Below are 57671 nucleotides of genomic sequence, written 5' to 3'. Positions count from 1 at the left end.
AAGTTCAAATCGAACCTTTTGTTAGAACTACAATAGAAGTTCCAAGGGTTTTACCCTATTTTATAACCAATTTATCAAATGCATTTGAATCTAATGAAAATAAAAAAATTGAAGGTATTCAACATTGGAATACTTCAAAAGTTACTAATATGAATTATATGTTTGCTAATGCCAAAAAATTTAATCAAAATCTTTCAAAATGAAATGTTAAAAAGGTTATTCACTTCACTGATTTTGCTGATAGTTTATCTGAACAACAAAGGCCTAAGTTTAGACAAAAATAATAACTTTGTATATACCTTATATAACCATAATTATTATGTTTGCAACTTGGCAAGATAGGATTACTAAATATGTATTATCTTAGATTATGTTTTTAATCTTATCTTCTAAAATTGCTTAACTTTTTGTAAAAAAACAAGGAGATTTTTATGGACAAATATACAACTGTAGTTTCATTAGAAAACATAACAGAATTTGTTTTAGTCAATAACCCTCCATCTTTTAGAGAATTAGTGGAGTGATATATAAATAATGGTGTTCCAGAACAACTTGAAATACTTTCAAAGAATGTAGCATATTTTACTGAAATTATAAAAAACCCACCAACTAATTGAATAGATAATCCATTAATAAATTCTATTCAAGATAATCCTGAAGATTGAACTGCAAAATAGAAAGAAATATGAAATATGAGTAAAAATTATAAAAAAATATTATTTCATAACAATAAAGGTGGAGTAGGTAAAACACTTTTGACAGCGAACTTTGCTGCATTTTTAGCAGATAAAGGTAAAAAAGTTTTACTAATTGACTTTGATAGAAATAGAACTTTAACAAAACATTTTAGTAATACTTCACAAGAAGAATCTTTTAAAATTTTTGTAAAAAATGAGACACCAAAAATAATTGAAACCGATTTTAAAAATATTTGAATTGTGCCTGGTGATTCCAAAATAGAACCATACTTGTCTTTTCCAAGTATGGAAGCTTCATTTAGAAGATTTGAAAAAGAACATTTTAATAATTTTGATTACATATTTTTTGATTTACACCCAACATCAACTAATGCTACAAACTTGTCATATATGTTAGCTGATTCAATAATATTAGTTTCTGACACCTCTTTAAGTTCAGTTGAAATTGCAGTAGAAAGTGTTAACGATTGAGAATACACATTCAAAGAAAGTAATTTACCAACAAATGTATTAAAAGGAATCATTCTTAATAAATACAATGGTTCTAAACAGTCAATTTTAGCACTTGAATATTTAAAAACTGAAAAAGAAAAATATCTTTTTAAAACAATTATTCCAGTTCAGGACAATATTGCTAAATCAATTTCAAAAAATGAAAAATGAATGTTTAATGTTTATTCTTTTAGAGATGAATTCTTAAAACTTACTGATGAATTGAAAGAAAGAGAAGTATTGTAATGCCAAAAAATATTTTATCTAATCAATATTCATATCATCAAGATTCAAGTAAACAAACAAAAACTAAAAAAGTTTGTATTTCTCTTTCTAAATCAACAGTTGAACTAGAAGAAAAACTTTTTAAAAACGTCAAAGAATCTAAAACAGGTATTACTTTTAATCGTTCTAAAATATACCACAATGCCCTATTAGAGCTTTTAAAGGATTTTGATAAACAAAATTAGAACTATAGAAATAAGGGTTTTGTTGTTATAGAGGATAAGAATAAATTAAATAGTTGTCATATTAACGTTTGTTTTTCTTACTCTCTCATCCCATTAGGTTATCTTGTTCTCTATAACAACAAAACTCATAATAAGCAGAAAGGAAAATAAATGAATATAATGAATATTTTTAAAAATATAACAATTCTTGGATCATTGTCTAACCATTTAGAAAAAGTAACCAAATTTTTCAAAGGTGAAATTACTGATGCAGGAACATATGTGATATTTGCTATAAGTGCAGCTCTTGCATTAGGTTTAATAGCTTGTGGTCTTGCTTATATGTATAATAGTCGAAAGAAGAATCTTGATGCTACTGAAATTCTAAAAAAAACACTTATTGGATTATTTTTAGGTTTTGTATGTTCTATATTAGGTTGAGGTCTTTGATTAAAAATCATATAGGATAAAAAAATGGGTTTTTTAATATTACCAATTTATAGTCTTTTGTTTTGATTAACAGTTCAACTTCCATTAATGATGCTAAATTCAACTTTTAATGTTGTAAACTTTTTTAATTCACAAATGATAATTGCACTGATTTTTCCAGGAGGAGATTTTTCATTTAAAAATATAACTCCTTTTTTTGAAATTGTTTTATACATAGTAGGTTTCATAGGAATATTTGCATTAATCGGAAAATGAGTACTTTTAACAATAAGATCTAATGCAACAACTTATGAAAAGATAGTGAAATCACTAAGAAGTCTATTTTTTGCTTGTGCCTTAATTTTTGTAGTTCCTGTAATGTTTTGAATTTATGCACATTTTAATCTAACTGTTAATAAAGGAATTAAACAATCAAATTTAGTAGGAACCTTCAATTTAGCTAATATTGTTTATCACATAAGTATATTTCAACCTAGTTCATCTTTTACTGAAGTTGTTGACTATTCAGCAAATAATTTTGCTATAACAGCTTCAGCATTAATAAATTTTAATTTTATCGTTGCTTGAGCAGGTATTTTCTTCTCGTTTAAATTAATTATTAGACTTGTTGAAATAATCTTGTTCTCAATTATTTGATTATTTGTTCTATTTGTAATTGCACCTTATGTTGCTTTATGTATGGTTTTAGATAAACCAACAAAAGTTATTGAATGAAAAAATAGTGTTATACAAAAGTTTATTGAGAATTTTGCTGCAAATTTTATGATAATCCTTTTTTCATTTTTATTAGGTTCTATGATGAATATCCTATCAAAACAAAATAAATTAGTAGGGTTTTCGATTCAAATAATTATTCCATTTGTATTAATAGGCTTAGCAAAAACAGTTTCTCCAATAGTTGATTGAATATCAAAACAAATTGTAAGTTATGGTGGAATGTCAATTCTTGATGGTTCGCTTAGAGAAAGAATGTGAGGTGGTTTTTCAGCACTTGGTGGTTTTGCAAAAAATACCTTATTAGGAAAAGAAAAGCAAGTATTTCAAAGAGATAAAAATGGAACAATGTCACTTATTACAAAAAGAAGTGGTGGTTTAGTTGGAAAAGTTGCAAAAACTGGACTTAATTTAGCAAAGGGTGCAGCTTTAGGTGGTGGGCTTATTGGACTTGCTGGATCTACTGGAAAAGTTATAGCAAAAAATACTGCGAGCAATATGTTTCAAGGCTCTAAACTTGGCACAACTATGGGGTTTATTAATAAAAATAAAAAGATTGCTTTACAAGAAAGACAACACAAAGCAAGAGTTGCTGCTGGGAAATTGGCAAAATCAATTGATAAAAAAGATATTGATAAGCGCAATAAATACTGAAACACAATCAAAAAATCAAATAATAAATTGAAAAAGATACAACTAAAAATAGATAAAAGAAATGCTTATAAGGAAAAATAAAAAAATGCAGTTATCAACCCAACAAATAATGCTAATTATTTCAAATTTGGCAGGCTTAATTTCAATTATTTTATTTGTTTTTTACAAAATAAAATCAAAAAATCAACTAAAAAATTTGAAAAAACCTACAAAAAAATACCTAATAATAAGTGCTATCCTATTTGCTTCTTCAATTGCTATAAGTATTGTTGGTCAAATTGTCAGTTAGAAAGGAAACTATGAGTAAAGATATAAATATAATTCCAAAGCGCTTTAGATCAAATAAAATTAAACTTTTTCTAGGTCTTTCAATTGTTGAAGCATTTATATGAGTGATTTCATCAGTCTTAATTGTTTTACTATTTAATTATTTATTTAGTCGTATTGCTCAGAAGATTTTCTTTTCAGTAGTAGTAATTTTACTTATAGGTAGTTTATTTATTGAAGTTAAGAATCAGAAAATATAAAAGCTAATAATCTATTTTTTAACGTACAAATTTTCTAAAAAAACATACTATGAAGAATATATAGCTGTCAACGAAAAACTTGAAGCAGAGGAAAACTATAGTTCACAAGTTATACCTTTAGATAAAACTTTGGCTTTAACAACTAATTTATATAAAAAACTAGAAGATGATTTTTTAGTAACTGAAACAGGATGATATGTTACTGGTTTTGAATTAATAGGACTTAACTTTGAATTATTCTCAGATGAAAAACAATATCAAACAATTGAAAATTTATCTAATTTGCTTAGACAAATAAAATTAAAATACTCTATTATTTCATTGCCATCTATATTAGATTTTCAAAATAACATTAAATATTTTAAAAGAAAAAAATTAAAAATTACAAATACTTTAAAAATCGAACAAATTGATGACTATATAAATCAATTGTCTAGTTTTGGGTCAACTGAAATTAAAAAGTTTTATATAACTTTTTATTCACAAAGTACAAAAGAATTAAAGCAATCAATAGAATATATAAAACAAAAATTTAATAGCATCGATTTATTTCCTATATTTTTAAATAGATATAAATTAGTTAATTTAATTAAAAATATTTTAGATCCTTTTAAAGTAGAAGATTATACTGATGAAGAAATTGATGAATTTGAAAATAACATAGGTTTATTATTAACTTTTCCAAAAATAAAATTTGAACAAAATTGCGTGGTTGTTTCAAATGGTGAAGAAAAGTCATATTTAGGATTTCAAGTAATGTCAAAATATAGAGATGTTCCTCAACATTGCTGATTAGCTCCATATATAGGAACTAATGACACAATGATTATTAATGTCTCTCCTTTAGATCTTAAAAGAGCAGAAAGTGATATATCACATGCTCTATTTAAAAACATAGCTAATCAATCTGTTTTAAATAAAAATAAAGTTATTACTGATAGAAAAATTGATGGTAATTTAGAAATTTATAATGAATTAATTAATCAAGTAGCTTTAGGTGAAGAAAAACTTAGAAGCATTGATGTCAATTTTATTAGTTATGGTCGTAGCAAGACTGAATTATTATCAAATTTAAAATTAAGCAGAACAAAAGCAGAAGAAAATGGTTTTGAAGTTAATTCACTAGAATTCCAACAACAAGAAGGATATAAAAATGCAATTTTGACCGAAGAAAGACCGTTATATGCAGACTTTTCTCAAGAAATTCCTTGTAGTACTCTTGCTCAGTCTTTTCCCTTTATTTCATCTAATTTAAATGATACAAAAGGAATACCTTTAGGACTAACCTCAAATTCACAACCTTTAGTTTTAGACCAATTTAAACATTTTACTCAAGATAAATTACGTAAATCCTTTTCTGGTTTAATTTTGGGAACAACAGGTAGTGGAAAGTCAACGTTATTAAATAAAATTTTGTTATTTTCTATTTCTTTAGACAAAAAATTAATCATTTTTGATGTTGAAAGTGAATACAAAAATTTAACAAAAAGATTTGATGGTAAATGAATAAATTTATCTAATGGTAAAGTTAATAGAATTAATCCTTTACAACCTTTTGGTGCTTGAGTAAAACCTATTGAAGATGAAACAGAACACAATGCTAAAACTAAAAAAGATAAAAAAGCAGAAGAATCAAATAATAGAAGTATAAAAGAAAATCAAGTAATCAATGTTGATGATGAAGAAGAAATATTATTTGAAACTAAAGACTCAATTTTACAAAATCATAAAGGTTTCTTTATAAAATGACTTGAAATAATATATCCAGAATTAACAAAAGAAGATAGATTAATCATCGGTAATGAGCTATTTAAATTATATCTAGAATCTGATTTTTACAACAAACCTATTCAAGAATGAAAAAATGAGGATTTTCCAATTTTTGATGATTTATATAAAAAACTTGAGTTGTTATCTGAAAGAGAAATAACAAAAGAAAGAAAATGAAAAATCTTATTATTTATGAAAGAGTTTATTGGATATGGTACTTATGCTTCATTATGAAATGGGCATACAACTATTGATTTTTCAAATAATCTAATCACATTAGATTGTAATAAACTTTATGACATAATTGATAGAACACTAATTAATGCTCAAACCATTCTAGCAACTTGTTATATTAAAAATTACATTGATATTAACTGACAAACTTTAGAAGAACAAATACTTAGATTAAACAAAGAAATTGATGATTTAGAAAAGCAAAACAAAAAAGATCCTAAAATAAAAAGTCTTAAAAAACAAATAGTTGAACTTTCAGATAAAAAACAAACCGTTATTGTATTTGATGAGGGTCATAAATTTATTGATTCTAAAAATCCAGTAGCTTTAGACTTCATTTTTGATTTGATAAAACGTGGTCGTAAACGTAGAATTTCAACTTTAATTTCAACTCAAAATCCAACAGATTTTTGAGACACAATTGAAGTTAGAAAAAAAACTGAAGGAATTTTAGGAAATATGCAATATCTTTTTGTTGGTAAATTAGATTCAAACGACATTGGAACAATTGATGAAATGTTTAAAGAATATGGTGGACTAACAGATAGTGAAAAAAAGTTCTTAAAATCTGCTGATACTTTTGAATATCTATTTGCAATTGCAAAATTAGAAAAATTTTCTTTCAGATTAAATCTTACTAAAAAAGAAAAAGAAAATATTAATTTTAAGGTTAGTGAGTTTCAAGATGAAAATGAACTATTTAATGATGAATAAGTTATATAACATCAACATCTTATATAACTTTCATACTTTATATATAGACCATAGAAAGAATAATTTTATGACAAATAATAAGAAAGAAGAATTAAAACAATATTTCTTTTGAATTGATCCTGGCTAACTAACTTCAGATGAAAAACTAATAGTGTTGAATCTAACAAAAATCATTTGTCAATAATTAAAAAATTTAAAGAGTAGTTTTTAAAAAAGAAAAGATTAATATCAAAACTTTTTAATGAAAATGTTTTAAATGAGATTAAAGATATTCTAAAAATGTAAATACAGCACTAGAAAATTTATCGAACATATATTTAGAAGATTCTTTTTTAATTGATGGAAGATATGATGATTGATGAACCAAGAATAATTGAAAATTGAATAATAAATTTAAATTTTTATTTCTTGCATTAAACTATACAAAAAAATCATCAGATGTTTTAGAAAAATTAGTAATCACTTTATAACAATAAGTATAGTAAAAATCCATATTAAGGGAGAAAACAATATGAAATTTATAGAAGATAAAGATTTATGATGAATAACTCAATATGCTGAGAATGTTTCTGGTGAAGGAGTTTATGAAGTAATTAATTGAAAAATCAAAAACTCAGATGAAGAAGACAGAGAAGCTATAGTAGAGCAAATCTTGAATCTTGTTGAAAATATGTCAAATTTAGATGATGAAATAAACAAAAAAATTTATAACAAACTAATGTCAGATAATCTTTTCTCACTATCTAAATTAGAAGATATTAATGAGTTCTTTGATAAATTGGATTATGAAGAAGTTGAAGAAGTTGCTAATTACTTTTCATTAGATAATTTTGATGAGTTTTTAGAAAAAGAGGAGATTATATCAGATAGTTCTTTAGAAGAGCTTATTGATATTTCATTAAAGGAAAAAGGTTTAGATAGTTATTATATTAATCTAGTTGAACCTTGACGAAATTCTACTGCTGAATATGTGGTTGTTAATGGCTATGTAAATGGTTTTTCTGATACATATAGTAAAGACGAAGTTCAAAAAGCACATAAAAATCACATTATAAAGCAATTTATTGATGAACTAAAATTAGGTTAAATCATAATTTAAATAAATTATAAATAAATGAAAAAGATAAAACCAATTATTAGTTATTATGGTTCTAAATATAGGATGCTAGATAAAATATTTAATCTTCTAGAATTAAAGTCATCAGATATATTTTTAGATTTATTTGGTGGTAGTGGGATTGTTGGAGTTAATGCTAAACATTTATTTAACTGTCAAACTATTATTAATGATTATGATAATGTTTTACCTTTAAATTTAACCTATGCTTTAAAAAATATTTTGAGCTTTGAGGGTAATTTAAAAAATTATACTAAAGCAAGATTAGATTATTTTATTAAAAGACTTGATAATGGTTGAGTTGATAAGCTAAATCAGTATAACAAAATTTTACAAACTATTAATATTACTCATTTTGATTACAAACAATTATTAGAAAACATTATTAATAATAAAAATAAGGTTACTAAATTATATGCTGATCCACCTTATTTTAATAAGACAGGAATGTATAAAAATAGTTTTACTATTCAAGATCACATTGACTTATATAATCTATTATCTGAGTTAAAATCACAAACTAAAATAGTTATTAGTTATAATGATGAACCCTTTATAAAAGAACTTTATAAAAACTGAACTATTGTTGAAATTAATAAAACTAATACATCAGGAATTTTAAAAAAGAAAAAAATTACTGAATTATTAATAACGAACTAGAAAGTAGAACAAAAATATGAATACAAATCAAAACAAAATTACAGAAGATACAAAAACTTCCTATTATTCACCTTTTAAAAGAGTATACAAAATAATAGTAAACCATATAGATAAAATTGATAATAAACAAGATTTAGAAAAATTTAGAGATAAATTAGAACTAGCAATATTACAAATAAATAAGACATTAAAATACTATGAATAATCCATTTATTTTTATAGCTAATAAAAATAAATATGATTATAAAAAAGTATTTGTAATACTTTTAAAATTTTAATTAAATCCGAATTAAAGAGTATATATCTTATATACATTATTATATTAAGAAAGAGTAAGTAACTTTAGGTAATTAGGTAAAAAGCTATGAATTTTACTTTAGAGCTTATTAAAAAAGTATTGCCAAATGAATCAGATGAATCTATACATTTAATTAAAACAAAATTAAATAATAGACTAATTTGGACAAATGAAGACGATATACCAAAAATTATTAATTTAGCTATTTTTATATTAGATGAATCAAAAAGATTTGAAGATGAAATTCAAAATCTTTTATTAGATAAAATGTTATTTACTCAAGGTAAATTCATTTTATCTGAGCTAATCGCAATATCAAAATATATTAATCTTTTAAAGGATCTAAATGATAATCAAAAATTAAATCAATTTGCTCATAAAAATAAATTATTTACATATGAAGATTATCTAAAAGAAAATTATGAGCAACTACAAAAACAATGAAAAATTGAATTTTTTGATAGTTATTATGATTTTCTTAATAAATAAAAAATATCAAAGTATATATCTTACATACTAGAACAGAATTTTAAGTCTTTTGCAATTGATTCTAACCCTAACTGAAAACCAAAACACAAACCTAAATTTAATTGAGTAATTAATTAAAAAATATATCAAATTATACACCTTGATACACCTATAGAAAGGATAAAAAACAAATATGTTTAAACAAGCAGTTTATAACGCTGATAAAACTGAGTGCTTAGAAATCGGATACTTTGAAAATTGAAAAGGTGAAATTCAAATTGAACAATTTTTACCAACTACAAAAAAAGTTCCTAGTGTTTTACCAAAAGAAATTACAAGTTTAGCCAAAACATTTAAGGATAATGAAAATGAATCTATTCACGGAATTCAATATTGAGATACTTCAAAAGTAACTAATATGTCATCTATGTTTTTACATGCTAAATCATTCAACCAACCCATTGGTAACTGAAACACATCAAATGTAAGAGATATGAAATATATGTTTTATTGTGCAGAAAACTTCAATCAACCAATAGGTAACTGAGATACTTCTGAAGTAACTGATATGTGCGGAATGTTTTGTGAAGCAAAAAACTTCAATCAATCCATTGATAGTTGAAACACTTCGAGTGTATTTGATATGAGTGGAATGTTTTTTGGTGCAAAAAACTTTAACCAATCAATAGATAACTGAAATACTAAAAATGTATTTGATATGGAATATATGTTTGATAGAGCAGAAAGTTTTAACCAACCCATTGGTAGTTGAAACACATCAAATGTAACAAATATGTCAAGAATGTTTTATCAAGCAAAAAACTTTAACCAGCAAATAGGTAACTGAAACACCTCAAATGTAACTGATATGAGTTATATGTTTTGTGAAGCAACTAGCTTTAACCAACTCATTGGTAGCTGAGATACCTCAAATGTAACTAATATGAGAGGTATGTTTGCTTTTGCTTATAATTTCAACCAATCAATAGATAACTGAAACACCTCAAATGTAACTGATATGAGTTATATGTTTTGTGAAGCAACTAGCTTTAACCAAAATATTTCATCTTGAAACACATCAAATGTAAGAGATATGACTAAATTTTTTTTCGCTAAAAAAATTAATCAAAAAGTTATTTAAGATATATACCTTATATGCTCATAACAATAATTATGAAAGGAATTAATATGAAAGCACTCTCAACTAAAGAGAAACTTAAGTATTTGATAATTAATAATTGAAAAGTTAATTCTGAAACAAATCGTAATTTTGAAGAGTGACTTTTAAAAAATAAAAATATTTACAAAGTTGAAACTAATTCTAGTATGAATTTGCAAGAAAGTTATTTAGAGTATCATAATTTTAATACAAATTTTTTAAGAACAGCTTGTATTTTAGAAGATTTTAATGTTGAGATACCTAAAGAGTTAAAAGGATTAAAATTTAAAGATATTTGAAAATTACTTGATTCAATCTGAACATACATTCAAAAGCAAGAAGAAACTTATCAATTAGATGAACTAAATTCAATTTATGATTATTCTGATAACACCTTAATTTTTTTATTTTATTTACATTATTTATATTCGTGTATAAATAATCCATCTGATTTTATAAGTATCATCATATCAATTTCATATAACTTACAAAGAATTGACTATAAATTTTATAATTACGTTGGTATTCATTATGAAAACAAATTATTTAATATAGTTGGAGATTTATTTATTGAAAAGCAATTAAGTTGAAAAGAACTATCTTCTTTAGATAAAATTTGTAAGACTGTTGCTAGTGAAGAAATTGATAAAATTGCAAGTTCTATTACAGATAAAATTTTATCCAATCAGTGATATCAAACTTTTTCAAACTTAGATTGTATTAAGTTAAAACCAATATTAGATAAATCTTGAGATGCAAAAATATATGGAATAGATGAAAAAGAATACAATCTTGCTATTGAAACAAAGGGAGAGCCTGATTATTTCGATAGTGCAAAATATATTAAAATCATAGGTTCAGATCCACATAATTGAGAAGAAATCGATGATCTTAATATAGTATATAATTTTATAAATAAGTTAGAAAAAGAAGATATTCTAGAGTGAATGCAAAATATTATGGAAAATACTTAAATAAATTAAATGAAAACAATAATTAAGAAAAAATAAATGCTTCAAGAAAAAGAATTCTTAAGTTGAAAATTTCTAAAAACTATTAAGTATATAAACTAAATAATTTCAAGGAGATTTAAACCCTCCTTTTTTTATTGCTTGCTTTCTAAATCTGAGGTCTTTAAACAAAAAATAAAACTAATGATTCCTTACTCAGGAGCATTAGTTTTATTTATAAAAAGATCTTTTGTAGTTATAGCTTTCTTGTTCTTCATCTAACAACTATTCCAAATGTTGTAATTCCAAGAACAAGAAATCCTACAATAGAAGCTACTACTGTTGTTTTGTTTGCTTTTGATTTTTGTGAGTTTTGTTCATTTGATGAATTATTAGAAGTATTGTTTGAATTAGAGTTGTCATCATTATTTGGTTTATTTGGTATGTTTGGAGCTAATTCTTCAGGTTTTTTACCATCTAAAGTGTTGTGCAAGAAAATGTTTCTATAATTTATTAGAACTTTTTCTCTATTAGTTAAATCCAAAATTGACTGAATAGTTATTTTTAGTTTACCTTTTGTTTTAAAAAAATCTGTAATAACTTCTTTATTATATAAATTGTCATTTATACGAATTATGAAGTCTTTATTTAATTCAACAGGTTTTTTAGATTGCTCTATTAGTCTTTTAATTATTGTGTCATTAATAATTGTTTTTTCAAACTCTTCAAAAGTCCATTTAGAAAAGTCACCAATTCAATCTCCAATTTTTAATAGTAATAAATCAAAATATTTTTGCTTTTCTGGATTTGAATCATCTATTAAAGTATTGTTTTCTTCAGTTCAGTTAAATGGTTCTGGAGCTTCAGGTGCCTTATTTGCATTAGAACTATGAGTAATTAAGTAACTATTTGATCCTTTTAGTTTAAAGCTTGTTTCAATAGATTTAATTTCTATTTCTAATTGAGCAAAGCTTTTTGTTTTAAGAGCTTCAAAGAACTTTTTAATTATGTCATCAACTAGATCTTGTTTAGAAAAGCCAAAAGTAAAATTAAATTGAGTTATTTTATGTTTGTTTATATAAATCTCATAATCAGCATTTTGTATAGCTATATCATTATCTTTTTGTCTGTGTAGTCTAATTGTTTTATGAATATGATTAGTAATAAAATTGTTTACAAATTTTTCTTGACGTTTCTTTTCATCTTCATTGTTTTGTTGTTTTGTATAATCACTAAAGTTATATGTTAAATCATTAAAATTCATTTGGAATAAATCATTAGTATTAGTTCCAAAGTTGTTTGAATTTAAAACTAAAATATTTAATGAAGATTCACTTAAAAAGACACTCGTTGAATTTGCAACAAGTCTTATTGACATTTGTTGATTTGTGTTATTAATATCTAAAAAATTATTTCAATTTAATGAATCAACATCAATTATTTCAAAATCAGATAAAGATATTTGGTTATTTTTAGTTTGTCTTTGAATTTGCTTTAGTGCTTCTTGTTTAATTAAATTAATAGCTTCTGATTTATTATTAGCTTTAATTTTAATTGCATTAAATTGTATATCAAAAAGAGATTTGGTTCTTGAAACACCATAAGGCAACACAATTGTACCTTGTTTTACAACTGAAACATAGTAGTTTCATAGAGAAACAATTTCTTCATAAGAGTACTTTTCAATATCAAATGAACTTTTTATAAGTTGATTATGAATTAAAAAGAATTTTAAATGCTGACCTGCAGGAGATCCTCAAAAGCTTTGAATTTTTGGTATGTTATCTTTAGTAGATTTTTTAGCGTTGATATCACCATAAATCTTTAAAAAACTTTGATATTTATCCTTATTGTTGTTAATAATTAAATACTTATGAAGACTTGATCCAACTTCTGGATTAATATTTTTGTTTTGAATTTTAGTTGGATCGAATGTATTTTGAGTTTTTACAAAATCTTTTATAGGAATATTGTAGTGATAAATTCCAGGTATTGAAAAAGAAAATTTTTCTAAAGCATCATTTCTATCGTTGTTAACCTCTTTAAAAGAATGAGTGAAATTGTCACTATATCTATTAATTTCTATTTTACCAATTCATTTGTTTAAATCAGAAACAGCAGATTTAATACCATTAAAACCGGATGGATCATTATCATTAAATAAGTAGTTAGCTCCAGAATTAACAACACTAGCTTCAGCAATATAACCATAATTAGCTAAAGAACCAGTTTGACTCAAAGTATCTTTTTTATCATATGGATCTTGATAAAAGTTTTTAACTGGAATATCTGAATTTACTCAAATAATTTCTTTTCTAGTTCCAGTTTTCGGGTTTATGGTTCTATCAAAATCTGGATTTTGTTTATTATCAATTTGTGGAGTAATAAGCTTATATTGTTGATATTGTTCAGGTTTTGATGGATCATTTTCTGGGTTTCAACCTTTTCACTTGAATGAAAGATTTGGATTAATACTTTTAACACCAATTTTAATATCAATTGGGTTAGATTTATCTTTTTGGTTAACAGAAACATTTCAAATTAAACCTTTTTTAATATCATCTATTGATTCAGCTGAAATTGTTTCGTTTTGAGTCTTTAAAAAGCGCTTATCTACTAAAGTTTTAAAATAAATATTGTTGTAAACTTCAGTAGGTTGGTTTTCTACAAGTAATTGTTCTGTTCCATCAACAGCACGGAACTCAATTTTAACAGTATTATGGTATCAAAAAATTTGTGACTCGACTTGCCCATTTTGTTGAACTACTTCTACCTCTGGTTGGTCTAATATTAGTTTATTTGTCTTAGGATCTAGAATTTGAGAAGGGGTTATTGTAAGTCTGTTTTGAATATTTTTTTGAAAAAACTCAGGATGAAATGTCAAGTTAATTTGAATTAAAAGATTATTATAAAAACGAGATGCATAAGATTCTTTATCTGGATTAATATCTTTAAAAAAGATTTTTATTCTATTTGCAGTGGGTTGGAATTCTATGTCATATTTCATTTTATGTTTATATTTTTTATCTCAAAGGTCAACTTCTTTAATTGTAAAAGCTTTTGTAATAATTTTTCTAACTTCTTCTTCAATGTATTCTTTGTTGGTTTTATTTCTATATTTTGAATCAGTTTTATTATTTTTATTTTTAATTATATTATTTGATATATCAGTATGAGTATCTTGATTAGTCGTATCAATTGAATAATTTTTTAAATTTTCTAAATTATTATTTATTTCTCTAACTTCTTCTTTATCAGCAAATTCAGAAGTTAAACTAATTGGTAACATAAAAACAAGTGAATAAATAAAGAATTCTGCTGATCTTTGAATAACATTTCCTCCTTCTTCTTCAAAAGACAATATTGGTTTGCTTAGATCCTTATCCAATTGTCCTTTTAAAGTTGATTCTAATTGTAACATCCCATTGTTTTCTACTAGATTCATTTTAAACCTAAATGAGAATGAATTTTGATTATCATTAAAGGGAATTAGGATTTCTTTTTCATTTGTTCAATCAAATATAAAATTTGAAGCAGTTAAATCTTTTTCTACAATTGGATATTTATTAATTATCTTTTCTAATAGTTCAGGTTTGTTTCAATTTTTTATTGTCTTATATAAAGTTTTGTCCTCATATGTATAGGTTTGGTGAGTCCTTATATTCATCTTGGCCAAAAAGTCTAAATCTTCATAAAATCTAAAATCAAATTTTATCCTTGCATATTTTTGCTTAAATTCCTGAAAAGATTTTGCATAATCAGCAATTTTTAATAAATTTAGTCTATGCAATTTTATTTCACTATCAGATGAAAAAACAGTATCATAGAATTGTAGTTTGACAAGATCATTTCATCCCTTTGTATTAAGTTTACTAGCTAATATAAAAGGTTTTTGCTCAAAATCTATATTTAATGACTTTATAAAATTTGGTGGAACGTAATTATCATGAGCAGTAGGAGTTAATGTTGTTTTTTGTCTAAATACTCTAAGTGAATTCTTTTCAATATTATTTTTAATAAGAAGTGTATTTGTTACTAAAGGAGTTGATAGAACCGAAAATAAAGATATTCTCCTTAAATATTTCATATATTTTACCTTTCTATGTGTGTTAGTTTATCTCTCACCCAATAGGTAAAATACTTAGTCTTTATATAAACGACAAAAAACTATCAAGTATTTTAACCCGATAGTTGTCATATTTATTTTCGTTTATCCCTCTCACTAAGAATTTTATCATAAAAATTTTAAAAAACAATAGAAGACAAAGAAGTCGTTGGATTATTAAACAAAATGGTACCAGACCAATTATAAGACCACAGATCTGTGGTCTTATAATTGAACAGGAGGTCTAATGTTTGTTATCCAAGAAAATAAAAAGTTTAATGAAAAAAAGAAACTTATAATAGATACTTTTGAAAAAGAGCCTAACAGAAAGTTGTTATCAATCGCTATACAGTTTCAAAAATCACTTTCTACTGTAAAAAAATATAAAAGTGAATATATTAAATGAAAGAACAAGGAAGCAGAGCTAATTCTTTCACATAAAAACACTAATAATAAAAATGCTCAAAAATATAGTGATGAGATAATACATAATTTAGGTGAAAAATACCAAAAACAAGTAAAAATAACTAGTGGAGATGTAAATAATGCTAGTCGTTCTTATTTAACTTTAGAAAACTATCACAGCACTCTTATGTCAACTAACACTAAAAATAAAATTTCTTATTCAACTTTAAATAGGAGACTAATACAACAAGGTTATGCAAGCCCTTATTGCAAACGTAAAACCAAAAAAGAAGTTAAAAAAATAAGAAGACAACAAGAAGAAGGAAAATTAATTAAGTATAGCAATGAGCTAGTTTTTTATGTGCCTAAAAACGTAGAAAAACACAGACTAGCAGTAGCAAACAATTATAAATTTGGACAGGTAATAGAAGTAGATGGATGTACTCATTATTATTTTCAAAATAACACAATAGCAACATGTGTTATGGCTGTTGATGTTGGAACTAATCAAATACTTGATATGTGTTTTGAAGAATACGAAGAATCTTTAAATTCTTATCAAAAAATTTTTGAAACAATATTTAGAACTTATGGCTATCCTCAAAGAATTATTACTGATAATAGAGCTAATTTTAAAAAAGATGAAAGAAATAACGCTAGAACGCGTTTAGAGCTTGAAAATAGGGGTATAGAGGTGATTTCTTCATCTAATGCTAATGCAAAACCACATGTTGAAAGAATGTGAGATACAGTCCAAAAAAATGCACCTTTCTTCTTTAAACAAAATGATATAAAAACAATTGAACAAGCAAATCAAATAAAACACAAATTAATAGATTTTGTTAATAGTAAATGTAAAAAAAGAAAAAGAGATAATGCATTTAGACAACTAGGTGAAAATGAAGTTGAAAAATTCTTTGACCTACCTATACCTAGAAAATTTGCAAATGGTGTAGCAGAGTATAAAACTAAAATTTATGCTCCATACGATGAATTTGGTAAACGTTTTAGATTTTATAAAAAAGAAAATATTCAACTTGTAATTGGTTCAGATGAACAACTTTACTTTAGAACAGATACTAAACGCTATATTGCAAAGCCATTAGAAATTGGTTCAACTGATTGAGTTGAAGTTGATTTTGTTAGAAGAAAACAATTAGATGAAAGTAGAAAAGAAGATTTAAAAATACTAACAATGATAAACCAAACAAGAAGAATTCATAGTGGATTAGACAAAACACTCTTATACATAAAAAAATACCCCAATGGATTACCTAGTGAGTTAGTTGACGAGATCTCAGGAATCGTATTGAGGGTTAAAAGTGATTGTTCAAGGTTTTCCCATGAACTCAAAGATAAATTAGGCTTGTTAGAATAGATCTATTATTCTCTAATTTCTTTGATAATATAATTGAACAGAAGGTCTAATGTTTGTTATCCAAGAAAATAAAAAGTTTAATGAAAAAAAGAAACTTATAATAGATACTTTTGAAAAAGAGCCTAACAGAAAGTTGTTATCAATCGCTATACAGTTTCAAAAATCACTTTCTACTGTAAAAAAATATAAAAGTGAATATATTAAATGAAAGAACAAGGAAGCAGAGCTAATTCTTTCACATAAAAATACTAATAATAAAAATGCTCAAAAATATAGTGATGAGATAATACATAATTTAGGTGAAAAATACCAAAAACAAGTAAAAATAACTAGTGGAGATGTAAATAATGCTAGTCGTTCTTATTTAACTTTAGAAAACTATCACAGCACTCTTATGTCAACTAACACTAAAAATAAAATTTCTTATTCAACTTTAAATAGGAGACTAATACAACAAGGTTATGCAAGCCCTTATTGCAAACGTAAAACCAAAAAAGAAGTTAAAAAAATAAGAAGACAACAAGAAGAAGGAAAATTAATTAAGTATAGCAATGAGCTAGTTTTTTATGTGCCTAAAAACGTAGAAAAACACAGACTAGCAGTAGCAAACAATTATAAATTTGGACAGGTAATAGAAGTAGATGGATGTACTCATTATTATTTTCAAAATAACACAATAGCAACATGTGTTATGGCTGTTGATGTTGGAACTAATCAAATACTTGATATGTATTTTGAAGAATACGAAGAATCTTTAAATTCTTATCAAAAATATCTTTTCCTAGTAGTTGAATTAATTCACTAGTGTTAAAAGAAAAAATATTTAATACATTATCATCTAATTTATTTGTTATAAAGATAGTTTCAATTAGAATAAAAATTAACTGAATGTCTTATAACAGATTTTGATTCGACACGTTTTTGTTTATTAGGGTTTAATAAGATAGTTTCAGTAAGTAAAAAGCATATTTTTATTTAATATTTCTATATCACACACTATAGTTATCAATAAATATTAAAAATGCTACTTTTATTTCACAAATATAAACAAATCAACCTAATAATCTAATACTATTTAAGTTAAATAAGTTTAATTAAATAAAAACTAATATTAGTTTCTTGTTTGTGTCCTGATTTTCTTAATTATCTTTTATAAATTTCTTTTAGTTGATTAACTAACGAAAAGTCTTATTAAGTTCTTGGTTTTAATTAGAGCTCAATTTTGAAAAAACTTACTGATTGTTAATAGACTTTAGCAACAAATTAAGTAGGAGAGAGTAAGAGAAAATTATTAAATTTATTTCTTATAGTAAATTTTGTACAATGAGCACTTTTTAAAATGTATTGTTACTGAGTGTCCTTATTTCTATTTAATTTATATATTAATGCTAACTGTTCCTTAGTTTTTTCATACGATATGTTATCAATTTCTAAAAGATGATCCTTTAAAAATTTATTTGATACTTGTAGTCTTCCAGAATTAAAGTCAACTGCTTCTGATCAAGATCTTTTATCCTGATGTCATTCACTAAAATTAATTTCTTCTAAAAAATAAGATTCTGTGCTATTAATAATTATTTTAATATTTTCATTATCACTCGATAACCCTATATTGTAGTTGATTTTAAAAATTAAAAAATGTAATGGAAATACACCATTATATTCTACATAATCATCATAAAGTTTTTTAATTGCAGCTATTGCATTATTGTTTTTTTGATAGGTTTTTAAATTTATATAAAAAAGATGGTTTTTATAAACTATAGCAAATATAGCAAAATCATAACTATTTTGATTAGAAACTTTTTTTACATTCATTTTAATTTCTTTTTTATTTTGTTGAGAATTAAAATAATTTAAAAGTTTTACAATAACATATTCTTCTATTAAATAACCTATTGCAGTTGATGAGTTAATAGAATTATTCTTTCTTTGTAGAACATTTAAATCTTCTACTTTTATTTCTAATTCATTTTTTTTAGAACCAAAAATAACTCCTATTATTTCAGTTACGATATCCTGCAGCTCTAAAGCTATTTTATAATAGTTATTCATTAAAAAAAATCTCCTTAACTATTTTAGCTATTTCAAAAGACAACTTAACAGGGACAGCGTTTCCTATTTGTTTTAATACACTTGATTTAGTTCCTAAAAAAATAAAATTTTCTGGAAATGATTGTAAATTTGCCAATTCTCTTGGAGTTAAAACTCTTGGCAAAACAGGGTGCACGTGTATGCCTCCATGATTTTCTTTTACTGTCGGAGATGGTTTATCATACGAAATTCTTTTAAATGCATCAGAAAAATTTTTAGATAAGCTTTGACCTTCTTTAAGGTTTGATAATCTTTTTTTCATATCTTCCGAATGCTTTGAAAAAGTATGATTTGCAACCATATTTTCTTCTTTAATCTCTTCTAGATGACCTATTGCTTGTTTTACAGTAACAATCGGTTCATTAAACGATTCAAGTCTATTAATAACATCATCAACTTTTTGTTTATCTTTGCACCCTATAAAAATTACTCTTTCTCTCTTTTGAGGAACACCAAATTTAGAGCTATCTACTAAAATAAATTCTGTGTAATAATTGAGTTTATTTAACATTTTTTTGATTTTATTAATTACAAGTACACCATCATCTTCTTTAAATGATAAAATACCTTTTACATTTTCTAACACAAATCCATATGGTTGTAAACGTTCGATAACATCTATTGTATATTTCTATAGTTGATTTCTTTCGTCTGATTTACTTCTTCTACCAGCCATTGAAAAACCTTGACAAGGAAAACCACCAATTACTAAGTCAGCTTTGCCCTTATAATTGTCTTGCAAACATTGTCTAACATTCAAATTAGTAATATCTTTAACTGTTATATCCTTTTTAAAGTTGTAATTGTATGTATCAACAGCAGGTTGTCAAAATTCTATAGTATCAAGTATTTCAAAATTATTTTGTGTAAAACCAAGTGTTAATCCACCCGCTCCAGCAAATGGATCTACAATAGTATTTTTTCTATTTGTTTGCATATATTAACGCCTCATATACTTTTTAATTAAACTCAAAGCTTTAAATTTAATTGATATATTCTTGTTACATTTATTTTATATGTTTATACTTTATTGACAATAAGTTTATAATCTTTTGTTAAATCATTTTAATGTTTTTTTAAAACCATAAATTAGATTAGTATAAATCTTAAAGACATTTATTTTAATAACTAAAACACTTAAATAATCAATAATAAACTTAATTAATATTAATAAAATGATTTTAAATTTTTAATAGCAAAGCTATTATTATTATTATTATTATTATTTATAAATATTAACTAGTATTAATCAACTTTAAGTATTTTAAAAATCTCTAAGAACTTTAAAAATACCTAGTTTATTTAATATCTATTTTAAAACCTTCATACTCATAAGATTTAATAATACTTTTAATATATATACTTCTATCATTAATCTTATTTGTTAAGTTATTTTTAATTAGTAATTTAAGATTAGTTGAATCAATTAAAGAATTAGTCATTGCTAATAAGTAGTCATCTTTATTTATATTAGTTCAATTAACAATTACATTTAGTTGTTTTTTTAATATTAAATCTAATCAAATTCTCATAGATCTTCCATTACCTTCTCTAAACGGATGGCAAATATTCATTTCAACATATTTATCTATTATTTGATCAAATGTATCTTGTTTCATATTATCAACAAGTTCTAGGTTTTGTTTTAAATATCTTGCTAAACAGAACATAGTATTATTTTTTGAAATATTTACATTTCTAATTTGTCCATTAAAGTCAAATACATCTTTAAAAATATAAGAATGTATTTGACTTAAACCCTTAAAAGTACCTATTTGAAATGTATTTAATAAGTTTTTATCTCATAACTCTAATAAGTGTTTAATAGACAAATTAATTTCAAATTCTTCTTCTATAAAATTAGCTTTCATATATTTACTATTATTATTAACCTATTTATTTATTAATTAATTATATATTTTATTAAGTTTATAAAAAGTTAAATATTAATAAAAAATCTTATGAAATTAAGTCAAAAAATCATTTTTATTTTAAATTATAAAAAAACACAAAAAGTATAGAAAATACAGGGTTTATTTAAAAAAACCAAGTATTTTTAGCTTATTTAGAGAATTTTTTTAAATTTCGTCAAAAATAGTATATACAAAAGAGAATAATTGCTTTATAATATATTGTTTTTTTAAAATAGTGTCAAAATCCCTTTTCTAATTTATAAATAAAATAAAATTAAATAGAATACAAATTATTTGAAAGTAAAACATAGAAAAAGGATGGTTATGTGAAAAAACTATTGGCCTTACTTGCAGTTACAAGTATTCTAACATCATCTGGATTAACTTATGTAATACATGAAAACGTTACTAGAAAAACTAACAGAGTTGATGAAAGAAAGACTTTTGAACAAGAATTAAAAGATCTTTCAGTAGAATTAGATAATTATAAAAAAAATTTATATTCAACTGATAAGAAATTTAAAAACTTAACAGCTGAAGATATTTTAAATGACGGAACTATTAGAGATTTAAACAAAGATTTAGCATACATTAACAGACAAATTGAAGCAAATAATCAAGAAATTGCAGCAAAAGATGAACAAATCAAAAAATTAACTAAACTTAGTTATTAATCAAAATAATATAAAATTATTATTAAACTTTATAAGTAAGTAAATATGTAATAAAGTATGAAAAATAGATCTATACATTAAGAACTTTCCGTTAAAACCACTATAGGAATATATGAAAAATAGCTGAAATGCTATTTTTTTTGCTTATTTTGTCAAAATATCGATAAAACCTAGGATTTTTATAGAAAAAAATATATAAAAAAACAGCTAAAAACTATAGAAAAAGAAAAAAAAATATAATACAATTATAGTGACTAAAGCACTACATAAGGAGAAGGAAAATGCCTATACCAAAAGAGATATTAGCTGTCGAAAGACCAAAAAATACAAGAGTAAAGAAAAACGGAAATAGATATGATGTTATTAAAAGAACAAGTGTTTGAAAAAATGGAAAATCTGTTCCTGTAGAACTGGGTAAAATCGGTGAAATAATAAACTTTGAATATGTAGAAACTAAAACAAGTAGACTCAACTTTGCTTTGTGTGACATAAAACAATTCGGAAGAACTGAAATTGCTTATAAATTATCAAAAGATGTATTTGAAGATCTTTGCAAAGTTTATAATCCTTCAGATGCAAAAATAATTTATGCAATAGCAATTATTAGAGCAGCTTATGGAAATATCACTAATCGAGAAATTAATAGAAAATATCAATGTTCATTTTTCTCTGAACAATTTCCAGGTATAGGACTTTCATCTAGTAACATTTCAAGGTTTTTAGAAAAGTTAGGATATAACTACAGATGCATCAAACAATTCATTCAAAATAGAATCGATACTGTTTCTCCTGGATCTACTATTGTAATTGATGGTATGTTAAAAAAATGTAGTTCTAAAAGTTCTGATTTTACAAAATGATCGTGAAAAGCTAGAACTAAAGGGGTGCAAAACATTTCTGTTCTATATGCTTTTGACCTAAACAAAAAAGAACCCATTGCAAGTAAGGTTTTTCAAGGAAACACACTAGATACAATGGCGTTCAATAGATTTATTGATGAATTTTCACTAAATAATTGCTTAATCATGGGAGATAAAGGAATTCTTTCTAAAGAAAGTTTAGATAAATTAAATACTCAAAAGAAAAATGTTAAAAATCTTTTCCCTATTAAAAGAAACGATAAAAGAATCAAAGCTTTAGAGTTATCTAAATATGAAATGACTTTCAATTCTGATGAAGATATTATTTTATGTAAAAAAGCAAAACTAGATCAAGGCGAATTTTTATATTCATTTAAAAGCACAAATGACTACAGCCAAGAAGGAAGAGCTTATTTAGATAAAGTTAATCGTGAACAAAGTTTTAATAACGAACTTTTACAAGAAAAAGAAAATCTTTTTGGAACAATTACTTTTATTTCCAACGAAGATTTATCTTTAAAACAAATATATGATCTTTACAAAACAAGATGAGAAATTGAAGAATTTTTCAACTTCTATAAAAACATTGTTGAACTGGATTTTGTAAGAGTACAGCAAAACACAAGTGTAATTGCTACTGAATTTATAAACTTAATAAGTTCTATAATCACTTCAAGAATGAAAAAAGAATTTGAAGAAAAAGGATTAACAGAGAGATTCTCGTTTAATCAAATAATGGAAAGATTAAGTTCAGCTAATAAGTATTTAGATGGTACAACTAAAAAATGACACTATACAAGTGAAAAGAAATATACTGACAATATTATTGATATTTTAAACCTATAGTGGCAAAAATGATAAATTTCTTAATACATTTTTAATAAAAATAAATAAACTAAAATGGAATTGTTAATAAATTGGTTAAAATAACTTTAAAAGGGAGTTAAGTTAGATGTTTATTTCAATACAAGAAGCAAGTAAAAAGTGAAAAATTGGTGAAAATGAAATATTAAGATTAATTGAAGAAAATAAAATACTTGGTTATACAAAAGAAAATAATGAGTATAAAATACCTTTAGATTTAGATAATCCTTTAGATTTACTAGATGTTGATTTATTAGAGTTGGTTGATAAAAGAAAAAAAATAGTTGATTCTTATAAACCTTTAACAGAAGAAGAAACTAGAAGATTGTATGAAGATTTTTTAATAGAATATACATATAATACAAATGCCATTGAGGGTAGTACACTAACGCAAAGAGAAACTTATCTAGTCTTAAAAAGAGGTCTTACAATTGATCAAAAACCACTTCAATATCATTTAGATGCAATTAATCATAAAGAAGCATTTTGATTTATGGTAGACTTAGCTAGTAAAAATATTAAAATTAATCAAAAAAACATTAAAAATATTCATAATTTAGTTTTAATGAACAATAGAGTAAATGCCGGTGTTTATAGAAATATTCCTGTTTTTATTTCAGGGGCTAAACATGATGTTTCTCAGCCTTATATGATAGAATCGAAGCTTGAACAATTATTAGATTGATATCGCAATTCAAATGAACATATCATTAAAAAAATTGCTAAATTCCATTTAGATTTTGAAACAATTCATCCTTTTATTGATGGAAATGGTAGAACAGGTAGACTTATAATTAATTTAGAATTAATGAAAAATGGATTTTATCCTATTGATATTAAGTATATAAATAGAAATTTATATTATAAAGCTTTTGATGATTATCATTTAAATAATGATATGTCTACAATGATTAATCTAATTGCTACTTATGAATTAATGAGATTAAACTTTTTTATAAGAGTTTTTAAAGAAAGAGAAATGACTTTTAAAAATAATAATAAAAAAACAAAATAAAAAATATGTATGAAATATTGAAAATTTTTTGTTACTAATAGATTTAAAAAACAAAAAAGAAGTTGATAAAAAAGTTTAAAAAAATATTTTTTATACTATTTATAATGTACTAAAAAACGATATTTAGGTTACTAAAATGTAGATTATTTTAATAAACTAATGCCAGTAAGCTTATTAGCACTGGCGGTGTCAATACCATCAACTATAAGCAATATAATTAAAGTAAATAGAAAGGAGATATAAAATGGATAATTATGTTTTTAATAAAGATTACATTTTTTTAAATGTCGATCTTAAAACTAAACAAGAAGTATTTGAGTTTATTTCATCAAAAGCTAAAGAGTTAAAAATAGTTACTAGTAAAAAAGCATTAATTGATGGGTTTAAATTACGTGAGGCTGAAAATACAACAGGATTTGAAGATGGTTTTGCTATACCACATCCAAAAGATATTAAACAAATTAAAAAACCAGCTGTATTTGTTTTAAAATTTACAAATCCTATTGAATGAAATGCACTAGATAATAAACCTATTGAAATTGCTATAGCATTATTAACTCTACAAACCACTGATGAAAATAATTCACACTTAACTTTATTAAGTCAAGTTGCTGTTAAACTAACAAATCAAGAATTTAAAACTGCTTTAAAACAAGCAAAAACTAAAAAAGAAATTTTAAATATTTTAAATTCAGATCAAAATATAGAAATTAAAAAAGAAAATAATAATCTAGAAAAAACAAAACAATTAAAAATAGTAGCTGTTACCTCATGCACTGTAGGTATTGCTCATACTTATATGGCTGAAGAAAAATTACTACAACAAGCCTTAAAACAAAATTATCAAATTAGAGTTGAAACACAAGGTTCAAAAGGAATTGGAACTCCATTAACTAGTAAAGAAATCAAAGAAGCAGATGTTGTTATTATTGCAACTGATACTGCTGTTGATTTGACTAGATTTACTGGTAAAAAAGTATATAAAACTAAAGTATCTAATGCTATTAAAGATCCAGAAAAAACTATTAATGATGCTTTAAAATTAGCAACTATTCATAATCAAACAAGTCAAGAATTTGAAACTAAAAATATCAAAAATCAAGAAAAAGTTGGAGTTTTACAACACATATTATCTGGTATTTCATATATGGTTCCAATTATTATACTTGGTGGTATTTGTTTAGCTGTTTCACTAGGTTTAGCAAAAGCTATTTATGGAGCTGATGCAGCACCTAAAGGATTTTTAAAATATCTTGAAGCAATTGGTGGAGCTTCATTTACTTTAATGATTGCAATACTTGGAGGATTTATAGCAAATTCAATTGCTGGAAGAGCAGCTATAGTTCCTGCCATGGTTGGATCATTTATTGGAAATAATCCAAGTAATTTTGCTAATTGAATTCCAGGATTAGGACAAATTCAAACTCCAATGGGGTTTGTTGGAGCTATTATTGCAGGACTAATTGTTGGATATTTTGTAAAATGAGTTAATAGTTGAAAAGTACCAAAAACATTAGCTCCAGCTATGCCAATTTTCTTTATTCCACTAGTTGGAGGTATTGGTATTTCATTTATCTTTATATTTGTTCTAGGTGCTCCAATTGGATTTATAATGAACCACATTTCATCATGAATCAAAAGTGCTTATATAGGTCAAACTAGTGTATGAATAGGTTTAGCTTTAGGAATTATACTTGGTGCTATGGCTGGATTTGATATGGGTGGTCCAGTTAATAAAATTGCTTTTGTAACTTGTTCAGCATTAATTACTGAAAAAATTTATGAACCAATGGGAGCTATGGCTGCTGCTATTCCAGTTGCTCCACTTGGAATGGGATTAACTACTTTATTATTTAAAAAGTTCTTTAATTCAACTGAAAGACAACTAGGAGTGGCTGCTTTAATTATGGGGAGCATAGGAATTTCAGAAGGTGCTATTCCATTTGCAATTAGAGATCCAAGACGTGCCATTTTATGTAATGTTATAGGTTCAGCTGTTGCTGGTGGGGTTGCTGGAAGTTTAAAAGTTCAAGATTTTGCTGCTCATGGTGGACCTATTGTTTGAGTTTTAGGAGCAATTCCTTATGGAATTCAATCACTATACTTCTTTATAGCAGTTTTAATTGGAGTAATTGTTACAAGTTTAATGTATGGATTTTGAATGGTTCAAGAAAGTGGTAAACTTGGTTCTGTTAGAGAAGCTTATGTTTGAAGTTTAATTCAAACTAAAAAAGCTAAATCAGAATTTATAAATGAAAAGAAACAAGAAATCAAAGATATTAAAAACAATATTAAAAATAAAAACTTATCTGAAGAGCAAATAAATCAAATTGAAAACATTAATGATCAAATAACTAATTATATTAATGAATATAAAACTAAATTAAAACAATTAAAACAAAGTTATTTAAATTTAAATAAAGAAGAAAAAGTATTTATGAATAATAAAAAATCAGAAATTACTGATTATAAAAAACAAACTCATAGTAAATATAATCAACAAATCTCTGATTTAAAACAAAATAATAACTTAGAAACAAAACAACTTCATAAAGAAATTAAAAATTTAAAAACTAAAGAAAAACAAGATATTGTTGACTATTCAAAAAACTTGAGAAATCAATTTAGTAATAAGTTTAAAATGATTAATAATTTATAGTAATTAATTAAAACTTTCCCAAAAAATTAACTATATAAGACCTTGTTTATTATCTCTTCATTCTTTTTAGCAACTCTTGTTAAGTATCAAATATCAGGTTTATCTGGTATTTGAACTTTTTTATATTGTTTAAAAATTTTCATTATTTCTCTATATGTTGTAGTTTTAAATAAACCTGCATCTTCAAATTTATTTTTAATTCTATAACCAATAATTAATGTAATCATATTGATAAATTCATCTGCATAAACACTTAAATCATCATGAACTTTAACTGAATCAAGTTCCAAAGTGTTTTTGTAAAAGTCATTAACAAGTTCAATTTCCCATCTTTGCTTATACATATTCAAGGCTTCTTGACATGTTATGTCTTGGTCAGAAACATATGCGATAGTGCCGAATTTGTGTTTCATTTTGTCATATCCTTCCTTTGAGAATTTTTTGCTTGACATAAAGTCGTGTTCTTCTTTGAATGCTCTTTTAACGTCTCTAAAGCAGTAATAATATTTGTCTTCATAAAATACTTTTTTATATCATATCGGATTCTCTTTATCGTCAAGTTTTTCTTACATATTATAAGCATCAATTTTATCTAAAATTTTTGAGGATCTTTTTAAAGGATGTATAAAACCAACGTTTCCAAAATACTCATTATTCATTGCTTTGTCACCAATTACAATTCCTTTTGTTATACCTGTTTTTAAAAAATGTTTTAGATTTTAAACCTATATTAACTAAACTAAGTGGATCTCACAACTTTTATTTATTAGAAAACTCAGGATTAGATATAGACTTTTTTAATAAAACAACTGATAAATTTATAAGAAAAAAATTAAATACTTCAGCTTTTATATCAAGTCAAATAGCAAATATTACTTTAGCAGATAATTATACTAAAGCAGTAAGTTTAGAGTTTTTTAGAAACATCGATATAATCAGTCAAGCTAAATACTTATTTTATTCAAATAAGATTAATAATGTTATTATTGCAAATATGTTTGCTAGTAAAAAAGAACTAGAGCAATTATCATTACTTAATAAAGATCATTTAACTTTAAGAATAAATAATTTACAAAAAATCACAAAAACAGAAAAAGAAGTTTTATTGTGAAACAATCATTTTAGAAGAAGTGATATTAATACTAGTTATATAAGATCAACATTTTCAAGAACTATTTGACACTCAGCTAATATAAAACCAAATAATATTAAACAAGTATTTAATAAAGGTGATATTGTAATTTTAAATAATAATGCTAATAGGTATAAAGGTGAATTACATATTATATTAAAAGATAATTATATTGATAATAACAATTTGTATAATTACATAGCATCAGTTCATTCTGATGAATTATATTTATTAGATTTTATTGATTCTAATAGTCATTTTAAAATATCATTGTAGTATTTTTAAATAAAGATAATGTAATTAAAAAGAGAGATTTTAAATCTCTTTTTTATTTATTAAAAATTTGATGTATTATTTGTTCTCTTCATTTATTGTTTATAAACTACAGGATTTTTATTTAAATTTTCATTAATTATTTTTAATATATCAAGATCAAAAATATCTTTTCCTAGTAGTTGAATTAATTCACTAGTGTTAAAAGAAAAAATATTTAATACATTATCATCTAATTTATTTGTTATAAAGATAGTTTCGCAATTATTATAATTAGAATAAAAATTAACTGAATGTCTTATAACAGATTTTGATTCGACACGTTTTTATTTATTAGGGTTTAATAAGATAGTCGACAGATTATATTTAGTAGTATTTTTACTGAAATAAATTCGATGCTATAGGTATTATATTTTACTGATATATTAAACAAAAAATAAAATAATGAAAATGATTTAGTGTATTTAAATGACTATTTAAAAGATCAATCTGTTTTAGACATTTTATTTTAAGTTTTTAATTACTATTTTATAAATATTTTTATTAGCTAAGTGAAACTTGGTTTCATATTCTGTTGGAACATTATCTTTTAAAAGTTCTTGGTCATTGTATAAATCTAAAGTATTTGAAATTATTTCTCATTTATTAGTTAATTTTAATTGTTCTAATGTAAAGTGGTATAAAGAATCATTATCTGTTTTAAATTCTAAAAAACCATTTTTTATTAAAATATCAGAATAAATGTCTAAAAAACCTAAATACGTTAAACGTTTTTTATAATGTCTAGCTTTAGGTCAAGGGTCTGAAAAATTTAAATAAATTCTACTAAAAGAATCAATATAAAATATTTCTAATAAATTTTCTGCATATTTATTTAAGTATTTTATATTAGTCATTTTTTTAGAGTTATTTTGAAATTCTTTTAAACTCTTTTTTAATCCAATTGCAGTAATTGTTGAAGATTTTTCCATACCAATATAATTTAAATTTGGATTTTTTAAAGCTAAAGTTGTTAAAAATTGCCCTTTACCACAACCAATTTCTAAGCAAGTTGGATTATTATTTAAAAAGATTTCATTTAAGTCTATTTTTTTATCATAGTTAATTAAATAAGAGGTGTGTTGGTTTAAAAATTCGTCAGTTCAACCTTTTTTTCTTAATCTCATATTAAACAAGTAATCCTATTCCTAAAAATACACCAACACATAAAATATCAATAATTAGAGCAAGTAATGGTAGAGAAACAGAAGAAGAATCTTTTCCTATTTTTCTAACAATTAGTGGTAGAAATAATGATAAAAGATTTGCAAATATAATACTTATAAAGATTCCAATTGATGATATTAAAATACTGTTTCAAATATTAATATTAGTTAAATTAGCATTATATTTAACTGCATAAATTAATATTGTTTTTAAAAGATTAACAATAACTAAAACAAAAGAAATCATTAAAGAAACTACAAGTTCTTTTAAGACAATTGTTTTTAAACTTTTTTTATTGATTTGTTCTAAACTAATTGCTCTTCTAATCATTACTAAAGTTTGATTTGCACAACAAATAATTACAGTTGATAAAATGATACTTAGTGGAATTAACATAAATAATAGTTCTTCTTTTGTTTTTATAGCAGGTGTTCAATTATATTTTTGAAAAATTATTAACAATAGGCCATTTGTAATAATAGTTAATCCTAACATTAAAACTAAAGATCAAATTCTTGAAATAAACATTTTAAAAAATGAAGTATCAAAATAATTAGTTTCATTTGTTCTTATTCCAGTGTATTTTTGCATATCTTCATTAGTTTCTTCAATTAAAACATCAATAATATCATCTGAAGTAATAATTCCAACTAAAACGTTATTATTATCAACTACAGCTAAAGTACTAATATCATATTTTTTTAAAGCATTACTTGCATCTTCTTGAGATTGAGTTGAGTTAATACTAATCACTTTAGTATTCATAATATCTTCAATTTTAGTGTTCATGTCGTTTAAGATTAAATCTTTTACTTCAATACTTCCCACCAATTGATTTAATTTATTTACTACAAAAACATCATCAATTTCATCATAATCGTCATGATTTTTTTGTATTTCTTTAATAGTTTTAGAAACTGTAGTAGTTTGTTTGACAGATAAAAAATTAACGCTCATAATACTTCCAGCAGTATCAATATCATATTTTAAAATGCTAGCAATTTCTTTTTTTTGTTCTTTTGAAGCGGCATTAAAAACTCTTTTAACAACTTCAACAGGCATATTTTCAACAGCGTTAATAATATCATCTGTGTATAAATCATTAATTAATTGTTTAATTTTTGTTTGATTCAAATTAGTAAGTATATATTCTTTTAAATCAAAAGATAAATAATTAAAGATTTCACTAGCTTTATTTATTTCTAATTTTTTATATAGATTAAAAGCAATTTTTTCATCTAAATAATTTAAAATTTCACCAACATCAGCATATCTTAATTTTTTAATAATTTCTATACATTTATCAAACTCTTTATTATTATAAAATTCTAAAATCTCTTGTTCTTTATTTTCTAAATCCACCATTTTACTCCTTATTAAATTAATAATAACAAAAAAATAAAATTATCTATTTTAAGTTATTAAGCTAAAAGAATTTATAATTAAGTTGTAATAAATAATTATACTTATTCTAGTAATTAAGTTCAATTTATTATAAAATAAATAAACTGGGGATGTCATGGATTTGACAGGATATGTTTAATACATATAAGCAGTAGTGTTGTAGACTATAAATACTACTAGGTTTAAAAAAACGCAAATAAAAACGAAGAAACTTTTGAAATGCCAGCATTTATGATGAATAATGCATCAGCTGGAGCAAACTTTATGTTTGCTTAATAACTACTTAGTTTAGTTATAGTATTTCACGAATTATAGATATTTTGAGCTTTATTTATAACCGTATTACCCAAGCTTAATAGAATATATGATTGCAATAAATATATTTGAAATCCAATTGCAAATGATATTTAACCTTTAGTTAATTTTAGTTAAATATTTTAATTAGAAAATTGACTAAACTGTAGAAAGTATGTATTAATATATCTTGGACGCGAGTTCGATTCTCGCCATCTCCACCATTAAGAAAAATAATCTGGCTTAGTTGACTAAGCCTTTTTTATTTTTTTTATTTATTAATAAAGATGACACTGCCATAGGTTCTTGAGAAAAAATTAATATACTAAGAACTTTCTGTTAAAACCACTATAGGAATATATGAAAAATAGCTGAAATGCTATTTTTTTTGCTTATTTTGTCAAAATATCGATAAAACCTAGGATTTTTATAGAAAAAAATATATAAAAAAACAGCTAAAAACTATAGAAAAAGAAAGAAAAATATAATACAATTATAGTGACTAAAGCACTACATAAGGAGAAGGAAAATGCCTATACCAAAAGAGATATTAGCTGTCGAAAGACCAAAAAATACAAGAGTAAAGAAAAATGGAAATAGATATGATGTTATTAAAAGAACAAGTGTTTGAAAAAATGGAAAATCTGTTCCTGTAGAACTGGGTAAAATCGGTGAAATAATAAACTTTGAATATGTAGAAACTAAAACAAGTAGACTCAACTTTGCTTTGTGTGACATAAAACAATTCGGAAGAACTGAAATTGCTTATAAATTATCAAAAGATGTATTTGAAGATCTTTGCAAAGTTTATAATCCTTCAGATGCAAAAATAATTTATGCAATAGCAATTATTAGAGCAGCTTATGGAAATATCACTAATCGAGAAATTAATAGAAAATATCAATGTTCATTTTTCTCTGAACAATTTCCAGGTATAGGACTTTCATCTAGTAACATTTCAAGGTTTTTAGAAAAGTTAGGATATAACTACAAATACATCAAACAATTCATTCAAAATAGAATCGATACTGTTTCTCCTGGATCTACTATTGTAATTGATGGTATGTTAAAAAAATGTAGTTCTAAAAGTTCTGATTTTACAAAATGATCGTGAAAAGCTAGAACTAAAGGGGTGCAAAACATTTCTGTTCTATATGCTTTTGACCTAAACAAAAAAGAACCCATTGCAAGTAAGGTTTTTCAAAGAAACACACTAGATACAATGGCGTTCAATAGATTTATTGATGAATTTTCACTAAATAATTGCTTAATCATGGGAGATAAAGGAATTCTTTCTAAAGAAAGTTTAGATAAATTAAATACTCAAAAGAAAAATGTTAAAAATCTTTTCCCTATTAAAAGAAACGATAAAAGAATCAAAGCTTTAGAGTTATCTAAATATGAAATGACTTTCAATTCTGATGAGGATATTATTTTATGTAAAAAAGCAAAACTAGATCAAGGCGAATTTTTATATTCATTTAAAAGCACAAATGACTACAGCCAAGAAAGAAGAGCTTATTTAGATAAAGTTAATCGTGAACAAAGTTTTAATAACGAACTTTTACAAGAAAAAGAAAATCTTTTTGGAACAATTACTTTTATTTCCAACGAAGATTTATCTTTAAAACAAATATATGATCTTTACAAAACAAGATGAGAAATTGAAGAATTTTTCAACTTCTATAAAAACATTGTTGAACTGGATTTTGTAAGAGTACAGCAAAACACAAGTGTAATTGCTACTGAATTTATAAACTTAATAAGTTCTATAATCACTTCAAGAATGAAAAAAGAATTTGAAGAAAAAGGATTAACAGAGAGATTTTCATTTAATCAAATAATGGAAAGATTAAGTTCAGCTAATAAGTATTTAGATGGTACAACTAAAAAATGACACTATACAAGTGAAAAGAAATATACTGACAATATTATTGATATTTTAAACCTATAGTGGCAAAAATGATAAATTTCTTAATATACTTTGTAAAAAACAAATAATATTAAGTTCTTTATCTTTTAGTTTATTAGTTATTCTTCCAACTAGTTGCGGTTTATCTTTTAAAAATCATAATTTAACTAGTAATTCAAAAACATAACAAATCCCAACAATTCCAAATGCTAATAAAAAACCAACTATAAGTTCTGAATCAAATTTAAATAATTTTAAAAATAATTAAATTTTGGATTCTTTAAATTTTTCTTCATCAACAAAAACATCTTTAAAAAAATTACATAATTTTTATCCTAAACAACATATAGAAGAATTTAAAGAAAAAAACTTAACTAAAGATTCCATCAAATTATTATTCTCATCCTAAATTTAAACTAGAAAGAAAATATATAACTTTAGATAAAGAAAATCAAGTTGAAAAATTAAAATTACTTGATTCTAAAAATAATCAAGAAATTCAAAATGTTACTTGATATCAAAGGCTAAGAATTCCAAACGACAAATTATTATCTGTAAATGAAAATGATGATAATTCATTGATTAATTTAAATTCTGATGGAACAATTTCAGAAAAAAACATAAAAATAGTTCTGATGTTGATGTTGTTGAATTATGATCTGAACATAAAGGTAGTTTGTATAAAATAGAAGTTACAATCGTTCCTATTCATGAAGTTAATACTCAAAAAGCAAAACTAGAAGCTAAAAAAATTGCCGATCAATGAAGAAATTTACCTACTTTAGAAAAAATCACTAAAGCATATGATTGGATGACAAAAGAAGTTAAATTTGACTATAACATATCTAATAGTTATGATAATCAATCTGCTTATTCAGCTTTAGTTAATAAAAGTACAGTATGTACTGGTTATGCTAAAGGGTTTCAAATGTTAATGGATGAATTAGGAATTTTATGTACTTTAATTACAAGTGATATTAGCCCACGTGATCCTAATGGAGTAAAACATGTTTAAAATTTAGTTGAAATTGATGGTGAATGATACCATCTTGACACTACTTCTGATCATATAGAAAACAATCAAAAACAAGAATACAGATTTTTCTTATTACATGATGATGACTTTACTAAAGATGATGTTTTTGTTAGAAAAACAAGAAATTTTGGTGAACGTTTTAGAAATTTAAAGCTTTCTAATTTTATAAAGAATAAAGAAGATATAGATACTTTAATTGATAAACATTTAAATGAATCTAAAAATTTTTATCCTAAAAAATTACAAGTTAAAACTCACCAAAATATGTATAATGAAATTTCAAAAGCAATACAAGAATCTGGTTTTCAAATACAAAATTTTCAATTTATTAGAGATGGTTCTGCTTATACTTCTTATAAAATGATAAACTACAATTTAAAAGAAGAAAAAACAATAGATATAAAAGAGATTAAAGTTGAAAAAATTGAAAAATATCAAAATAACAATAAGTCTAAAGCATTAGGTGATTATGCAATTAAAATAACTTTTAATCAAAAAGTTGATAATTTAAAAATAAAAAACTTTATTATTAAAAACGCATTAATAAAAGAAGTTGAACAAGATAAAAATTCATACATTTTATATTTAGATCATTTTACAAATTTCAATAAAGTTGCTGTTAAATTAACTGATATTAAAAAAAGAGGATTTAAATTTAATTTATCTGATAATTCAGTTGAATTTGAAGTTAAAAAATTTGATAAAAAACCTGAAGCAATAGTTAAAGCTGTTGGTGAAAATGAAGTTTTAATTTCTAATGTAAAATCAGGAATGCAATATAGAAATAATCTAAATCAATGAATAGATATTAAAACAGAAAGTTTTATAGCAGAAAATATAGTTCTTGGCAGATTGCAATTTAGATGAAAAGATAGTTTTGATAAATTTGCTTCTGATATACAAAATGTTCAAATCACTAAAACAAATGATGTTTATAATATTGTAAAATTAGAAAAACCAAATACTATAATTGGTGTTGATAATATAATGCAATATCGTGTTATTAATAAAAATTCACAATGAGAAGACATTATTAGTAATAAAATAGAAAATTTAAAACCTGCAACATATGAAATTAGAACTAAAGCCAATAATAACTCTTTAGCTTCTAATTCTCATCAAATAACTATAAATTAATAAAAGCTCTTAAAACCCCCGCTACCATAAACACGGACTAAAATTTTTCAATATTATAACAGGATTGTTTTCTGAATTGTACAGGAGACAATCCTTTTAGTTGGATTGTACAGGAGACAATCCTTTTAATTTTTCTTTTATTCTTATGTTGTTATATCAATAAATATATTTATGAATCCTTTTAGTTAACTCTTCTACTGAATTATATTTTTCACCATAATAAATTTCTTGTTTTAATAAACCAAAGAAGTTTTCTATAATAGCATTATCTAAGCAATTACCTTTTCTAGACATACTTTGTGTTATGTTATTTTCTTCTAGTTTTTTAACTCAGCTAATGTGTTGATAATGAAATCCCTGATCAGAGTGAATTAACAAACCATTTGTATTTTTAACCTTTTTAAGTGCTTTTTCTAGCATTGAATTTGTTAAGTTTAAGTTAGGATTAGTTTGAATCGAATATGAAATAATTTCATCATTGTAAAGATCAATAATTGGTGATAAATATAACTTTTGACCATTAACTTTAAACTCTGTTACATCAGTGCATCAAACTTTGTTTTCTTGTAAAGAATGAAAATTTCTTTTTAAAACATTATCTGCAATTTTTCCAACAGTTCCTTTATAAGAACTATATCTTCCATTTTTTGTTCTAAATTTGATACACTGAACACCAAGCTCTTTAGTTAACCTTAAAATTTTTTTGTGATTAACAATATATCCTTTTGATTCTAAAGCTATTTTTAGCCTTCTATACCCATATGTTTCAAATGATTTGTTAAAAATATCAACAATCATTTCCTTTAATTCTTTGTTTTTATCTATTGTATTTTCTAACTTATGTTTTCATTCATAAAAAGAAGATTTAGGCAGCTTGGCTATTTTTAAGAGAATAGAAATTTTAACTTTTTTGTGTGTTTTTAGTAATTCTAAAACTACTTTTGTTTTTTCCTTGTTGATTTTTGTTTTGTCAACAAGGTGTGGAACTTTTTTCAGAATTCAGCCTCCAACTTATAGTATTCAACTTGTTCTTTTAATTCCTTAATCTGTTGTTCATTGTTAATTTCTACTTGAGATTTCTTTATTTTAGTTGGTTTTTTATTAGGGTTTTTCATATTTTTCTTAGGTCTCCCTATATTATTATTTAACCCTAAAAATCCATATTCTTTATACTTTTTAAATCATCCAGCTATAGTTGATGAATAAACAATATTAAATTTTCTTGCAATTTCATCATAAGACTGATTAGTTTTAAGTTTATATAATACAATTTTGAGTTTTAATTTTGGACTATAATAAGGTTTTTTATCCTTATTAATAAGTCCTTCAATTCCGAATGCTTCAAATCCATTAATTAAATTTTTTACAGTTGAATCTGAAATATTATACTTATTTGCTAAATAAGTGCTCCTTTTTACATTAAGTTTTTTAGCTTCTTTAACAATTTTTAACTTTTTTTCTAAATCTAATTTGGACATATAAAAACCCCATTTCCTGGATTTTTAGTCCGGAATATGGGGTTCGGGGGATATGAACTATGAATAGTTTTTTTAATAGTATAATTTAAATAAGAACTTTAATAGATATTTTATTTGTAAATAAAAGAGGTATTAAATGAGTTTAAATGTAGATAGTGTTAAAGAAGTGTTAATAAAAATAGCTAAAGTTATTAATGAAAATAAAGAAGAACTTTCACAATTAGACGCAGCTATTGGTGATGGTGATCATGGTCATAATATGTCTAGAGGTTTTTTAAAAGTTGTTGAAGAATTAAAAAATAATTCATATGATGATATAGGAAGTATTTTTAAAAAAGTAGGAATGGTACTTGTTTCAAATGTTGGTGGCGCTTCTGGCCCATTATATGGAACTGCATTTTTAAAAGCAGCAATTTCTATTAATAATAAAGGAGAAATTGATATAAATGATTTTTCTATTTGTTTACAACAAGCAGTTGATGGTATTAAAATTCGTGGAAAAGCTAATGTTGGTGATAAAACAATGTTAGATGTTTTACAACCTGTTAGTGATTTAATAAAAGATTTAATAAATCAAAAATATTTAGCAAAAGATATTTTAGTTAAAGCAGTTGAATTAGCTTATAAAAGAGTTGAAGCTACTAAAGAAATTATTGCTAAAAAAGGTAGAGCTAGTTATTTAGGACAAAGAAGCGTTGGGCATAAAGATCCTGGTGCTTATTCTAGTTATTTAATATTGAAATGTATTAGTGAGAATATTTAAGGAATATATGGTAGGAATAGTAGTGATTTCACATAGTAGCAAAATAGCTCAAGGTGTTGTTGAACTTGCTAAACAAATGGCAAATAATGTCAAAATTATTCCAGCAGGTGGAACTAAAGAAAATAATATTGGTACTGATATTGATTTAGTTTTAAAAGCAATTTATCAAGCTTTTGATCAAAATGATGGAGCTATTATTTTATTTGATTTAGGTTCAGCTTTAATGAATGCTCAAATGGCAATTGAATTATTAGAACCAGAAATTCAACAAAAAGTAGAAATAATTGATGCTGCTTTAGTTGAAGGAACAATCTTAGCAGCTATAAATAGTTCTATGAATAAAAGTATAAAAGAAATAAAGCAAGAATTAATTAATTTGAAATTAAATAAAATCTAATTTTTAGAAATTAAAAAAATCAAGCTTTTTTGTAGCTTGATTTTTTTTATTATTATCTAATTATTATTTTTTAATTAAACGGTTGTATCATTCAACGATTAGTGATTCACTAATTTCACTATTTAATTCATTTCTTTCTGGAAGTCTTACAAATTCACCCTTAACTTCATTTTTATTAACTTTAACAAATTCTAAAGTTGCTTCATTATTTTGTAATGCTTCTAAAACTTTTTCATTTTTTTTCATTGATGATTTAACCTCAACTAAATCACCAACGCTTAATAAATATGAAGGAATATCTACTTTTTTATCATTTACTAAAATATGACCATGGTTTACTAATTGTCTAGCACCTTGTCTAGTAGCACTAAACCCTAATCTATAAACAATATTATCTAATCTTGATTCTAATAAAACTAAAAAACTAGTTCCTAAAATTCCTTGCATTTTTTTAGCTTTTGCAAAAGTATTTCTAAATTGTCTTTCACTTAGTCCATACATAAATTTAACTTTTTGTTTTTCTTGTAATTGTTGACCGTATTCAGAAACTTTAACTTTAGCTCTTTCTTTACCATGTTGACCTGGTGTTGTTATTCTTTTTTTACCTTTGCTAAATTCTTTTCCAGTTTCAAGAATTGAAAAACCAAATCTACGAGACTTTTTAAATGTTGATCCTATAAATCTTGACATAAAGATTCTCCTTAATTTAAATATGGTTATTAAAATATCTTAAATAATTCCTAAACTAGTCAGTCTATTAATTCAGTTTTACTGCTAAAACTTACTTTTATAAAAAATAGACAGCACCTAATTTATAATTATCTGCAGAATATAGTAAATAACTTATTTATTATATCTTATTTTTTAACTGTATCAATAGAATTGCAATAAGATAATCACTATTGTATTTTGGTATAATATATTTTGTTTAAAAGGGAGCTAGTATGTTTTTTGAAGCAATGATTATAATTTCAAAATTAAGTGAAATTAAATTTACTAATCTTATATTTTTAATTATTTTTATACTAGCTTTTTTTTGTAGTCTTTTTACCATTTTTAAATTATACATTTATAGAAATACTTTAAAAAATCTACATTTTACTTTTTTAAATATTGAAAAAATATTAAAACATCCTCTAGCTAGTCGTTTAGTTAGAATGAATTTTATTGTAAATAATTCTAATAATAAAAATTTAAAAAAAGCCTTAGAAATTTGAAAATTTAAATATAATGAAATTTATAATGAACAATTAGATATTTTAATTAATCAAACTAAAGAACATTTTGCTTTAAATTCTTATTCTAAAAAAATTTTATTTAGAGTTTTAAGTATAAAAAACTTTTATAGAACTCGTCAACTTTATAAAACTAGCAAAAATATTTATCAAAAAGTTAATCAAATTTATTTAGAGACTCAAAAAGTAACTAAAGCTGAATTTTTATTAAGAGACTATCGTATTGTTTTACAAAATCATATAAATGATTTATCTGATATTGTATTAAAAGAACAAGAAAATAACGAACTAAATATTGATAAAAAGATAATTAGTAACTATCAAGAAACTTTTTTTAAAAAAATGATAGTTTGTGAGTATTATATTAAAATAGGAAATTTTAAAGAAGCATATAGTAAATTAAATTTTTTAAGTAATAATGTTGTTGAATATATTAAATTTTTAGATGATCACTATAAAATTACTAAGTTTTTTGAATTTAACGGTGTTTTAGATTCAAAACTACAAGAAATTAAAAATAAATTACAACTAGATACTAAACAAGAAAATAACCAATTAATTAGTTCTCAAATTTATTTATTAGAAAATCAGTTTTTAGAAAAAAAACAAGATATTGAAAAACTTTTATTTAATGCTAAAACTCAACAAGCTTTTTTGATTGTTGAATCACTAATTAAAAACATTCAAAACTTAGATGTTATTTTAGAATATGATGAACAAGTTTTAGTTTTGTTTGAAACTAATGTTAAAAATATTAGAACTATATTATTAGCTTTTAATACTGAAATTATCAAAACTGAAGACTTGATTAACTTTAATAGTAATTTAAATAACGATATTAGTGATATAAAAATTGCATTTGAAAAAATTAAAAATAATTTTAATTTAATTAGAACTAAAATTAATAACAAATATGAAAAATTAAGATCTAATTTTATTCAATTAGATAGTTTATTAACTGATTCAGTTAATTATATTAGTATTGTTTTATCAGAATTAGAAAAGTATTACACTCAACTTATTGATATTAAAACATTTTTAAAAACTAAAATTGTAGTCTTAAGAGATTTAGAAACAAAATATGATAGCATAAAAACTTTACTATTAACTAGTGAAGCAATAATGAAAAAGTATGAAGATTTAATCGATTGAACTCATTATAAAGAAATTATTAATAATAAGTTTTTAATTATTAATTTTATTAATAAAAATTTAGAATTAGAAACTAACAATTTTGTAAATGATTATGATTCTTTATTAATTTTAAATACTCAATTAGATAATCAATTAGACCAAGTTGAGCAATTACATTTAAGTATTCAACAAGTTGTAGTTATTAATAAAATGGCTCAAGAAATTATTATTTATATTTCTAAACATTTAACTGATTCATCAAATAGTAATGTTTTTTTAGAAATTATTAATAAATATAATGAAAAAGATTATAAAAAAGCAATTAATTTAGGTATTCATTTAATTAGAAAAAATCAATTATAGGTACAGTTATGAAATATATATTAATTAGATATGGCGAATTAACTTTAAAAGGAAATAATCGGTTCCAATTTATAGATAAGTTAATTTCAAATATTAAATTCAAATTAAAACAATTTAACAAAGAAGATATTAAGTTTATAAAAGATCATAATTCTTTAACTTTAGAAATTAAAGATGAACTAGAAATTGATGTTTTAAAACAACTAAAAACCGTATTTGGTATTTATTCAATTTCAATTATTAATTATGTTAATAAAGATTTAGATCAAATTAAAAAAGCAGTTTTAGAAATTGCTAAAAATTCAAAAGTTAAAACTTTTAAACTAGAAGTAAGTAGAAAAGATAAATCATTTAGTTATACAAGTATAGAATTAAAACACATTTTAGCAAGTGAAATTTTAAAAAATACTAATCATTTAATAGTTGATGTACATAACCCAGAATTAGTAATTGAAATAGTTGTTAAAAAAGATCATGTTGATGTTTTTGATAATAGGATTGATGGATTAAAAGGTTTACCAGTTGGAATTAGTGATAAAGGATTGTGTTTATTAAGTGGAGGAATTGATTCACCAGTTAGCGCTTTTTTAACTTTAAAAAGAGGTATGCAAGTAGATTTTATTCATTTTATGACTCCGCCTCATACTTCACATCAAGCTTTAGATAAAGTTTTTAGTTTAGCAAGACAATTAGCAAAATATAATATATCTAATTTTAAGTTACATATTTGTAATTTTAATTTGTTATTACAAGAATTACAGCACTTAATTGAACCTAGTTATAAAATTACAATTATGAGAAGAATGTTTTTAAGAATTGCAAATATCATTGCTAAAAATAATAACAATAAAGCAATTATTACTGGTGAAAGTCTAGGACAAGTTGCTAGTCAAACAATTCAAAGTATTAATGTAATTAATAATGTAAGTGATTTACCTATTTTAAGGCCTGTAATTACTTATGATAAAGAAGAAATTATTAAAATTGCTAAATTTATAGATACTTATCAAACTTCTATTTTACCTTTTGATGATGTATGTAGTATGTTTGTACCAAAAGATCCAATTATTAAACCAAAATTAAATATTGCAATTAAATTAGAAGAAAATATTTTTTGAAATGAACTACTAGAAGAAACTATAAAAAATAATATTAAAACATTTGTTTATAAAAATGGAGAATTTGTAGAAGAATAAAATCTTTTTGTACAAGTGTTTTTTTAGTTTAAATTTTATTTACAAAAAATTATTTAAAAAAATAGTATTTTTGTTAATTAAGTTACTAATTATACTAATATATTAGTAGGCAAAAAAGGGAGAAGAAGATTATGAAATTAGTTACAAAACTAAGCGCTATAAGTTTAGGTGCTTTTAGTATATTTGCACCAATAGCAGTCATTAACAATTTAACTACTGAAAATAATCTTTTAATAACCAAAAGGTTTTTAAGTAGTTCTAATTCAGGCTTTGAATTAAAAGCTTATGATTATGTAAATTTAATAGATAATAAATATCTAAATACAAAAATTAATTTACACAATCATAATGGTGTTGCTTATATTGGGGTTAAAGAATTCTTAAAAGCTTTAGATGGACTAATTAGTTTTTCTAAAATAAGAGTAAAACCAACACATAATAGTACTTTTTTTAAAGAAAAAGAAATTACTTATAAATTTAATAAAGATAAAGTAACTTTAAACTCAGTTACCAAATATTCAAATAATTCTCAAAACAATACAGATTATCAATTAGAAATTGATAGCAAAAATAATACAATTACAGTATCTGATAATGATTTTTTCACTGATATTTTTGTTTTTTATAGACGTGGAGAAGAAGATTTAAATATTGATTTTTTAGATACTAAAATTTTAAATAAAAATAAACATATTGTATTTGATTTAAAAAAATATGGAATTGATGTTTTAAATGATAAAAAAGATTTATATTTACCATTAGTTTTAATTAATCAATTATTTTTAAATCAATCTAATGTTCAATTGTATTTTAATGGAGAAAGAATAAATCTATTTGCATATAGTAAGACATTAAGAAGAGTTGATTTTTTAAAACAATTAAAACAATCATATTTTAATAATGTAAATACTATATCACCTGGTTTAAAAGACTTTCAACATAAATATTTAGGATTTTTATTTGATCATTATTATGGAATTAAATTAGATAAAAATGCTTCATATAAAGATTTGTTTAAAAAGTATGAAAAATACATTAAAGCAGACAATACAACTCACTATTTAACAAGTAGATATTTAATTGAACAATTAGATGATTTACATTCATCTTATTTATTAACTGGATATTATAATAAAAATTTAGATATTATTAATAGAGCTGTTTTAAATACTTCTACACCTAGATCTGATAAGTATAAAGATATTGCAAGAAGATTAAGTGTTTATTATAACAAAGATCTAAACTACAAAAATGTTTATACTCCAGATAAAAAAACAAGTATTATTTCATTTAAAAACTTTGAAATAGATTCAGCTAAAAAAATTGAACAAAGTTTAATTGAAGCTAAGAAAAATAATGTAAAAAATATTGTTTTAGATGTTAGTTTTAATAGTGGTGGTCTTTTAGGAACTGCTTATGAAATTATGGGATTTTTAACTGATAAACCATTTAAATCTTATTCATATAATCCATTAACTAAAGAACAAAAAGTTGAAACTATTAAATCAAGATTTAAAAAGTATGATTTTAATTATTATGTTTTAACTTCCCCATTTTCATTTTCAGCAGGAAACATTTTTCCTCAATTAGTAAAAGATAATAATGTGGCTAAAGTAATTGGATTTAAAACTGCAGGTGGAGCTTCAGCTATTAGTCGAGCAATTTTACCAACTGGTGATATTGTTCAGTTAAGTAGTAATTATGTTTTGACTAATAAAAATCATCAAAGTTTAGAATATGGAGTTAACCCAGATATTAAATTTAATTTTAACCCATTTAATGAAACTAGAAAATTATTTAATCGAAGTTTTATTCAAGATGTTGTTAATAAAGATACTAGTAAATTAAAAAACCCAAATTTTAGTCAAACTAGTTTTGTTGAACCTAATTTAGTTCATGAATTATTAAAAAACCCAACTAACTTAGAATTAAGTAAAGATCAAAAAGAAAAAAATGAAATTAAAAACTATAATAGTTTATTTTCAAGTTTAAAAAGTGAATTACGCACAAAAGAAGCACTTTTTGTCTTAGGAGTAATTGGTTTATTAGCATCAATTACAACTACATTTATTATTGTTAAAAAAATTAAAAAATAATTAAACTTATAAACAAACCTCAGTTTGAAAAGACTGAGGTTTTTTATTTTTTTTTAATAAAATAGTTAACTTTTTAAATTTTTTTCTAATACTATAATGAATAAAAAGTTTAAAGGAGATTAATTATGAAAAAAGCTTTAAAGTTATTACCATTATATAGGTTAGAAAAAATAAATAGCCTAAAACAGATTAGCAAAAAACTAGATTTTAGAAAAGTTCTAAAAATAATATCTACAACTGGGTTAGTATTATTTTCAACAACTATTCTAGCTGTTTTAAATTTTAACAATTTTAGATTTTCAAAAAAAGTTAGTTTAGAAGAACAATTAGAGCAATACAAAGTTGAATTAAATAATAAATATGGTTCTTTACAATCTATTTATAATAAACAAATAAGTGAAATTAAAGAATTTAAACAAAATAAAAATTTATTAAAAACTATTAGCTTAAAAGAACTAGAAGCTAAACTTAATAACTTAGAAAATCAAAAACAAAAAGCAATACTAGATATTAATCAAAATAATCAAAAATTAATAGCAAATCAGAAAAAACTAGATTTTTTAACTAATTTAAAAAATGATTATTCTAAAAAACTAGTAGAATTAGAGACAAATAAAAATAATAACTTAAAAGAATTTGAACAAATTAATTTAGAAATTAATAAATTACAAACAGAAATTAATACTTTAAACAATCAAATATTAAATAATACTCAAATTAAAACAAATTTAATTAATAAAAATAACAATTTAAAAGTTTTAATTACTAATTTTGAAAAAGAAATTAAGAATAATAATAATCAAATTGTAAGTACAAAACAATTAATAAATGTTTTAGAATCTCAAAATTCTAGTTTATTAAATGAAATTAAACAATTAAAAAATCAATTTGATCAGATTAAAAATTCAAATAATTTAAAATCTAAAGAAATTAGTCATTTAGAAAAGCAAATTCAAAATAATAATAAAAAATTAGAACAACTAAATAATAAAACACTAGAAATAACTAATACATTAATTAAACTAGGAAATGATAATCAAAATAATAATGATTTAATTGATAAATTAACAAAAGTATTACAAAATAATCAAAACTCTATAAAAGAAATAAGTAATAATAACTCTATACTTATAAATAATTTAAATGAATTAACTCAAAAAAATCAGCAAATTCTAACTGAAATTAGTAAATTATCTAATTTAATTAAATCTAAAGAATCTGAATTAAATACAAAAACTAAAGAATTAGAAGCTAGAAAATCTAATTTACAAATTTTAATTAGCACTAATTCAAATAATGATAATAAATTAAAATTATTGATTAATACAAATTCAGAAATACAAAATCAAATTAATAGTTTAGTTTCTCAAAATAAATCTCTTGATAATTTAATAGATTCAGCCAAACAAAAAAGAGAGCAATTAACGCAAAAATTAAGAGAACTAGCTGGTGAAGAAAGTGATTTATCTAAAAAAATAGAAGAACTAACTTTAGAAAAACAAAGTTTAGAAGTTCAAATCAATAATTTAAATGAAAAAATTAAAGCAATTAGAACTGAAAATGAGCAAATTATTAATCAAGTTAATAATTATGAATTAGAAATTCAAAATCTAACTGAAAGTTTTAAAGAAAGTAAAATTAAATTTAAGGATTTAGAAACTCAAATTATTAAAATTGAAGAAAACATTAGTCAAGCTGATGAACAAATAAGACAATTAGAAGAAAAAAAAGAACCATTAAAAAAACAACAAGACACTTTGAGATGGTGAGTAAATATTTTAACTAAATATCAGTAGGTAAGTATTATGAAAAAACTTTTATACGTTTTATCAACATTAACTATTAGTATGCTATCAGCTACAACTTTAAGTGCTTGTAGTAAAAAAAATCTGAGTCAACCAAAACAACTATCTAAATTAGAACAACTACAAAATGAAATTTCTAGTTTAGAAACAAATGTTAATAAATATAATGAACAAATTAATAAGACTGAATTAGAAAAACAACAATTACTTAAAGAAATTAATAAAATACAAAAAGAAATCAATAGTTTAAAAGAACAAGAAACAAGTAAAATAGAAGAATTAAATTTATTAACTAATAAAAAGAACACTATAAATAAACAAATTGAAAATTTAAATTCACAAATTAACTCTATTGATCAAATTTCTAAAAAAGACCAAGAAAAAATCAGTTTATTAACTAAACAAATTAAAGAAGTTAAACAAAATTTATCTGATGCAACTACTCAAAAAAACATAAATATCAAAGAAATTAAAAATTTAGAATTACAAGTTAAAGAATTAAAAGAAAAAACACATCAAGTAGAAAAAGAAATTTTAAAAAGTAAATCTAAAAAAGAAGAGTTAATAAAACTTAAAGAAATATCAAAATTAGAATTTAAAAAAACTAAAGATACTTTAGATGAATTAAAAAATGAAAAAGCAAATTTAGATATTCAAAAGACAAATTTAGAAAAACAAATCCAAACAGAAATTTCTAAAGAAAGTAAAAATGATCAATCACTTTCTATATTAAAATCACAATGAGAAACATTACTATTAAACATTAAAGAAATAGAAGAAGAAAATAATAAGAATGAAAAAGAAATTAATAAACTAAAACAAATTAATCAAATTGATAATACGAAATTAAAAGAATTAGAAAAAATAAAAGTACAAAATGAATTAAGACTAACTGATTTAAATAACAAAAAAGATGAATTAGAAAAACAAATAACTGATAAACAAAAAGAATTTATTTCTAAAAGTAAGGAGGCTAAAATTGCTCAAGATAAATTAAATGAAATTAATTCTAAAATTCAAAAAATTGATAATAGTACAAATGATATTAATTTAAAATATGAAAAAGAATTTAAAAAAAGTAAAGAATTAGAAGAACAAATTAAAAAAGTTGAACAAGGTATTGAACTTCAAGAAAAAGATTTAAAAAAATTAATATTTGATAAAGAACAAAAAGAAAAACAAGCAAATGGTTTAAAAGTTGAAAATGATAATGCACAAATCCAAATTGATGAATGAATTAAAGCAAATACAAGTTTAAAAAATAAATTAGATGAAATTATACAAAAAAATAAATTGTTAAATGAGCAAAAAGAAAAATTAGATTCTGATATTAATACTTATTTTCAAAAGAAAAAAGACTTAGAAGATAAAAGATATTTATTAATTAATCAAGTTTCTGAACTTAAAGAAAAAATTAGAGAAGAAAGCAAAAAAATCAAAGAAAAAGAAAAGCAATTAGAAGAGTTATCTAATAAATATTTAGAAAAACAAAATCAAATAAGAGATTTAAAAGAAGAAAATCAGAGATTAGAATCAAGTATTAATGAATTAAATTCTAGATATGAGTATTTAAAGAAAAAAACAGTTAAAGCAGAGTATGATGGAAATAAATGTATAAAAATTGGCTTTTTTTATAATGATAAAGAAAAATATCAAATTGAACCATTTAAAAAATCAACAAATGAAGTTCCAGATCACATACCAGCTTTCTTAAGAAATTTATCTTATGCTTTTAAAAATAATCAAAATCAGATTGTAAAAAATCTTGAAAAATGAAATCTTGATTTTGTTGAAAATATAGAAGGAATTTTTTTAGAGTCTTATATAAACATGAATTTGAATAATTGAAAAACATCTAATGTAAAAAATATGAAAAAAGCTTTTTATGGATCATCGTTTTGCTGTGGTGATATTTCTAAATGAGACACTTCTGAAGTAATTGATATGAGTGAGATGTTTAGTAATATTAGACATACAATTAAACTTGATCTGTCAACAAAATGAACTAGCAAAACAGCATATCATGATTTTGATAGAAGGCAAAATTCATATCAAATCAAATGAACAGCTTGAAATGTTTCAAAAGTTAAAACAATGAAAAATATGTTTGCTGGTTCTTGATTTAGTGGTTCATTAGATACATGAAACGTTGTAGGAATAATTGACGAGTATAATTTTTGACCACACTATATTAACTTAAGTTGATTTGCAAAATGAAGGTGACCAAAAAACACTAAAGGTCGTGATCCTTACTTTTGAGAAAATATTTCACCTATAATTTTATAAAATAATAACCTTATTAAATAAATTCACCTTTTATTTAACTAAAGTTTTAGTAAAGTAGTTTAAAATTAATATCATATAAGACTTTTAATTTTTTTAATGTCTTATTTTCTATTTTATTAATAAAAAAATATTTAAAATTTAAAGAAAGAAAGGTGAATTAATATTATAGTATTTTCTCAGTCAGTATCATTTGGACAACAGGCTGTTGCCTTTTTAAAAGGGACATCACTACTAATGTTAGTGTTGGTATTTTTCACAATTTTTTCTTACTATGTTCCTAAAGGTAAAAGAGCAATGTCGGGACTTTCTGGAGCTGTTTGTGCTACTTTTTTAATAGAAGTTTTCAACTTTTGAGTTTTAGGAAGAATTCCAGTAATTGGTGATTTTACTAAAGTTATAGGTAGTGTTGCAGGAACTTTAGCAGCTCCAGCTTGTACAATACTTGTAATTATTTTAATGGGTGGAAATCCATTATTTGCGATTTTATGTGGTACAGCTGTATTTGCAGTAGGTTTATCAGTTGATGTAGATGGTATATCTAAATCTATTGCTAGAACTTTAGTAAATACAAGTACTACAAAAGGACAACAATTATTATCTGATGATAATTCAATAAGAGCTATTGCTGAATGAATTAAAGGAAATAACCTAGGATCTGAATTATCAAAAACTTTTGAAAGTGTTAAGCCTAATTTATTAATAACTGATCAAAAAGATGTTTTAAAAACTATATTTAGTAAAGAATATATGCCAACTTTTGCAATGAATTTAAGAACAACAGTTGGTGCATTTAACGTTTTAGCCGGATTAGTTGCTGGTTATACAATGTATTGAGCATTAGTATTATTACAAAAATATGCTCCAGATGGTTTAGATTTAATAATTGCTTTATTAATAATTGCTCCATTAACTGCTTTAACAGCAAAATTTGGAGCTAATGTAGTTGCTCCACTTTTAAAAGGAATAGGATCATCTATTGAGGTTGCTATAAACTTATCACCAATACCAATGGCAATAGTTGTTGGGGGATTTTTAACAGTAGTTGGAACTTCACCACTATCATCAATGGCATTAGCCGTTGGTTTAGGATTACAAGGTTCAGCAATGGCAGTAGGTAGTGTTTCTGCTATGGGTTCATCATTTATGAATGGTGTATTATTTGCAAGAATGAAATATGGTGAAAAGAAACAAACTATTGCTTGTTCAATAGAACCATTATCTCAAGCTGACATTATTTCAATGAATCCAGTGTCTGTTTATATAACTAATTTTATTGGTGCTGCTGCTACTGGTATATTAGTAATTGTTTACGGTCAAAATATTTTAAATATAGAACAAACAGTATTTATGATTAATTCAAATAGTTATGAAATTGTTCGTGGATTTACTCAACAAGGAGTTGGTTTAGCTACTCCATTTGGTCCAGTTGCTATGTTTGGTCAAGGTGGTGGTCAAACTGCTGAAGTATTAACTAAAACTTCAAATCAATATGCAACTTGACAATTAAATATGCACTTAGCTATTTTATTAGTACTAACTGCTATATTAAATGTTGGAGCTGGTTTACTAGGTGGATATATGTTTAGATACAGTAGAAGAACTACTTATTTTGAAATATATAATTTACCTTTACCATTAAAACATCAATATTTACTAGAAGAAATTAAATTATTTCAAAGTAATAAACGTCGCTTTGCATGACAATGACAAACTATCATTTTCTTTAATAAAATTAAAGAAACTATTAAGGTTAAATCAATTATTTATATAAAGACATTCGTTGATTGTTTTAATAAATTTTTAGTAGAAAAAGAACAATTAATAAAAACTAAAAAAGAAGAATTATTACATACAAGTTCTTCAAAAAAAGAGTTCAAAGATAATTTTAAAAAAGAAAAAAAACAAATTATTATTAATTTAAAAAATAAATGAATAAATAACTATAAAAATGAAATTCAAAAAGCTAAACAACATTATAAAGAATTATTAAAACATTATGCTAGCCAATTAGAATTATTAAAGAAATTAGTTAATGAAAATAAAAAAATGAAGCAATCAGTTTCTGCACAAGATAAAGCTAAATATAAATCACTTAAAGCTGAATTTAAAAATACTCAAAAGCAAAAACATATGGTAGTAAAATCTGAATTAAAAGGTTCTGTTGGAAAAGATAGATTAACTAAATTACATAATAAAAAAATGCAATTTTTACAAGATAAGATTAGTTTTTATGAGCAAGCTTCAAAATTCTATCCACAGAAAAAATTTGCTATTAAAACTTCATTAGAATCACATTAATTAGTTATTAAATAAAAAAATCAAGCACTATAATTTTGCTTGATTTTTTTTATCTTCTTTTTTTTCTTTTTGTTCTTGATCTATTATTTGTTTTATTAGTTTTTGTCTTTTTTCTCAAGTTCTATTTGATAAATGATATGAGTAAAATTCTATTGCATCAGTTATTAATATAAATGCAAAAGGAATTAAACCACATCCTAAACTTGAAAATAGAATTCACATATTTTTAGAGCTTCAATTAGTATATTGTTTTGTATTATTAATGCTTGCTAAACCAAATACTTTTGAATTAAACACTGGTATTGAAAATACTATTATTGAAATTAATAAGGCAATAACACAAGCATAAATTAAAGGTTTTGAAATAGTTCAATCAATTTTTTTAGTTTCTTTTCAATTTGTAAGTTTTATTAGGTGAGTAAATAGAATTGGTGAAATGATACTTGTAATAAACATACTAGTTCTTCCAAATACTATAAAATCGTGCATGTCATCTAAATTGGTTAATAAAAGATTACTATTTTGTTGAATAAACAAGAATCAATTATTAGCTTTAGTATAATTTTTTAAACTATTATAATAATCAAGATCTGTCACTGACATTCCAATTATAAACGAGATTATTTGTGCAGTTGATAAAGATAAACCTACTTTAAATAATGGTCAGATTATTTCATTAAGTATGCTCTTATTTCTTAGTTGAGGTTTATTTTTTAAAAGAGTTCTATCAATTGGACTCATTCCAATTCCAAATGCTAAACAAGAGTCAACTACAATATTAACAAATAAAATATTTGTAGCGTTTAAAGGTGAAATTTTTAATAGTAATGAAATAATAACAATGCTTATTACATTTGCAAAGTTAAAGCCTAATAGTAAAACAATTGCACGTCTAATTTTTTGATAAACATTGCGTCCCTCTAAGACCCCAGTCATCATAGTATTTAAATCATCATTAGTCAATATTACATCTGCTGCTTGTTTTGCAACATCAGTTCCGCTAACACCCATAGCAACTCCAATATCAGCTATTGCTAAACTTGGAGCATCATTAACTCCATCACCTGTCATTGAAACAATATATCCTTTTTTTTGTAAAGCTTGAACGATCCTTACTTTGTGTTCAGGGTTTACTCTTGCAAAAATCTTAATATTATCAATTGCACTTTCTAGTTCTTGATCAGTATACTGTTCTAATTTTTCTGAAGACATTACTTCATATTGAGTATAAGCTAAGTCTAAATCTTTTGCTATTGCCAAAGCTGTAGTGGCATGATCTCCAGTGATCATAATTGTTTTAATACCGGCAGCTTTTGCTTGTTGAACTGCTATTAAAGCTTCTTTTCTAATGGGATCAATCATTCCAACAGCACCAATAAAAATTAAATCTTCTTCAGTTTGTAGTTCATCACTTAAAATTTGTTTAAATCCAAATCCTAATACCCTTAAAGCATCATCGCTTAAAGATGTTGATAATTTTTTAATTTCTTTTTTATAAGTATTAGTCAATTTAACAATTTTATTATTAATAAAAATTTTTGAACATTTTTTTAGTATTTGGTCTAAAGCACCTTTTGTAAAAATAAATCTCTTATTATCTTCTAAAATATTAACAGTTGACATCAGTTTTCTTTCACTATCAAAAGGTATTTCAAAGACTCTTGGATATTTTTTTCTAAATTCTTGTTCATCAATTTTTAAATGCTCAGCAAAATCAACTAATGCAAGTTCTGTAGGATCTCCAATTCTTTCACCTTTTTCAGTAATTGAATCATTTGGTAAAACTAAAGATTTTAAAAATAAAGTTTTAGCTAATTCATTTTTAGTTTTGTTTATAAATTGATCAGATAAAATAATTTCATTGTTTCAAATTAGCTTTTTAATCGCCATTTTATTTTGAGTTAATGTTCCTGTTTTGTCAGTGCAAATTACATTTACTGATCCTAAAGTTTCAATGCTTTCTAGTTTTTTAACAATAACATTATTTTTCGCCATTCTTTTTGTAGCAAAAGATAAGGCAATAGATACAATAGCAGAAAGTGATTCAGGAATAACACCTATTGCTAATGTTATTGAAATCATTAAATAAGTTGCCCAATTGCTTTTATTTGAGCTAATTATAAAACTAATAAATACAAAAAAGCTTATTATAATAGCTAGAATAGAAATTAAATAACTAAATCTATTCATTTTCTTTTCTAATGGTGTTACTTGTTCTTCATTTTCAGAAATTGTTTTAGAAATTTTTCCAATTTCAGTATCAATTCCAGTTTTAATAACAACTCCAATTGCTCTACCTGAAGTTATAAAAGTAGACATAAAACAAATATTTTTTTTATCAGCTAGAATATTAGTTTGTTTAATTGGCTTTATATTTTTTGCAACTGGTAATGATTCACCTGTTAAAATTGATTCTTCAATCATACAATCATTGGATTCTAATAAGCGTAAATCTGCAGGAACATATTTTCCAGCCTCTAATATTACAATATCACCAATTACTAATTCAGAAGCATCAATTTCTTTAACAGTTGAATCTCTTAAAACAATAGCTGAAGGCCTAGACAATGATTTTAAAGCATCAACTGATTTTCTTGCTTTAATTTGTTGAATTGTTTCTAAAGTTGCATCTAAAATAATTACGCCCATAATTACTATAAAGTCAATAAAATCATCAAATTTGACTTCAAAATGTTTTGATGAAATTAATGGGGCTATTACTGAAATAATAGCTGCAATGAATAAAACTATTTGTATTGGTTGAATTAAAGATTTTAAAAATATTAAAATAGCAGGTGTTTGTTTATTTTTTGCTAATTCATTTTTACCATTTGTTATTAATAATTCACTAGCTTTTTGATTTGTTAAACCAGTTTTAATATTTGTATTTAATATTTTTTGAACTTCATCAATCGTTTTTTGCTCTAAATTATCCATATATAAAACTATTTACTCCCTAAAAGTTTATTTATTAATTCATAACACTTTATAATATTAGTCTTATTTAAATTAGAAATCTTTATAAAGTCATCTTCTTGATAAAAATTTATTGTTTCTTTAATCATTTTTTCATTTTTAATATATTCATTTCTTTTTAACTTATCTAATTTAGTACCAATTATAACAACTGGAATATTATAATGTTTTAAAAATTGATACATCATTACATCATCATTACTAGGTTTGTGTCTTAGATCTAATAATAAAAAAACACCTTTTAAATTTTTACGATTAATAAAGTATTCTTCCATCATTTTTGCAAATTGAATTTTTAAATTATCATCAACTTTTGCATAACCATAACCTGGAGCATCAACTAAACGATACTCCCCTTTATTAATTTCAAAAAAGTTTAATAATCTAGTTTTTCCAGGAGTATTTGAGATTTTTGCTAGTTTATTATTATTTGTTAGTGAATTTATAAAACTAGATTTTCCAACATTACTTCTCCCAATTAAGCAAATTTCACTAACATCATCATTAATTCAATTGTTTTTGTTAGCTGCTGAAGTTATAAAACTAGCTTGTTTTATCATTGTTTATCCTTTCTGATTAATTCTTTAAAGTGTGTTTTAAATCATTGATCTAAATTATTTGTGTTATAAAATCAAAATCTACTTTTTGTATGAAATGCATTTATATAAACAACTTTTATAAATCGTTTTGAAATTTCAATTTTAAAAACAGATCTTAAAACAATTAATCTATTAACTACAACTAAATATTTTTCAGTTTTAACAAATATTAAATTAGATATTAAATAAACTAAAATCATAAACATAATAAATTCACAAATGATTGAACCTATTATTATTCACTCATATAAAAAACTTTTGTTTAATAAATTTTTAAATTTTAAAATTGTAAAAATCAATAAAACACAAAATGAAATAACGCAACTAAAAATGTTTATTAATTTAATATTTGAATATCTATTCTCATTAAAATTGAATTTTAGGTTTTGATCTTTTACTTGGTTATAAATCTTTTTTACTTTGTATAATCAATAAAAATTTATTAAAAATAATATTAAAGTTAATATAAAAACTGTAAAGCTTAAAAAAATACTTGCAGTATAATCAATTTTCATTTTAAAACTCCTTTTTTAGTTTTTTAATAGATAAAACTAGTAAAAAGACATCACCTAAAATTGTTAGATTTTGATCATCTATTTGCAACACGCAACCTTTTTGTAAAAGATTTTTATCTTTAATTACACAAATACTACAACTTTTAATTTCACTAATTTTATATTTATAAAATTGGTTATTATCATCAATTACTAAATGTAAATTAGTTAAATATAACTTAGTTTTTTTAAAATCATAGCTTGTAGTTTGATACAAGCTTAAACCCTTTTTTAATATTAAATAATCATCATCAAAATAATCTTTATAATCTTTAGTTTTTTTATTAATTCCAGATATTAAAAGTTCTTTTTGAAATAATCCAATTTCATTTTTTGGTAATTGATATTCAAATTCAATTTGATTTAGTGTTGAGTTTTTATTATCAAACTTATATTTATTTCACTCTTTTAGATAGTTTTTATTAAAAACAATAAAATCCTTATTTTTAATTTGATAAAAATAAGTTAATATAAAAGTTATTAATAAAAAAATAAAATAAAAAACTGTAAAAATTATTATTCCAATTATCTTACTAGACATTTTTATTCTTCTTCATTATCAAATAAACTAGATTCATAAAAAGTAAGAAAATCCATTAAAGATTGAGCATTATTTAAAACTTCTAATTTTAATAAATCTTGTTTGTTATTAAATTTTAAATTATTATTTAGCATATTAAATAATAGTTCATTTGCATAATTAAAATCTTCAAACTCGGTTTCTTTAATTAAAAGTTGATAGATTTTTTTAAATTCAACTTTTTTTTCAAATATCTCGATAAACACTCTTTGGTTTTGTTTATATAATTCTGAGTTATTTTTTAAAATTTCTTGTTTTAAATTATTAAGAAACTCTTCTTTTTTATCTTCTGATAAATTATCAGGTGAATTAGTTTCTAATTTTTCTAATTGTTCTATTAAAAAACTATTAGACTTTAAATAAACAGCAAAATTTTTTGCTAAAAAATAACTATTTAATAAATTGAATTTTGTTGAGTCTTTTATTTTTAAAATTTGTTCCAAGATTTGATCTTCAGCTTGAATTAAATTATTAGTTAAGGTATCTCATGTTTCATATTCTTGAACATCTTCAAAATCATTTATTAATTTGTTTATTAAATTAGTTTGTAAATTTTCTTGTTCTAGTTCTTCTTGAATAAAATCTAAATTAGTTAAAATATAAGCTAAACCCGATTCAAAAAAATCAGTGTCAAAAATCTCTTTTTTATTCATAAAAACTCCTTTAAACTACCTTAATTATACATTACTAGTAATATTTTATTTTAATATATAATATAGAAAAGAGCATTAGAAATGATAGAAATTTATAAACTAAAAGAACTTAAAACTAAAGATCTTAATTCATATACTCATATTAATCCTTGATGAAATAAAAAAGCTAATAAACTTATTTTTAAAATCAAAAATTTTATTACTCATTTTAATTTAAACCCAAATGATTACATTGATTTTGATAATATCGAACAAGTAAATTTAGATAAGTTTTTTAGAACAATTAATAATTATTTACATTTTTTTAATCCAAAATTAAATCATATAATTACAAATAAAAAGCTATTGGTTAAATTTCAAAAACAAATTAAAAATTATATGAAATTGATTGGTATGTGCTTTGCAATCTTAATTATGATTGATTTTTATAACCAATTAAATGAAAAAGAAATTCTAAATAAAAAAGAATCAGTTTTAAAAATTTCTAATAAAACTTTAAATGATAAATTTGAAAGATTTACTACTGAAGTTTTAAAACTAATTCCAAGTGAATATAAAAATAATTTAAAAGATTTGTATAATGAAAAAAAAATAAATAATCAATTATTTAATTCTAGTGAGTTTATTAGATGAACTAGTAAATATGCAACTAGATTATTTAAAACTAAAAAAATAAAAGAAATTGATTATCTAAAAGTAGTTTATTATTGTATATTAGAAAATGAATTTAATAGATCGGTTAATTTATTGATTAGAGAATTTATTAATAAATTGTAATTAAACTTCTGATTCATTAGTATGAGAAATCATTAATTCAGGTATCATAACATCTTGTGGTAATGAATAAATATAATAAATAGTTTGAGCAATTTGCTCTGGTTTTAATCCACCATTAATTTCATCAATTGACTTTTGATAATCATTATGAATTTGTTGATTTTTTGTACTATCTAATAAATTGGTATTTACAATAGCAGGTTCAATTAATGTAAATCTAATATTAGTATTGCTTAATTCTTTTCTTAATTGTTCAGTAATTGCATTAACCGCATATTTAGATCCACAATAAACTGAATGATCAGTATATGTGTATCTGCTAGCAACACTAGAAATATTAACTATTGTTCCACGATTTTGTTTTAACATACTTGGTAAAACTGCATCCATTCCATTAATTACACCTTTAACATTAACATCTATCATTTTATATTTATCTTCAATGCTTTGATCTTTATATTTTTCTAAAATCATTATTCCAGCATTATTGATCATCAAATCAACAGAACCATAAATTTTTTCAGCTTGTTTAATAGCAGAATTTAATTCATCAAAATTTGTAACATCAACTCTAGCAGTTATTGTGTTTTTCAAATTTAAATTGTCTAGAATTTCTTTTCTTCTTGCAACAATTAATAAAGGATGGCCTTGATTTGAAAAATATTTTGCACAAGCTAATCCAATTCCTGAACTAGCTCCAGTAATTACAACTAATGGTTTCATTTTTACTCCCTTTTATTTATTATTTATAAAAAAAGCTATTGAA

The 57671-nt window shown here is 23.3% G+C and carries 45 protein-coding genes, 1 other RNA gene and 3 pseudogenes (1 of these 49 only partly in view); 34 read left to right on the top strand and 15 right to left on the bottom strand.

Annotation, left to right across the window (positions count from 1 at the left end; genetic code table 4):
* The 15 genes from V2P32_RS03565 to V2P32_RS03495 all read left to right on the top strand — a co-directional run.
* Positions 1 to 284, top strand: the end of a protein-coding gene (locus V2P32_RS03565; protein WP_434343347.1) for a BspA family leucine-rich repeat surface protein. It extends 370 nt beyond the left edge of the window; the window shows 284 of its 654 coding nt (coding positions 371-654); the start codon falls outside the window, past its left edge; its stop codon occupies positions 282 to 284.
* A gap of 147 nt (positions 285 to 431) precedes the next feature.
* The gene (locus tag V2P32_RS03560) at positions 432 to 677 is read left to right on the top strand and encodes a hypothetical protein (protein WP_434325905.1); all 246 of its coding nucleotides are present in this window, start codon (positions 432 to 434) and stop codon (positions 675 to 677) included.
* A 15-nt stretch (positions 678 to 692) separates the two neighbouring features.
* On the top strand, positions 693 to 1436 hold the full coding sequence (locus tag V2P32_RS03555; RefSeq protein WP_271237005.1) for a ParA family protein: 744 nt from the start codon (positions 693 to 695) through the stop codon (positions 1434 to 1436).
* A complete protein-coding gene (locus V2P32_RS03550) occupies positions 1436 to 1660 on the top strand; it encodes a hypothetical protein (protein ID WP_434323913.1) in 225 nt (74 codons plus the stop codon). The genes V2P32_RS03555 and V2P32_RS03550 overlap by 1 nt, the downstream gene beginning before the upstream one ends.
* A 150-nt stretch (positions 1661 to 1810) precedes the next feature.
* Positions 1811 to 2104, top strand: coding sequence for a hypothetical protein (locus tag V2P32_RS03545; RefSeq protein ID WP_434343345.1), 294 nt, complete (start codon positions 1811 to 1813; stop codon positions 2102 to 2104).
* A 9-nt stretch (positions 2105 to 2113) separates the two neighbouring features.
* Positions 2114 to 3538, top strand: coding sequence for a hypothetical protein (locus V2P32_RS03540; protein ID WP_434343344.1), 1425 nt, complete (start codon positions 2114 to 2116; stop codon positions 3536 to 3538).
* Positions 3539 to 3542: 4 nt separating this feature from the next.
* The gene (locus tag V2P32_RS03535; RefSeq protein WP_434343343.1) at positions 3543 to 3746 is read left to right on the top strand and encodes a hypothetical protein; all 204 of its coding nucleotides are present in this window, start codon (positions 3543 to 3545) and stop codon (positions 3744 to 3746) included.
* Between the two features lie 10 nt (positions 3747 to 3756).
* On the top strand, positions 3757 to 3984 hold the full coding sequence (locus V2P32_RS03530; protein WP_434343341.1) for a hypothetical protein: 228 nt from the start codon (positions 3757 to 3759) through the stop codon (positions 3982 to 3984).
* Between the two features lie 129 nt (positions 3985 to 4113).
* Complete coding sequence (locus V2P32_RS03525; RefSeq protein ID WP_434343339.1) at positions 4114 to 6702, top strand: VirB4 family type IV secretion system protein; 2589 nt, start codon at positions 4114 to 4116, stop codon at positions 6700 to 6702.
* Between the two features lie 511 nt (positions 6703 to 7213).
* Positions 7214 to 7789, top strand: a complete 576-nt coding sequence (locus tag V2P32_RS03520) for an Mbov_0392 family ICE element protein (RefSeq protein ID WP_434343338.1) — start codon at positions 7214 to 7216, stop codon at positions 7787 to 7789.
* A 27-nt stretch (positions 7790 to 7816) separates the two neighbouring features.
* A complete protein-coding gene (locus V2P32_RS03515) occupies positions 7817 to 8479 on the top strand; it encodes a DNA adenine methylase (protein ID WP_041159685.1) in 663 nt (220 codons plus the stop codon).
* 16 nt (positions 8480 to 8495) lie between these two features.
* Positions 8496 to 8684 (top strand): hypothetical protein, encoded by a 189-nt coding sequence (locus V2P32_RS03510; RefSeq protein ID WP_434323907.1) that lies wholly within the window; start codon positions 8496 to 8498, stop codon positions 8682 to 8684.
* Positions 8685 to 8843: 159 nt separating this feature from the next.
* Positions 8844 to 9266 (top strand): hypothetical protein, encoded by a 423-nt coding sequence (locus V2P32_RS03505; protein WP_041159683.1) that lies wholly within the window; start codon positions 8844 to 8846, stop codon positions 9264 to 9266.
* A 172-nt stretch (positions 9267 to 9438) separates the two neighbouring features.
* On the top strand, positions 9439 to 10386 hold the full coding sequence (locus tag V2P32_RS03500) for a BspA family leucine-rich repeat surface protein (protein ID WP_434343337.1): 948 nt from the start codon (positions 9439 to 9441) through the stop codon (positions 10384 to 10386).
* Positions 10387 to 10433: 47 nt separating this feature from the next.
* On the top strand, positions 10434 to 11378 hold the full coding sequence (locus tag V2P32_RS03495) for a hypothetical protein (RefSeq protein ID WP_434343336.1): 945 nt from the start codon (positions 10434 to 10436) through the stop codon (positions 11376 to 11378).
* 232 nt (positions 11379 to 11610) lie between these two features.
* Here V2P32_RS03495 and V2P32_RS03490 read toward each other — a convergent pair whose 3' ends face one another.
* Positions 11611 to 15441 (bottom strand): hypothetical protein, encoded by a 3831-nt coding sequence (locus tag V2P32_RS03490; RefSeq protein ID WP_434343335.1) that lies wholly within the window; start codon positions 15439 to 15441, stop codon positions 11611 to 11613.
* Positions 15442 to 15706: 265 nt separating this feature from the next.
* On the opposite strand from V2P32_RS03490, the gene V2P32_RS03485 reads away from it, so the two are divergent.
* Positions 15707 to 17242, top strand: coding sequence for a hypothetical protein (locus tag V2P32_RS03485; RefSeq protein WP_434343334.1), 1536 nt, complete (start codon positions 15707 to 15709; stop codon positions 17240 to 17242).
* Between the two features lie 49 nt (positions 17243 to 17291).
* Complete coding sequence (locus V2P32_RS03480; protein WP_434343333.1) at positions 17292 to 18047, top strand: hypothetical protein; 756 nt, start codon at positions 17292 to 17294, stop codon at positions 18045 to 18047.
* A 542-nt stretch (positions 18048 to 18589) separates the two neighbouring features.
* On the opposite strand, the gene V2P32_RS03475 is transcribed toward V2P32_RS03480, so the two are convergent.
* From V2P32_RS03475 to fic, 3 genes and pseudogenes are all read right to left on the bottom strand, one after another.
* Positions 18590 to 19297 (bottom strand): UpaP162 family type II restriction enzyme, encoded by a 708-nt coding sequence (locus V2P32_RS03475; RefSeq protein ID WP_434343331.1) that lies wholly within the window; start codon positions 19295 to 19297, stop codon positions 18590 to 18592.
* Positions 19290 to 20273 (bottom strand): annotated as a pseudogene (locus tag V2P32_RS03470) (DNA cytosine methyltransferase). The gene V2P32_RS03475 and the pseudogene V2P32_RS03470 overlap by 8 nt, the downstream one beginning before the upstream one ends.
* Before the next feature lie 361 nt (positions 20274 to 20634).
* The gene (gene fic / locus V2P32_RS03465) at positions 20635 to 21207 is read right to left on the bottom strand and encodes a protein adenylyltransferase Fic (RefSeq protein ID WP_434343330.1); all 573 of its coding nucleotides are present in this window, start codon (positions 21205 to 21207) and stop codon (positions 20635 to 20637) included.
* A gap of 368 nt (positions 21208 to 21575) precedes the next feature.
* On the opposite strand from fic, the gene V2P32_RS03460 reads away from it, so the two are divergent.
* The 4 genes from V2P32_RS03460 (at position 21576) to V2P32_RS03445 (ending at position 27321) form a co-directional block, all read left to right on the top strand.
* Positions 21576 to 21923 carry a hypothetical protein gene (locus V2P32_RS03460; protein WP_434343329.1) on the top strand — a complete coding sequence of 116 codons (348 nt, stop codon included), beginning with the start codon at positions 21576 to 21578 and terminating at the stop codon, positions 21921 to 21923.
* A gap of 281 nt (positions 21924 to 22204) precedes the next feature.
* Positions 22205 to 23629 carry a transposase gene (locus V2P32_RS03455; RefSeq protein WP_434343328.1) on the top strand — a complete coding sequence of 475 codons (1425 nt, stop codon included), beginning with the start codon at positions 22205 to 22207 and terminating at the stop codon, positions 23627 to 23629.
* A gap of 106 nt (positions 23630 to 23735) precedes the next feature.
* Positions 23736 to 24662, top strand: coding sequence for a Fic family protein (locus V2P32_RS03450; protein WP_434343326.1), 927 nt, complete (start codon positions 23736 to 23738; stop codon positions 24660 to 24662).
* 244 nt (positions 24663 to 24906) lie between these two features.
* A complete protein-coding gene (locus V2P32_RS03445) occupies positions 24907 to 27321 on the top strand; it encodes a fructose-specific PTS transporter subunit EIIC (protein WP_434343325.1) in 2415 nt (804 codons plus the stop codon).
* 26 nt (positions 27322 to 27347) lie between these two features.
* Here V2P32_RS03445 and V2P32_RS03440 read toward each other — a convergent pair.
* Positions 27348 to 28022 (bottom strand): annotated as a pseudogene (locus tag V2P32_RS03440) (transposase); the annotation flags it as partial.
* Here V2P32_RS03440 and V2P32_RS03435 point away from each other — a divergent pair.
* Positions 27980 to 28729: a phospho-sugar glycosidase domain-containing protein gene (locus V2P32_RS03435; RefSeq protein ID WP_434343324.1), complete on the top strand. Its 750-nt coding sequence runs from the start codon at positions 27980 to 27982 to the stop codon at positions 28727 to 28729. The pseudogene V2P32_RS03440 and the gene V2P32_RS03435 overlap by 43 nt on opposite strands.
* A gap of 500 nt (positions 28730 to 29229) precedes the next feature.
* On the opposite strand, the gene trmB is transcribed toward V2P32_RS03435, so the two are convergent.
* Together trmB and mgtE are read right to left on the bottom strand one after the other, a co-directional pair.
* Entirely contained in the window at positions 29230 to 29892 is a 663-nt protein-coding gene (trmB, locus tag V2P32_RS03430) for a tRNA (guanosine(46)-N7)-methyltransferase TrmB (RefSeq protein ID WP_434343322.1), read from the bottom strand.
* 1 nt (position 29893) lies between these two features.
* Entirely contained in the window at positions 29894 to 31297 is a 1404-nt protein-coding gene (gene mgtE / locus V2P32_RS03425) for a magnesium transporter (RefSeq protein ID WP_434343320.1), read from the bottom strand.
* Positions 31298 to 31442: 145 nt separating this feature from the next.
* On the opposite strand from mgtE, the gene ssrA reads away from it, so the two are divergent.
* The 3 genes and pseudogenes from ssrA to V2P32_RS03410 all read left to right on the top strand — a co-directional run bounded on the left by ssrA (position 31443) and on the right by V2P32_RS03410 (position 35715).
* Positions 31443 to 31854: a transfer-messenger RNA gene (ssrA, locus tag V2P32_RS03420) on the top strand.
* 305 nt (positions 31855 to 32159) lie between these two features.
* Entirely contained in the window at positions 32160 to 33584 is a 1425-nt protein-coding gene (locus V2P32_RS03415; protein WP_434343319.1) for a transposase, read from the top strand.
* A gap of 25 nt (positions 33585 to 33609) precedes the next feature.
* Positions 33610 to 35715 (top strand): annotated as a pseudogene (locus V2P32_RS03410) (MAG6410 family transglutaminase-related lipoprotein).
* A gap of 96 nt (positions 35716 to 35811) precedes the next feature.
* Here V2P32_RS03410 and V2P32_RS03405 read toward each other — a convergent pair.
* Positions 35812 to 37193, bottom strand: a protein-coding gene (locus V2P32_RS03405) for an IS3 family transposase (RefSeq protein WP_434343318.1) whose coding sequence is annotated in 2 segments (ribosomal slippage) — positions 35812 to 36701 and positions 36701 to 37193 — 1383 coding nt in all. Because the reading frame shifts where the segments join, the coding sequence is not laid out codon by codon here.
* Between the two features lie 136 nt (positions 37194 to 37329).
* Between V2P32_RS03405 and dhaL the strand changes: the two genes are divergently transcribed.
* Together dhaL and dhaM are read left to right on the top strand one after the other, a co-directional pair.
* Positions 37330 to 37956, top strand: a complete 627-nt coding sequence (dhaL, locus tag V2P32_RS03400; protein ID WP_434343317.1) for a dihydroxyacetone kinase subunit DhaL — start codon at positions 37330 to 37332, stop codon at positions 37954 to 37956.
* A 7-nt stretch (positions 37957 to 37963) separates the two neighbouring features.
* Complete coding sequence (dhaM, locus tag V2P32_RS03395; RefSeq protein WP_013447595.1) at positions 37964 to 38353, top strand: dihydroxyacetone kinase phosphoryl donor subunit DhaM; 390 nt, start codon at positions 37964 to 37966, stop codon at positions 38351 to 38353.
* A gap of 63 nt (positions 38354 to 38416) precedes the next feature.
* Here the strand turns inward: dhaM and rpsD are convergent, their stop codons facing one another.
* Positions 38417 to 39043: a 30S ribosomal protein S4 gene (gene rpsD, locus V2P32_RS03390; RefSeq protein WP_434343316.1), complete on the bottom strand. Its 627-nt coding sequence runs from the start codon at positions 39041 to 39043 to the stop codon at positions 38417 to 38419.
* Positions 39044 to 39297: 254 nt separating this feature from the next.
* On the opposite strand from rpsD, the gene V2P32_RS03385 reads away from it, so the two are divergent.
* The 6 genes from V2P32_RS03385 to V2P32_RS03360 all read left to right on the top strand — a co-directional run bounded on the left by V2P32_RS03385 (position 39298) and on the right by V2P32_RS03360 (position 50766).
* On the top strand, positions 39298 to 41085 hold the full coding sequence (locus tag V2P32_RS03385) for a hypothetical protein (RefSeq protein WP_434343315.1): 1788 nt from the start codon (positions 39298 to 39300) through the stop codon (positions 41083 to 41085).
* 8 nt (positions 41086 to 41093) lie between these two features.
* Entirely contained in the window at positions 41094 to 42281 is a 1188-nt protein-coding gene (gene thiI / locus V2P32_RS03380; protein WP_434343314.1) for a tRNA uracil 4-sulfurtransferase ThiI, read from the top strand.
* Between the two features lie 131 nt (positions 42282 to 42412).
* Positions 42413 to 44377 carry a S41 family peptidase gene (locus tag V2P32_RS03375; RefSeq protein WP_434343313.1) on the top strand — a complete coding sequence of 655 codons (1965 nt, stop codon included), beginning with the start codon at positions 42413 to 42415 and terminating at the stop codon, positions 44375 to 44377.
* A gap of 125 nt (positions 44378 to 44502) precedes the next feature.
* Positions 44503 to 46173 carry a hypothetical protein gene (locus V2P32_RS03370; protein WP_434343312.1) on the top strand — a complete coding sequence of 557 codons (1671 nt, stop codon included), beginning with the start codon at positions 44503 to 44505 and terminating at the stop codon, positions 46171 to 46173.
* A 9-nt stretch (positions 46174 to 46182) separates the two neighbouring features.
* Positions 46183 to 48468 carry a BspA family leucine-rich repeat surface protein gene (locus V2P32_RS03365; RefSeq protein ID WP_434343311.1) on the top strand — a complete coding sequence of 762 codons (2286 nt, stop codon included), beginning with the start codon at positions 46183 to 46185 and terminating at the stop codon, positions 48466 to 48468.
* A 234-nt stretch (positions 48469 to 48702) separates the two neighbouring features.
* Positions 48703 to 50766, top strand: a complete 2064-nt coding sequence (locus V2P32_RS03360; protein ID WP_434343310.1) for a PTS sugar transporter subunit IIC — start codon at positions 48703 to 48705, stop codon at positions 50764 to 50766.
* Between the two features lie 27 nt (positions 50767 to 50793).
* Here V2P32_RS03360 and V2P32_RS03355 read toward each other — a convergent pair whose 3' ends face one another.
* The 5 genes from V2P32_RS03355 to V2P32_RS03335 are packed head-to-tail and all read right to left on the bottom strand — an operon-like array spanning position 50794 to position 56128.
* Positions 50794 to 53703 (bottom strand): cation-translocating P-type ATPase, encoded by a 2910-nt coding sequence (locus V2P32_RS03355; RefSeq protein ID WP_434343308.1) that lies wholly within the window; start codon positions 53701 to 53703, stop codon positions 50794 to 50796.
* Between the two features lie 8 nt (positions 53704 to 53711).
* On the bottom strand, positions 53712 to 54302 hold the full coding sequence (gene yihA, locus V2P32_RS03350; protein WP_013447605.1) for a ribosome biogenesis GTP-binding protein YihA/YsxC: 591 nt from the start codon (positions 54300 to 54302) through the stop codon (positions 53712 to 53714).
* Positions 54296 to 54856: a hypothetical protein gene (locus tag V2P32_RS03345; RefSeq protein ID WP_434343307.1), complete on the bottom strand. Its 561-nt coding sequence runs from the start codon at positions 54854 to 54856 to the stop codon at positions 54296 to 54298. Before V2P32_RS03345 ends, yihA begins: the two co-directional genes overlap by 7 nt.
* 1 nt (position 54857) lies before the next feature.
* Complete coding sequence (locus tag V2P32_RS03340) at positions 54858 to 55436, bottom strand: hypothetical protein (RefSeq protein WP_434343306.1); 579 nt, start codon at positions 55434 to 55436, stop codon at positions 54858 to 54860.
* 2 nt (positions 55437 to 55438) lie between these two features.
* On the bottom strand, positions 55439 to 56128 hold the full coding sequence (locus tag V2P32_RS03335; protein ID WP_434343305.1) for a hypothetical protein: 690 nt from the start codon (positions 56126 to 56128) through the stop codon (positions 55439 to 55441).
* Positions 56129 to 56209: 81 nt separating this feature from the next.
* Between V2P32_RS03335 and V2P32_RS03330 the strand changes: the two genes are divergently transcribed.
* The gene (locus V2P32_RS03330; protein ID WP_434343304.1) at positions 56210 to 56905 is read left to right on the top strand and encodes a hypothetical protein; all 696 of its coding nucleotides are present in this window, start codon (positions 56210 to 56212) and stop codon (positions 56903 to 56905) included.
* Here V2P32_RS03330 and V2P32_RS03325 read toward each other — a convergent pair whose 3' ends face one another.
* A complete protein-coding gene (locus V2P32_RS03325) occupies positions 56906 to 57628 on the bottom strand; it encodes an SDR family oxidoreductase (RefSeq protein WP_434343303.1) in 723 nt (240 codons plus the stop codon). It lies immediately after the preceding gene.
* Between the last annotated feature and the right edge of the window lie 43 nt (positions 57629 to 57671).

Origin of the sequence: Mycoplasma sp. 06067-C1-B144P-99-0482-3 (assembly GCF_051053925.1) — a bacterium.
GTDB classification, from domain to species: Bacteria; Bacillota_I; Bacilli_A; order Mycoplasmatales; family Mycoplasmataceae; genus Mycoplasma; species Mycoplasma leachii.
This window is presented reverse-complemented; position numbering and strand designations above follow the sequence as displayed.